This window comes from Aerosakkonema sp. BLCC-F183 (assembly GCF_041929145.1).
In the GTDB taxonomy this organism is placed as follows: domain Bacteria; phylum Cyanobacteriota; class Cyanobacteriia; order Cyanobacteriales; family Aerosakkonemataceae; genus Aerosakkonema.
The window spans coordinates 1-57,671 of record NZ_JBHFNU010000126.1 but is presented as its reverse complement, the minus strand read 5'-3'; the positions used below and the strand labels follow the sequence as shown (position 1 = coordinate 57,671).

At 44.6% G+C, this 57,671-nt stretch carries 53 protein-coding genes (1 of these 53 running past the window's edge); 24 read left to right on the top strand and 29 right to left on the bottom strand.

Annotated features, from left to right (window positions below):
* Window positions 1-186, top strand: partial view of a polysaccharide biosynthesis/export family protein gene (locus ACE1CD_RS37005; protein ID WP_374797027.1) — the final stretch only. Its footprint begins 1,035 nt before the window's first position; 186 of the gene's 1,221 nt are visible here — the last part of the coding sequence; its start codon lies beyond the left edge, outside the window; it ends in the stop codon at window positions 184-186.
* A gap of 120 nt (window positions 187-306) precedes the next feature.
* Complete coding sequence (locus tag ACE1CD_RS37000) at window positions 307-2,499, top strand: GumC family protein (protein WP_374797025.1); 2,193 nt, start codon at window positions 307-309, stop codon at window positions 2,497-2,499.
* A gap of 43 nt (window positions 2,500-2,542) precedes the next feature.
* Here ACE1CD_RS37000 and ACE1CD_RS36995 read toward each other — a convergent pair whose 3' ends face one another.
* The 5 genes from ACE1CD_RS36995 to psbV all read right to left on the bottom strand — a co-directional run bounded on the left by ACE1CD_RS36995 (window position 2,543) and on the right by psbV (window position 5,695).
* Window positions 2,543-3,262 carry a rhomboid family intramembrane serine protease gene (locus tag ACE1CD_RS36995; protein ID WP_374797023.1) on the bottom strand — a complete coding sequence of 240 codons (720 nt, stop codon included), beginning with the start codon at window positions 3,260-3,262 and terminating at the stop codon, window positions 2,543-2,545.
* Between the two features lie 220 nt (window positions 3,263-3,482).
* Window positions 3,483-3,815 carry a cytochrome c6 PetJ gene (gene petJ / locus ACE1CD_RS36990; RefSeq protein ID WP_374797021.1) on the bottom strand — a complete coding sequence of 111 codons (333 nt, stop codon included), beginning with the start codon at window positions 3,813-3,815 and terminating at the stop codon, window positions 3,483-3,485.
* Between the two features lie 157 nt (window positions 3,816-3,972).
* A complete protein-coding gene (gene petE / locus ACE1CD_RS36985; protein WP_374797019.1) occupies window positions 3,973-4,392 on the bottom strand; it encodes a plastocyanin in 420 nt (139 codons plus the stop codon).
* Between the two features lie 167 nt (window positions 4,393-4,559).
* The gene (psbV2, locus tag ACE1CD_RS36980; RefSeq protein WP_374797017.1) at window positions 4,560-5,165 is read right to left on the bottom strand and encodes a photosystem II cytochrome PsbV2; all 606 of its coding nucleotides are present in this window, start codon (window positions 5,163-5,165) and stop codon (window positions 4,560-4,562) included.
* Window positions 5,166-5,203: 38 nt separating this feature from the next.
* Complete coding sequence (psbV, locus tag ACE1CD_RS36975; protein ID WP_374797015.1) at window positions 5,204-5,695, bottom strand: photosystem II cytochrome c-550; 492 nt, start codon at window positions 5,693-5,695, stop codon at window positions 5,204-5,206.
* Between the two features lie 29 nt (window positions 5,696-5,724).
* Here psbV and ACE1CD_RS36970 point away from each other — a divergent pair, with 29 nt between their 5' ends.
* Window positions 5,725-5,871, top strand: a complete 147-nt coding sequence (locus ACE1CD_RS36970; RefSeq protein ID WP_374797013.1) for a hypothetical protein — start codon at window positions 5,725-5,727, stop codon at window positions 5,869-5,871.
* On the opposite strand, the gene ACE1CD_RS36965 is transcribed toward ACE1CD_RS36970, so the two are convergent.
* The 8 genes from ACE1CD_RS36965 to leuB form a co-directional block, all read right to left on the bottom strand.
* Complete coding sequence (locus tag ACE1CD_RS36965) at window positions 5,860-6,069, bottom strand: translation initiation factor IF-2 N-terminal domain-containing protein (protein WP_374797011.1); 210 nt, start codon at window positions 6,067-6,069, stop codon at window positions 5,860-5,862. The two genes, ACE1CD_RS36970 and ACE1CD_RS36965, sit on opposite strands and share 12 nt — an antisense overlap.
* Window positions 6,070-6,259: 190 nt before the next feature.
* On the bottom strand, window positions 6,260-7,207 hold the full coding sequence (gene accD, locus ACE1CD_RS36960; RefSeq protein ID WP_374797009.1) for an acetyl-CoA carboxylase, carboxyltransferase subunit beta: 948 nt from the start codon (window positions 7,205-7,207) through the stop codon (window positions 6,260-6,262).
* Between the two features lie 90 nt (window positions 7,208-7,297).
* Window positions 7,298-7,525: a hypothetical protein gene (locus ACE1CD_RS36955; protein ID WP_374797007.1), complete on the bottom strand. Its 228-nt coding sequence runs from the start codon at window positions 7,523-7,525 to the stop codon at window positions 7,298-7,300.
* A gap of 394 nt (window positions 7,526-7,919) precedes the next feature.
* A complete protein-coding gene (locus ACE1CD_RS36950) occupies window positions 7,920-8,759 on the bottom strand; it encodes a prepilin peptidase (RefSeq protein ID WP_374797005.1) in 840 nt (279 codons plus the stop codon).
* Between the two features lie 3 nt (window positions 8,760-8,762).
* Window positions 8,763-10,853, bottom strand: coding sequence for an EAL domain-containing protein (locus ACE1CD_RS36945; protein ID WP_374827917.1), 2,091 nt, complete (start codon window positions 10,851-10,853; stop codon window positions 8,763-8,765).
* A gap of 23 nt (window positions 10,854-10,876) precedes the next feature.
* On the bottom strand, window positions 10,877-13,804 hold the full coding sequence (locus tag ACE1CD_RS36940; protein ID WP_374827916.1) for a PAS domain S-box protein: 2,928 nt from the start codon (window positions 13,802-13,804) through the stop codon (window positions 10,877-10,879).
* 99 nt (window positions 13,805-13,903) lie between these two features.
* A complete protein-coding gene (locus tag ACE1CD_RS36935; RefSeq protein ID WP_374796999.1) occupies window positions 13,904-14,215 on the bottom strand; it encodes a hypothetical protein in 312 nt (103 codons plus the stop codon).
* A gap of 31 nt (window positions 14,216-14,246) precedes the next feature.
* Window positions 14,247-15,344 carry a 3-isopropylmalate dehydrogenase gene (leuB, locus tag ACE1CD_RS36930; protein ID WP_374827915.1) on the bottom strand — a complete coding sequence of 366 codons (1,098 nt, stop codon included), beginning with the start codon at window positions 15,342-15,344 and terminating at the stop codon, window positions 14,247-14,249.
* Between leuB and ACE1CD_RS36925 the strand changes: the two genes are divergently transcribed.
* The 3 genes from ACE1CD_RS36925 to ACE1CD_RS36915 all read left to right on the top strand — a co-directional run bounded on the left by ACE1CD_RS36925 (window position 15,338) and on the right by ACE1CD_RS36915 (window position 21,555).
* Entirely contained in the window at window positions 15,338-15,505 is a 168-nt protein-coding gene (locus ACE1CD_RS36925; protein WP_374827914.1) for a hypothetical protein, read from the top strand. The genes leuB and ACE1CD_RS36925 overlap by 7 nt on opposite strands.
* Window positions 15,506-15,957: 452 nt before the next feature.
* On the top strand, window positions 15,958-16,188 hold the full coding sequence (locus tag ACE1CD_RS36920) for a hypothetical protein (RefSeq protein ID WP_374827913.1): 231 nt from the start codon (window positions 15,958-15,960) through the stop codon (window positions 16,186-16,188).
* A gap of 294 nt (window positions 16,189-16,482) precedes the next feature.
* Window positions 16,483-21,555 carry a hypothetical protein gene (locus ACE1CD_RS36915; RefSeq protein ID WP_374827912.1) on the top strand — a complete coding sequence of 1,691 codons (5,073 nt, stop codon included), beginning with the start codon at window positions 16,483-16,485 and terminating at the stop codon, window positions 21,553-21,555.
* Between the two features lie 338 nt (window positions 21,556-21,893).
* On the opposite strand, the gene ACE1CD_RS36910 is transcribed toward ACE1CD_RS36915, so the two are convergent.
* Together ACE1CD_RS36910 and ACE1CD_RS36905 are read right to left on the bottom strand one after the other, a co-directional pair.
* A complete protein-coding gene (locus ACE1CD_RS36910; protein WP_374796989.1) occupies window positions 21,894-22,301 on the bottom strand; it encodes a GFA family protein in 408 nt (135 codons plus the stop codon).
* A gap of 317 nt (window positions 22,302-22,618) precedes the next feature.
* The gene (locus tag ACE1CD_RS36905) at window positions 22,619-22,828 is read right to left on the bottom strand and encodes a hypothetical protein (RefSeq protein WP_374796987.1); all 210 of its coding nucleotides are present in this window, start codon (window positions 22,826-22,828) and stop codon (window positions 22,619-22,621) included.
* A gap of 229 nt (window positions 22,829-23,057) precedes the next feature.
* Between ACE1CD_RS36905 and ACE1CD_RS36900 the strand changes: the two genes are divergently transcribed.
* The 3 genes from ACE1CD_RS36900 to ACE1CD_RS36890 all read left to right on the top strand — a co-directional run bounded on the left by ACE1CD_RS36900 (window position 23,058) and on the right by ACE1CD_RS36890 (window position 25,381).
* On the top strand, window positions 23,058-23,411 hold the full coding sequence (locus ACE1CD_RS36900) for a DUF952 domain-containing protein (RefSeq protein ID WP_374796985.1): 354 nt from the start codon (window positions 23,058-23,060) through the stop codon (window positions 23,409-23,411).
* Between the two features lie 86 nt (window positions 23,412-23,497).
* Window positions 23,498-24,673, top strand: a complete 1,176-nt coding sequence (locus tag ACE1CD_RS36895) for an NAD(P)/FAD-dependent oxidoreductase (protein WP_374796983.1) — start codon at window positions 23,498-23,500, stop codon at window positions 24,671-24,673.
* A gap of 369 nt (window positions 24,674-25,042) precedes the next feature.
* Window positions 25,043-25,381 carry an S-layer protein gene (locus ACE1CD_RS36890; RefSeq protein WP_374827911.1) on the top strand — a complete coding sequence of 113 codons (339 nt, stop codon included), beginning with the start codon at window positions 25,043-25,045 and terminating at the stop codon, window positions 25,379-25,381.
* A 102-nt stretch (window positions 25,382-25,483) separates the two neighbouring features.
* On the opposite strand, the gene ACE1CD_RS36885 is transcribed toward ACE1CD_RS36890, so the two are convergent.
* Complete coding sequence (locus tag ACE1CD_RS36885) at window positions 25,484-27,361, bottom strand: iron uptake porin (RefSeq protein WP_374827910.1); 1,878 nt, start codon at window positions 27,359-27,361, stop codon at window positions 25,484-25,486.
* A gap of 254 nt (window positions 27,362-27,615) precedes the next feature.
* Between ACE1CD_RS36885 and ACE1CD_RS36880 the strand changes: the two genes are divergently transcribed.
* The 5 genes from ACE1CD_RS36880 to ACE1CD_RS36860 all read left to right on the top strand — a co-directional run bounded on the left by ACE1CD_RS36880 (window position 27,616) and on the right by ACE1CD_RS36860 (window position 33,186).
* Window positions 27,616-29,265, top strand: a complete 1,650-nt coding sequence (locus tag ACE1CD_RS36880) for a protein kinase (protein ID WP_374796977.1) — start codon at window positions 27,616-27,618, stop codon at window positions 29,263-29,265.
* A 99-nt stretch (window positions 29,266-29,364) separates the two neighbouring features.
* The gene (locus tag ACE1CD_RS36875) at window positions 29,365-29,721 is read left to right on the top strand and encodes a DUF6825 family protein (protein WP_374796975.1); all 357 of its coding nucleotides are present in this window, start codon (window positions 29,365-29,367) and stop codon (window positions 29,719-29,721) included.
* A gap of 384 nt (window positions 29,722-30,105) precedes the next feature.
* Window positions 30,106-31,914, top strand: a complete 1,809-nt coding sequence (locus tag ACE1CD_RS36870; RefSeq protein WP_374796973.1) for an ABC1 kinase family protein — start codon at window positions 30,106-30,108, stop codon at window positions 31,912-31,914.
* A 31-nt stretch (window positions 31,915-31,945) separates the two neighbouring features.
* Entirely contained in the window at window positions 31,946-32,680 is a 735-nt protein-coding gene (locus tag ACE1CD_RS36865) for a PP2C family protein-serine/threonine phosphatase (RefSeq protein ID WP_374796971.1), read from the top strand.
* 308 nt (window positions 32,681-32,988) lie between these two features.
* The gene (locus tag ACE1CD_RS36860; RefSeq protein ID WP_374796969.1) at window positions 32,989-33,186 is read left to right on the top strand and encodes an NblA/ycf18 family protein; all 198 of its coding nucleotides are present in this window, start codon (window positions 32,989-32,991) and stop codon (window positions 33,184-33,186) included.
* Between the two features lie 469 nt (window positions 33,187-33,655).
* On the opposite strand, the gene ACE1CD_RS36855 is transcribed toward ACE1CD_RS36860, so the two are convergent.
* The 4 genes from ACE1CD_RS36855 to ACE1CD_RS36840 form a co-directional block, all read right to left on the bottom strand.
* Window positions 33,656-35,296, bottom strand: coding sequence for a serine/threonine protein kinase (locus ACE1CD_RS36855; protein ID WP_374796967.1), 1,641 nt, complete (start codon window positions 35,294-35,296; stop codon window positions 33,656-33,658).
* Window positions 35,297-35,660: 364 nt separating this feature from the next.
* Window positions 35,661-36,107 (bottom strand): hypothetical protein, encoded by a 447-nt coding sequence (locus tag ACE1CD_RS36850; protein ID WP_374796965.1) that lies wholly within the window; start codon window positions 36,105-36,107, stop codon window positions 35,661-35,663.
* Between the two features lie 57 nt (window positions 36,108-36,164).
* Complete coding sequence (locus tag ACE1CD_RS36845) at window positions 36,165-37,367, bottom strand: anhydro-N-acetylmuramic acid kinase (protein WP_374827909.1); 1,203 nt, start codon at window positions 37,365-37,367, stop codon at window positions 36,165-36,167.
* 317 nt (window positions 37,368-37,684) lie between these two features.
* A complete protein-coding gene (locus ACE1CD_RS36840; protein ID WP_374827908.1) occupies window positions 37,685-38,209 on the bottom strand; it encodes a PAS domain-containing protein in 525 nt (174 codons plus the stop codon).
* Between the two features lie 124 nt (window positions 38,210-38,333).
* On the opposite strand from ACE1CD_RS36840, the gene ACE1CD_RS36835 reads away from it, so the two are divergent.
* From ACE1CD_RS36835 to ACE1CD_RS36825, 3 genes are all read left to right on the top strand, one after another.
* A complete protein-coding gene (locus ACE1CD_RS36835) occupies window positions 38,334-38,564 on the top strand; it encodes a hypothetical protein (RefSeq protein WP_374796961.1) in 231 nt (76 codons plus the stop codon).
* Between the two features lie 84 nt (window positions 38,565-38,648).
* A complete protein-coding gene (locus tag ACE1CD_RS36830) occupies window positions 38,649-39,476 on the top strand; it encodes a tetratricopeptide repeat protein (RefSeq protein ID WP_374827907.1) in 828 nt (275 codons plus the stop codon).
* Window positions 39,477-39,739: 263 nt separating this feature from the next.
* Window positions 39,740-41,059, top strand: coding sequence for a tetratricopeptide repeat protein (locus tag ACE1CD_RS36825; protein ID WP_374827905.1), 1,320 nt, complete (start codon window positions 39,740-39,742; stop codon window positions 41,057-41,059).
* Between the two features lie 216 nt (window positions 41,060-41,275).
* On the opposite strand, the gene ACE1CD_RS36820 is transcribed toward ACE1CD_RS36825, so the two are convergent.
* Both ACE1CD_RS36820 and priA read right to left on the bottom strand, forming a co-directional pair.
* Window positions 41,276-42,205 carry a PEP-CTERM sorting domain-containing protein gene (locus ACE1CD_RS36820; protein WP_374796955.1) on the bottom strand — a complete coding sequence of 310 codons (930 nt, stop codon included), beginning with the start codon at window positions 42,203-42,205 and terminating at the stop codon, window positions 41,276-41,278.
* A gap of 401 nt (window positions 42,206-42,606) precedes the next feature.
* On the bottom strand, window positions 42,607-45,189 hold the full coding sequence (priA, locus tag ACE1CD_RS36815) for a primosomal protein N' (RefSeq protein WP_374827904.1): 2,583 nt from the start codon (window positions 45,187-45,189) through the stop codon (window positions 42,607-42,609).
* 971 nt (window positions 45,190-46,160) lie between these two features.
* Here priA and ACE1CD_RS36810 point away from each other — a divergent pair.
* From ACE1CD_RS36810 to ACE1CD_RS36785, 6 genes are all read left to right on the top strand, one after another.
* The gene (locus tag ACE1CD_RS36810) at window positions 46,161-47,330 is read left to right on the top strand and encodes an RpoD/SigA family RNA polymerase sigma factor (RefSeq protein WP_374796951.1); all 1,170 of its coding nucleotides are present in this window, start codon (window positions 46,161-46,163) and stop codon (window positions 47,328-47,330) included.
* Window positions 47,331-47,440: 110 nt separating this feature from the next.
* Window positions 47,441-49,342, top strand: coding sequence for an ADP-ribosylation family protein (locus ACE1CD_RS36805; protein ID WP_374827903.1), 1,902 nt, complete (start codon window positions 47,441-47,443; stop codon window positions 49,340-49,342).
* A 44-nt stretch (window positions 49,343-49,386) separates the two neighbouring features.
* On the top strand, window positions 49,387-49,899 hold the full coding sequence (locus ACE1CD_RS36800) for a GNAT family N-acetyltransferase (protein ID WP_374827902.1): 513 nt from the start codon (window positions 49,387-49,389) through the stop codon (window positions 49,897-49,899).
* 47 nt (window positions 49,900-49,946) lie between these two features.
* Window positions 49,947-50,153: a glycogen debranching protein gene (locus ACE1CD_RS36795; RefSeq protein ID WP_374827901.1), complete on the top strand. Its 207-nt coding sequence runs from the start codon at window positions 49,947-49,949 to the stop codon at window positions 50,151-50,153.
* A gap of 105 nt (window positions 50,154-50,258) precedes the next feature.
* The gene (locus tag ACE1CD_RS36790) at window positions 50,259-51,164 is read left to right on the top strand and encodes an Rpn family recombination-promoting nuclease/putative transposase (RefSeq protein ID WP_374827900.1); all 906 of its coding nucleotides are present in this window, start codon (window positions 50,259-50,261) and stop codon (window positions 51,162-51,164) included.
* 76 nt (window positions 51,165-51,240) lie between these two features.
* Window positions 51,241-51,522, top strand: a complete 282-nt coding sequence (locus ACE1CD_RS36785) for a DUF4351 domain-containing protein (protein ID WP_374827899.1) — start codon at window positions 51,241-51,243, stop codon at window positions 51,520-51,522.
* A gap of 129 nt (window positions 51,523-51,651) precedes the next feature.
* On the opposite strand, the gene ACE1CD_RS36780 is transcribed toward ACE1CD_RS36785, so the two are convergent.
* The 4 genes from ACE1CD_RS36780 to ACE1CD_RS36765 are packed head-to-tail and all read right to left on the bottom strand — an operon-like array spanning window position 51,652 to window position 53,165.
* The gene (locus ACE1CD_RS36780) at window positions 51,652-51,867 is read right to left on the bottom strand and encodes a hypothetical protein (RefSeq protein WP_374827898.1); all 216 of its coding nucleotides are present in this window, start codon (window positions 51,865-51,867) and stop codon (window positions 51,652-51,654) included.
* 50 nt (window positions 51,868-51,917) lie between these two features.
* On the bottom strand, window positions 51,918-52,325 hold the full coding sequence (locus ACE1CD_RS36775) for a hypothetical protein (RefSeq protein ID WP_374827897.1): 408 nt from the start codon (window positions 52,323-52,325) through the stop codon (window positions 51,918-51,920).
* A gap of 30 nt (window positions 52,326-52,355) precedes the next feature.
* Window positions 52,356-52,679, bottom strand: coding sequence for a hypothetical protein (locus tag ACE1CD_RS36770; protein ID WP_374827895.1), 324 nt, complete (start codon window positions 52,677-52,679; stop codon window positions 52,356-52,358).
* A gap of 3 nt (window positions 52,680-52,682) precedes the next feature.
* A complete protein-coding gene (locus ACE1CD_RS36765; protein WP_374827894.1) occupies window positions 52,683-53,165 on the bottom strand; it encodes a hypothetical protein in 483 nt (160 codons plus the stop codon).
* A 225-nt stretch (window positions 53,166-53,390) separates the two neighbouring features.
* Between ACE1CD_RS36765 and ACE1CD_RS36760 the strand changes: the two genes are divergently transcribed.
* On the top strand, window positions 53,391-54,230 hold the full coding sequence (locus tag ACE1CD_RS36760; protein WP_374827893.1) for a pentapeptide repeat-containing protein: 840 nt from the start codon (window positions 53,391-53,393) through the stop codon (window positions 54,228-54,230).
* A 126-nt stretch (window positions 54,231-54,356) separates the two neighbouring features.
* Here ACE1CD_RS36760 and ACE1CD_RS36755 read toward each other — a convergent pair whose 3' ends face one another.
* From ACE1CD_RS36755 to ACE1CD_RS36745, 3 genes are all read right to left on the bottom strand, one after another.
* Complete coding sequence (locus ACE1CD_RS36755) at window positions 54,357-54,584, bottom strand: type II toxin-antitoxin system HicA family toxin (RefSeq protein WP_374827892.1); 228 nt, start codon at window positions 54,582-54,584, stop codon at window positions 54,357-54,359.
* Window positions 54,577-54,786 (bottom strand): type II toxin-antitoxin system HicB family antitoxin, encoded by a 210-nt coding sequence (locus ACE1CD_RS36750; RefSeq protein WP_374796929.1) that lies wholly within the window; start codon window positions 54,784-54,786, stop codon window positions 54,577-54,579. Before ACE1CD_RS36750 ends, ACE1CD_RS36755 begins: the two co-directional genes overlap by 8 nt.
* 104 nt (window positions 54,787-54,890) lie before the next feature.
* The gene (locus ACE1CD_RS36745; protein WP_374827890.1) at window positions 54,891-57,275 is read right to left on the bottom strand and encodes a galactose oxidase-like domain-containing protein; all 2,385 of its coding nucleotides are present in this window, start codon (window positions 57,273-57,275) and stop codon (window positions 54,891-54,893) included.
* Window positions 57,276-57,671: the final 396 nt, after the last annotated feature.

Sequence of the window (57,671 nt, the reverse complement as noted above, 5' to 3'; positions counted from 1 at the left end):
CAAAATATGCCCCTGCGAGACAACGATGTGATCGTCATCGGTCGCAACCTTGTGGGTCGAATTACTTACGCTCTGAATACTTTTACTCAACCTTTCCGAGATATTCTCGGTTTTCTGCTGTTCTTTCGCTCTCTCAGCAATAGTGCTAGCGATCTTTTCGGCCCGGGAACGGATAATAATAATTAAAATATTATATCCTTTGTTTTTCCTCAAAACTATTCCCCTCTCCACAAAGTCAGTCCACTACTTTCAAAAAGCGGTTTTCTGTGATTTGTTTTTGAACTTTTAACGAGTAACTTTTAACTTATGGCTTCACCTATTGTTAAACGCTATCTGATCGCCTTCGACCAGCATAAATGGAAAGGAGTGGCTGCCTGCATTCTCATTATGGGGGGAGCCGGTTTTGTGGCACTACAGCCAGCACCCCCCAAACAATATGAAGCTCAAGGCTTACTAAGTTACACTCAGCCGCCGGTGATTATTTCCAAAACAGGAAGTGATATTCAACAGCAAGCTCAGGGAATTAATGTAGATGCTCTGGCTAACGATGATGTGAAAGCAACGGCGGCGAAGCAAGCTAATGCGAATCCAAAACTGGTACGCAAGAATGTTAAAGTCAGACCGCCCAGACCTGCGGCAAAAGGGCAACCGCCTCCACCACCTATAGTGACTGTTAGCTATACAGATGAAGATGGGAAGAAAGCTGCTGATGTGGTCAATTCCATAATGTTGGGGATGGTCGAACGCAGCCGTTTGATTAACACTTCCAGACTTAGAGCGATTAAGGAGGAGCTTAATAAAAGGTTGCCCCAGGTAGAGCAGGAACTTCGATTGGCAGAAGGAAAACTGCAAAAGTTTACTAAAGTAGAAGGGCCAATTTTGTTGGCAGCCGAAAATGGTAGTTTGATTCAAGGTATTACTGGCAGCCAAAATCAGCAGCGCCAGCTCCAATTTGAATTGCAGGGGATCGAAGCCCAAATTCGCAGCTTGCAGCAACGCTTGGGCTTGACACCCGACCAAGCATATGCTTCCTCGGCTCTCAGTGCCGACCCGATTATTGCCAATTTGCGAGTACAGATTTACCAAATCGAATCTCAGCTAGCAATTCTCAGCAAAGATTTGCGACCCGCCCACCCCAACATCATTGCTTTACGGAAACAACAAAAAGCTTATGAGGAACAGCTCAGAGCCAGAGCAGCGGAGGTAATTGGCGGGAACGGGATCGCAGCACCGCTCCAAAGTGGCGCGAAAATCCGTCAAGATAGCAGTCTCGACCCGGCTCGACAAGCCTTAGCACAACAGCTCGTAACTTTAAAGACGCAACAAGAAGCATTGGTGCAGCAGTTTCAGGCGATTCTCCTGCAAGAGCAGAAGTTACGGCGAGAATACGCTACTATTCCCGATAAACAACTAGAGCTATCGCAATTACAGCAGGAATACCAGCTCAGACAAAGCCTCTTCAGCAAAATGCAGGCGGCTTTAGTGGATGCACAAGCCGCAGAAGCAGAAACTGTGAGCAGCTTGACTGCGGTCAAACCGGCAGAAGTTTCCGAAGTAGTCCAGCCCGGACAAAATCCTATTATGACGATCGGCATAGGCGCATTAGCTGGACTGGCTGTGGGCGGCGGATTAATCTTCTTGCTCGGTTCTATGGGCGGTATTTTGCAAACTATGGAAGATATTCGCGGTTTGCTGACGCAGCAAGAGGTGCAACTGCTGGGTATCGTACCTTATATTTTGGTCTTTGACCCCGATCGCGAGGGCATACCCGTTTTGGTGACGCCAGATTCGCCCTATTTGGAAGTCTACGAACGTATCCGCAGCAGTCTGCGCCGTACTAGCGATAAACCTGTCAAGGTACTTACGCTCAGCAGTACGATCGACCAAGAAGGTAAAAGCGTCACAGCTTACAACTTGGCCATTGCCTCGGCTCGTGCCGGTAAGCGAACTTTACTGATCGAAGCGGATTTGCGATCGCCATCTCTCTCTAAAGCGGTTAAGGTGGCACCCGACCCCGACGCCTTTATAGAACCCTTGCGCTACTACGGCACTTGGAGCGAGTGCGTGCGCCTCGTACCGGAAGTAGAAAATTTATACCTTGTCCCGAGTCCGGGGCCGTTGCGCCAACCGGCAGCTATCCTTGAATCGAGCGAGTTTCGCCGCTTGTTAGAGGATATGCGAGGACGGTTTGACCTAGTAGTAATCGATACGCCAGCTTTAAGTACCTGCAATGATGCTCTGTTGCTGGAGCCGCTCACAGATGGGATGGTGCTGGTAGCTCGACCGGGTTACACGGGCGAAAGTATGTTGACGGAGGCGATCGAGCAGCTAGGCGAATCAGAAGATTTGCAGCTGTTGGGTGCTATTATCAATGGAGCCGACATCCCCCTGCCAATGCCTACTGTCAGCATAGAACCGCAAGAGTCCCCGATCGGCGAAGCAGAAAACTTGCAGTCACACCAAGCCCAGAACTCCAAAAAAGTAAAAGCTAAAAAGTGAAAAGCCAAAACGATAAAATCTGATTTTTGACTTTTGACTTTTATCAAAACTGCTCGGATTCGGAGCGATCGGCAAATAATCCCAATAAAGGCGCTAAAATTGCACCGAAGACAAAGCCACCGGCGTGTGCCCAGTAAGCAATGCCACCCCCTTCCATCCCGATATTAGCAGGAGCGTTGAGGCTGGCAATCCCGTAGAAAGCTTGCTGGACAAACCACCAACCCAAAAAGAAGTAAGCGGGAACATAGCCCACGAAATAACCGAAAAGTGTAAGGATGCGTGCCTTGGGAAATCTGAGAATATAAGCTCCCAGAACTCCTGCGATCGCACCGCTAGCTCCCAAAGAAGGTACGATCGAACCAGTCGAAAAAAACCACTGGGCTAATGCCGCCAACGCACCACAAGCCAAATAAAAAAACAAATATTTGACGTGACCCAGCTTGTCTTCAACGTTGTTACCAAAAATCCACAAAAACAACATATTGCCTGCCAAGTGTAAAAAACCGCCGTGCAGAAATTGCGATGTAAACAGCGTCATCCACTCCGGCAGTCCGTAATTTACTGGCAGTCCATAACTGGCGGGTATGCCCGAAAAGCTAGCGCTTAACTCTCGCGGCACTACTGCCGCCACATGGAAAAATCCTTCCAACTGTTGCGGCGGTAAATTCAGTTCGTATAAAAAAACCAGAATATTAGCAGCAATCAACCCGTAAGTAACATACGGAGTGATGCGCGTCGGATTTTCATCGCGAAGGGGAACCACAGGCTTTTTTCCTCAGCATCATTAAGCTGAAAGATAGCCTATTAAATTATGTTACGTCTTCTAACTTGCGGATTCTATCTTAGGACTTACACATTCAACATATAACAGAGGAGCAAAAGAACTGAGGAAAATATTTTTTATCTTCCAGAAGCTCCTTTGCTCCCCAATCCCTTGCTTTTTTGGTGCTTTATGCGTAAGTGCTACAGCTTTTAGCCAGCAGTTACCAGCCCTTTTCTGCTTGACTCAGCACATAAGTGGCTACATCTTCTATCTGCTGCGCGTTCAAACGACCGCGAAAAGATGGCATCGCATTTTTACCATTTGTCACCTGAGTTTTGATGGCTTCTAGTGAGTTCATACCATATTTCTTCAAAGCATCTTTCTTCAGGTTTTTGTTAGCCATGATCACGTTGTTACCGCCCATATGGCAGGCAGAGCAATTGGCAGAAAATATTTTGGCACCATTTGCTGTATCTCCTGCGAGGGCAGGGCGTCCGAAAGCAAACGTCAAAACTGCAATGGTTAGCAGTACAGCAGATACAAATCTTTTCAAGGGAGTTCTCCTGGAATCAAGGTGTGCCGCAATGGGTAAAAATGTCAGACAAGAATATTTTATGGTTCTTGCAAACATTTACATTCAGGAGCAAAAGCATAAAGCGCACACCCCACAAAGTCACCAGTGCGAGCAAGCAATCCGATCGGTCAGATTTTTAATCTTCAACAGTGATAGCGCCCACCATACCAGCACCGCGATGCGGTTCGCAGTAGTAAGTATATACGCCTGCTGGTGCATCTGCTGGGAAAGTAACTTGGAACTTCTCACCGGGTCTCATTAACAAACCCTTATGAGAGAGACTCTTGGCGAGGTCTGCACTTTTAGCGGGATTTTTTGCCGCATCGAAGACGATATTGTGGGGAGGAAGTTTGTTGTTTAACCACTCTATAGTGTCACCCGCTTTGATGGTGACTTTAGGGGGATCGAAGGCCAACATTCCATTATCTTTCCCCATTTTGACCGTGTATGTATCGGCGGCAGCGGGGGGAGTGAGCAACACGAAGGTACAAGCGACCAACAAGATGCTCAAAAATGCTAGTTTTAAGCGCCGCGCAATAGCAGCTACGAAGTCCATAATCTCCTCCTGAGATTACTACTCGACTAAGTTTCCTGAAAATAAACTACCAGAGAAGTTGCTGGTATAACTTCATTTTCAGGGTGTATTTTTCTAAAGCTGGCGATCGGCAAGAAATGAGATCGCTGCTTTAAGAGAGAGAAGGGATTTTGTCAATCAATCCCAAGTTAAAAACTGTCTGTACCCCATCCCGGTGCTTTATCCGCTGCTGTCAGTAAGAAAGCAGCCAAGTCTGTTACCTCAGCTTCCGACATCCAACTGGGGGAGATTTTTCGGCATACATAGCTTTCTTCGCTCCCGTCATAGAGCATCGGTTCTCGGAAGTAGGCTACCAGATTTTTGATGTTATCGCGAGGCGGACTGGCACCTTGAAGCACCTGTAGAGAGAGCGACACTTGGGGATTTGGTAAGGTGGCTCCTCCCACATGACAGCTCATACAGTGCTTCTGGAACAGCTGTTTGCCTTTGGAAACGTCTATCGGTGAAAACAGACGAGTCTCACCCTGCTCGTCGAACTTGAGAGCGATCGGTTCTGTAACGTGTAAGTAACGTACCACATAAGGGTCTACACTTGCTGCTCTAGCTGGTAGGCTTACCAACATCGCGCTCAGGCAAGCAGCTAAAATTGTCAACAGACACGGAACTGAAAATAATCGGCGCAGCATTTGATGCTTCACTTTGGGATTTGGGGTGAGCAGGGCAAGTAAAAAGAAAAAAGGAAAAAGTAAAAAGCAATCAGAAATAGACAAAAGAGCGATCGTCTTGATTTCCATTTTTGGCTTTTTTGCTTTTGCCTTTTTAAACAACGGCTTTAAAAATAGATTTTGCCGCCTCCCCACCTAATGCCTGCTACCTTTGGCTGTAGCAGGATATGACCGGCAATCGCCTCTAGGTCTTTGTCGGTCAGATTTCTCATTTCTGGGTAGATATCTGCGCTCTTCTTGCTGGGGTGTTCCTCAGCGATCGATATTTCGCCATCGTAGGTGGTGGGATCTTTCATATATTCCACCAATGCTTCGATGTTATCGCGGGGCGGCGTCGCGAAGGAAAGGGCTTCCGGATCGAGTCCCACGTTGGGGTTTGTCTTTGTAACGCCCCCATTGTGACATTGGGAACACACATTATTAAACAGCCGTTTGCCTTCCGTGACTTGTTCGAGGCTCAGGACTGTGGTGTCACCCTGCGAATTTTTTGGCACCGTGCGGGTTTGGGCGTCGAGTTCGGCGGCAAAGGCGCTTCCGACAACCATCTGGAAGGTGAATAATACAGTGGCCACAGCAAGCAAAATGTATTTTTTAAGCATGGTACTCCCAAAACAATCAGGCTCGGTGATTGGATATTGCAGGTGGACTCAATCTGTTCGATTTGGTCAGCATACCGATCGACAAGGTGAGCGACATAGCTCTAGCCCAGACGAGCGATAAAGGTAGGAATCATCCACTTCAGAAAGACCGGGCGACTGTTGGGTTACAGGGGTAAATCTTCCTGTCGGTCAGTCCCCGATCTATTTCCTTGAGCCATAATTTCGGAAACGATCGTCTTCGCATCCTCTAGGGCCAAACGAGTCTGAGGGTTTTTGTATTTGATTCCCAACCGATCGCAAAGCTGTAACACTTCTGCCACCGAAGTGTTATAGTCAGCGGCGATTTCTTCAATCGACAGATCTGCAAAACCCATACTGGTTGTTTGCGAAAGATTGAGCCACTCTCATAATCATGCCACTGAGCGGTACGTTTCCCAAGACAGAATCTGTTGATTTGAGTCAGGGACTAGGGCGTCGGGCGTCGGGCGTCGGGAAGAGGGAGAGGGAGAGGGAAGAATTTTGACTTTTGACTTTTGACTTTTGCCTTTTGACTTTTGACTTTCCTTAGCCCCTCTCTTCCCTGACTGCTTCGCTTGGAATTATGAATGCCGAACCGTTTGATTCTGAAAGCGGGATTAGATGACTCATTTTTGCAGCCGGTTGGTGCAGATGAATCAGCTGCGCTAGGGTTGACTTAAGTCGAGTTCTCGACACAATGGCATCAACGAAGCCGTGCTGTAGGAGATATTCTGCTGTTTGAAAATCGTCCGGGAGCTTTTCTCTGAGGGTTTGCTCGATGACGCGCCGTCCGGCGAAGGCGATCGTCGCTTTTGGTTCTGCCAGAATAATGTCTCCCAGCATCGCAAAACTCGCAGTAACGCCTCCTGTGGTCGGGTGAGTCAGCACCGGCACATAAAGCAGTCGAGCTTCTTGATGACGTTGTAGGGCTCCTGAAATTTTGGCCATTTGCATCAAGCTGAGCATTCCTTCCTGCATTCTGGCTCCGCCAGAAGCACAAACGATTATGACCGGTAAACCTTGCTGCGTAGCTTTTTCTACTAAACGGGTGAGCTTTTCTCCCACCACAGAACCCATACTGCCACCCATGAAGCGAAAATCCATGACGCCGAGTGCGGCTGGGTGGCCTTCAATTTTACCCAGACCTGTTTGGACGGCATCGGAAAGGTCAGTTTTTTCTTGGGTTTCGCGCAGACGATCGCGGTAAGATTTGCGATCGCGAAACTGCAACGGATCGCCTGGGTATAATTCCTCATCCATCGGTTCCCAAGTATTAGTATCTACCAGCTGATGGATGCGTTCGTTGCTGTAGACTCGCATATGATGGTCGCACTCCCGGCAAACCATCTGATTGGCTTGCAGGTCTTTGGTATATGCCATCACGCCACAAGCTTCGCATTTCGTCCAAAGTCCATCAGCAATCTCTCGCTCTTGCCGTTCTGGACTGATCGGACTGGATTTTTTTCTATTTGCAAACCAATCAAACAAAGACATGAAAACTCTAAATTCCTTTTAACTTAGCGAATTGTTAATTGCTAATTGCTAATCGTTAATCGTTTTTGGGTGCCAACTCAGTAGGATAACTCAACTTTCCTCTTCCCCCGCTTGCTCCTCTTCTAGGGGACTGAGCAGAAGCAGGGCTGTCCAACGATCTTCCGGTCGCACCTGCAAAGCAGCAGGACTACCCGTACCTAGATAAGAGGCTATGCCCAAGTCGAGTATCCGAGTTGGGATCTGGTGAGCAGCAAGGATTTGCTGCATTAACTCCGCTTCCCAGCGGGTACGAGTGGTTTTCAGCACGATCCAAGACACAGGTTGATTTTATCTCATTGCAAGTTGCAGTCGAAAGCCTTTTGTTCAAAACTCTGGTACTTTGGGGTGATTGGGTACAAAGTCGGTCGCTCGGACAAGTACGTAGTTGGGCGTGACGCCTCGAATAAGAGGCGTTAAGCCCAACTACGTACCGAGAAAGCAAATAACTAGCAATTTGCGTTAATAAATAAATTTTACTTATCAATTTAGATCCGGGAGAACCGTTTTGCCGAGCAGCAAGTAAATCAAACCGATTTCTCATCCAGTCACAAAAATTTTCCGATCGCTTCGTCAGTTATTGTCTTTAACTTTTGTCAATTCCCAGATTATTTTTGTTATTTATTCACTTGATTTTACACATAGAATATGTTCTTTTTGTCAGGACACAAAATTTTCAAATCAGTGGGAAAAATAGTTTTAGGTACGTAGCTAAAATAGCTTCCCCGAAAAAAACTGTCAATGCGGCTCCCATTGCCAGGAAGGGGCCAAAAGGCATGATCTGGCGGCGACTTAACAAGCCAAGTGCGATCGCACCTCCACCTACAAAAGATCCCATCGCACAAGCTAAAAATCCTGCCAGCAGTAAATATTTCCAACCCAACCAAGCGCCCATCATCGCTGCTAATTTGGCATCGCCTCCACCCATAGCGTCTTGCTGAAAAACGAGCTTTCCCACTAGAGCGATCGTATCAAACAGCCATATCCCCAATACAGCACCAGCAATACCTGATAAAAGCCAGTTGGCAACACCTGCGGCACTGTATGCTGTCAGAAAACCGAGAACGCCTTTAAATACCAAACCAGTTACTAAACCCGACTGAGTGAGAGAATTAGGCAAAGTCATGGTATCCAGGTCAATCAAAGATAAAGCCAAAAGCCAACTTAAAAAAGCGCAATACCCGAAAGTTCGCCAATAGTCAAGCGTTTGTCCGGACAAACCGAATTTCAACAAAACCAACAAAAACAAAATAGCGGTTGCTGCTTCTACGAAGGGATAGCGTATCGAAATCGAGTTTCGGCAGTATCTACAGCGTCCCCGCAACCACATCCAGCCAAAAATCGGTACATTGTCGTAAGCTTTTAACTTATTGAGGCACTGCGGACAGCGAGAGGGAGGAAACAGTAGAGATAAACCTGCTGGCAATCTGTAAACTACAACATTGAGGAAACTTCCCACAGACGCTCCCAGCATGAAGACAAACGCAATTATCGGTAATGCACTCAATATATCCATGTTTTACTGTTGTTCGATCGCGATCGACATCTCTGCCTGTTCTGATGGTAACGGCCTAGAAAAGAAATAACCTTGTCCGCATTCGCATTGTAACTCTCTGAGTTTTGCCAGTTGTTCTGCCATTTCCACCCCTTCTGCAATTACATCCATATCCAGGTTATGCGCTAGCATAACGATGGTTCGGACAATTTCTAAACTTTCGCTATCTTCACCCATCCTGTTCACAAAAGATCGATCGATCTTGAGGGTATTTACCGGAAAGCGATGCAGGTAACTCAGAGATGAATAACCGGTGCCAAAGTCGTCAATACATAACTGAATTCCCAAGGCTCTCAATTCCGAAAATATGGCAGATGCAGATTCGGCATTTTCAATGATAGCGCTTTCTGTAATTTCTATCTTTAAACTGCTTGCATCCAAACCAGTATCCCGCAGAATTTGGCCAATTTGCTCGATCAGATTGGATTGGCCGAATTGTTTGCTACAAAAATTAACGCTGATTGTCAAAGATGGGGGAGCGGGGATTTGCTCTTGCCATCTTCGCATTTGGCGACACGCTTCGCGTAACACCCACCAGTCTATTTGCACCAGCAAGCCGGTTTCTTGCGCTAGCAATATAAATTCTCCCGGTGCAAGTAAGCCGCGTTGAGGATGCTGCCAGCGTAGCAGCGCTTCAAAACCGACAATTTTGTTAGTTATCAGAGATACGATCGGCTGGTAGTATAACCGAAATTCTTGCCGTTCAATAGCTCGTCGCAGGTCGTTTTCCAATTGGGAAAGTGCTAGTATTTGAAGGTGCATACCCGTATCGAATATTTGATAACAACCTCTCCCAAATGATTTAGCACGGTACATAGCAATATCAGCATCGCGGAGTAAATCTTCTGCTCCTTCATAATTTGAAGAACTGGCGACTATGCCAATGCTGGCATTGGTGAATATTTCGTATTTGTCTATATTTAAAGGTGTATTGAGTTCTCTTAAAATTCGCTCTGCTACTGTAGAGGCATTACTCATATCTTCAAGATTTTCCAAAAGGATGGCGAACTCATCTCCTCCCAAACGCGCCACCGGATCAATGTTACGTAAAGTGTTTTCTATATTTTTGGCGATCTCGATCAGCAGTTTATCTCCGATGGCGTGGCCAAAACTATCATTAACTACTTTAAAACGGTCGATATCTAAGAATAATACTGCAAACAAATATTCCTTGTCTCTTTTTGCTCGTTTGACTGCTTGCTCGAGCCTTTCCACAAACAGAGCGCGGTTTGGCAAACCTGTCAATCCATCGTGAAAAGCTTGATAGCGCAATTGTTCTTCTGCTTGTTTGCGATCGGTCATATCCCAGAAGACTAAAACTGCACCCATAATATTTTCTCGATCGTCTTTAATCGGTGCGGCGCTATCACCTATAGGCACTTCTTTACCATTCTTAGCTAAAAGAATAGTTTGTTCTGGCAAATGGACAATTTTACCTTCATTCAGTGCTTTAATTACAGGACTTTCAATCGGATTGCGAGTAAGCTCGTCGATAATATTGAATATTTCTGTCGAGTTTCTACCGATCGCCTCTGACTGCTGCCAGCCGGTTAACGCTTCCGCCATCGGATTCATAAAAGCGATCCGCGCCTCTATATCGTTAGCGATCACTCCATCGCCGATGCTTTTGAGTACTGTGGAAAACCATTTGGCATTTTCTTTTAATTGCCTTTCCATTTGATGTTTGTATATAGCAATTTCAATCGTTGTGTTTAATTCCCTTTCTTCAAACGGTTTAATAATATATCCAAATGGGCTTGTCTTCTTAGCTCTTTCTAGAGTTTCTTCGTCAGCATAAGCAGTTAAATATATTACTGGAATATCGAAACGCGATGAAATTTCTTCGGCAGCTTCTATGCCATCTATCTCTCCTCTCAACCTTATATCCATTAACACTAAACACGGCCTTAATTCCCCGGCTTTTTTAATCGCTTCATCCCCTGAATCTGCGATTCCTGATACCCGATAACCCAAATTTTCTAAAATATTTTGTAAATCTATAGCTACGATGCTTTCATCTTCCACAACTAAAATTTTTTTAGAGGTTTCATTCATTGCATTTCGATGTCTAGCTACTTTTATATTTTAGCCTTGGCAAACGTAATTTTAAACTCCGTTCCCTTGCCGATCTTCAAATCTAGTTTACCTCTTAACTGATTGACTAAGCCGTTTACTAATTTAATGCCCAAACTGTTTGAATTTTTTAAATCAAAATTTGCTGGTAATCCCACGCCATCGTCGCTTACAATCATTTGTAGATGATGCTCATCTACAGGATTTAGTTTTATATAAATTTTTCCTTTTTCCTCTTTAGGAAAAGCATATTTCAAAGAGTTAGAAACAATTTCGTTAATAATGAGGCCACAAGGAACGGCTGTATCAACATCTAAAAAAATATTTTGGCCAATTTCCGTTATGAGAGTAACATTATTTGAATTAGTTTGATAAGAACGAAACAAATTAATGGTTAATCCCCGAATATATTCAGCAAAGTCTATTTTTGACAATTCTTTAGAACGATATAAATTTTCATGGATAAGTGCCATCGATCTGACCCGATTTTGGCTTTCTTGGAATATATCGATGGTTTGTTTATCTTGAATCGTGCGATACTGAAGTCCAAGCAGGCTGCTAATGACCTGCAAATTGTTTTTAACGCGGTGGTGAATTTCCTTAAGCAGCACCTCTTTTTCTTTCAAAGATGCCTGTATTTGCTCTTGTGCTTGCTGGCGAACGATCGCAGAAGAAAGCACATTTGCGATCGCTTGCAGAAAATACACATCATCTTGGGTGAAGATGCGTTCTTTGGCTGCGTAAACTTCCAAAACCACAAAGGGAAGATTTGTACTTTGCTCAACAACGACACTCATACCGCTGTGTACTTCTCGATCTCCTACAAGGGGGGAGTCACCAAACCCTACCTCGGCAGATAAGTCTGAAAAGATTTCCGAGTGTGAAAGTAAGGTGGAGTCTGCCTGTGGCAATTTTGGATTTGGAGATTGTTTTTCGGATTCGATCGCCTTCGATCGCTCTTCAGCAGACTGCAATCCAAAATCTAAAATACGCAATCCAAAATTGACTGTGGCTCTACCTAAGAGTTTTCTTTGCCAACTTACTCCAGGCCCTGGCTGCAAAACATCCCCTCTACGGAGGATTTCTAAAACAGTGCAGTATTCGACTTCCAGAGTTTGTGCGGTAATAGCGCAAGCTTGGTTGAAGATACTGGAAAGATCGTTGTGGGCCAAAGCTTGTTGCCCGAGTTCAGCTACCGCCGCCTGCTGACGAATGCGGATTTCTAGTTCTGCCTCTACCCGAACGCGATAGGCAATTTCCGTCTGTAATTCTTCGTTGGCTTTTGCTAATTCTTTGGTACGTTCCCGCACCCGTATTTCTAGATCGTCGTATGCTTTTTGCAGTGCAGCTTCCGCTTGTTTGCGATCGCTGATATCTCGTCCTTCCGGAATTAGTAGAACTACTTCTTGAGAGTCATTTTTTACAGGTTTGAGAGAGAAGTCGATCGTGGCTACAGTATTGCCGACACCGAGTATATCGACTTCGTAACGCACGAAATTACCTGCGGCTGCTATTGCGACCGCCTCTTGCAATCGCGCCTGAGTTTCCTTGGAAATTGTCCACCACCGCGCCTCCCAAAACGGACGGTTGACCACATCTGTAAGCTCGATCGCACCAAAATCCAATACCGATCGGTTAGCTTCTAAAAGCGTACCATCCGGTTTTAGCAAGCCAACAAATTGAAACGTTTGATCGAAGATAGCGCGGAAACGTCTTTCACTCTCCCGCAACGCTTGTTCGGCAAGTTTGCGATCGGTAATATCGCGTAAAAAGACAGTAAATATTTTTTCGCCTTCCAATTCCATTGCCGAAATTGAAGCTTCAGCCGGAAATTCCGTACCATCCTTGCGAAGACCAAAAATTTCGCGGCGGTCGCCCATTCGCCGCGCCGTATTTGATGACCACCCAAATCCGACAACGTGCTGGCGATGAATTTCTCTGTATCGTAAAGGCAAAAGCACATCGAGGGGTTTATCTATAATTTCAATCGCTTTATATCCAAATATCTTTTCTGCGCCTTTGTTGAATAAAGTAATGCGTTGAGTTACATCTACGGAAATAATCGCATCGTCAGCAATATCCAAAATTCCGCTCAGACGTGCTTGCGATATCCGTAAAGCTTCTTCTGTACGCTTCAGTTCCGTGATATCTCTACCCACAGCTTGAAACTCGATCGGATAGATTTGCCCATCAAAAATTGCCCGGTTAATCCATTGCTGATAGCGAATTTCGCCGTTGGGTCGCACGATGCGGTTTTCAATCGTGGTGACGGGATTTTCTAGAGTGATAGTACTCAGTTGATTTTCGATTTGTCGCAAATCTTCTTGGAAAATAATTGGCGCAAAGCTGTGTCCGATCAGCTCTGCTTGTGTTTTGCCGAAGTAGCTACAGTAAGCTTGGTTAACGAAGATAAACGTGTTATCCGGCAAAAAGCGACAAATGAGTTCGGTTTGATCTTCCACGATGGCGCGATAGCGAGCCTCACTTTGGCGCAATGCTTCTTCGACCCGCAGGCGTTCCTGGATTTGGTCTTCCAGATTGCGGTTGATTGCTTCTAGTTGTGCGGAACTGGGGATAGCCAACGCTTTGGGAATCAACGGCACGAGTTGCAAAGCTGTGTAAAGAGAAACTATCGCAGTTATAACCTTGATCGATCCCGATAGCCAGTAGGTGGGATACCACAGGGTCCAAACTTCCATAATATGGGTGGTGCCGCAAGCAATGATAAATGCACCAAACAGCAGAAAAATCGATGGGTAGGGTAAATCTTGACGCTTGCGGACAAAGTAGATCAGGGCGATCGGAATAGAATAGTAGGCGATCGCAATTAAAGCATCGGATACTACGTGCAGTCCCACCAACTCCGGCTTCCACAGGTAGCAGTGACCGTGCGGAATAAAATAGCCGGAATCAAAAAATTCTTTTAATATCATTTTTTGTGCAAAAAAGCTTTCAGAAGTAGGGTTGGCAATGCCCGCCCTACTCCTTGTTTAGCAAATATTGGCTATTTGCTCCAGCCAGAAAAACTGCCCCTAATATAATTCCGATTCAATCTGACTAAACGGGACAAAAATTTCTTGCGGCAATAATATCGGCTGGCCAGAAAAAATCAACTTACCCCTGAGCGTTACTCGATTGAGCGCTACACCTGTGGGGCGCTGAACCAGCTTGGGATGTGTCTGATGGTAGGTTCGGTAAATTTGTCGAGCGGCTTGTAGTATGGCTGGGTCTGGTAACACTGGGAAATCTTTCCTGTCTCCCTTAGTTTCTATGCGTTGCTGAGAAGCCTCTACCGCTAACCTATCCCTATCTTCTAAGCTCGACTTTAATCGATTTGTCTGCATACAGCTATAAACGCCACTTTTGGCGAATAGATTAGGATTGGGGGTTTTCCAGCGCTTGGAGCAGAGCATCCCCCATCGCTCGGCAACCCACAAGCGTCATACCATTCGACATAATATCGCCGGTACGATAACCATTGTCTAGCACTTGCAGTACTGCCCGCTCAATTCGGTCAGCCGCCTCTGGCTTATCCAGTGCGTAGCGTAGCATCATTGCAACGCTGAGAACTTGAGCTATGGGGTTAGCTTTATCTTGACCGGCAATGTCGGGGGCAGATCCGTGGACGGGTTCAAATACACCCGGCCCATTTGCACCCAAACTGGCAGAAGGCAACATACCGATGCTACCCGTTAGCATAGCAGCCGCGTCTGAAAGAATGTCACCGAAAAGATTGCCGGTGACTATGGTGTCAAACTGTTTGGGAGCTCGCACTAGCTGCATGGCAGCATTATCTACATATAAATGAGTCAGTTCGATATCTTGATATTCCGATGCTAACTGAATGATGCGATCGCGCCACAACTGCGAAACTTCCAGCACGTTTGCCTTATCCACCGAGCAAAGTTTACCGCCTCGTTTGCGAGCGGTTTCAAACGCTACCCGTCCAATGCGATCGATTTCGCTTTCGGTGTACGCCATCGTATTCACTCCCCGCTTTTCGCCGGTTTCGGTGGCAAAAATTCCCTTCGGTTGACCGAAGTAAATGCCACCGGTGAGTTCTCGCACCACCATAATATCAACGCCTTCCACAACCTCGCGCTTTAATGTGGAGGCATCGATCAGCTGGGGTAAAATTTTCGCCGGTCGCAAGTTGGCAAATAACCCCAGTCCAGACCGCAGTCCCAACAACCCCCGTTCCGGTCGCTGATGAGATGGTAAGCTATCCCACTTCCAACCCCCAATTGCCGCCAGCAAGACGGCATCGCTTTGGCGGCAGGTTTCCAGCGTAGCGGCGGGTAGGGGTTCGCCTGTAGCATCAATGGCAGCGCCGCCGACCAGCGCTGTTTGGAACTCAAAATTTAGATTTAGTTGCTGACCCACCAGTTTCAGCACATCTACCGCGACTGCCATGATTTCGGGGCCAATCCCGTCTCCGGGTAAAAGGGTGATGCGGTATTGCTGCTGTGTCATCGATCGTTCTGTTTCAAAGTAAGTGCCTATTTATTTTTGCACTGCGGGTGCGATCGCGTGCCGGTGCTATTTTCCCAGTGTACTGCGTACCTAACCGAACGATTTGGCGGCTTTACTTCCGCGATTTTACCGATAGATATGCTGTCAAGCGCAATTTATGAGATAATAAATACGTAGAAATGTGGAAAGTCTGTACTCCAAAAATAAAGTTTTCGAGCGACCTCAAGCACTAGAAAGGGCGATCGAACATTACACCCAGAGAAACAGATGACCCATCTCTGACCACAGCCCGCTGAATCCCAATTTCTCAACAAAATCGGTGTTTGGGTGCAATTCAGGTGCAACTACAAGGGCTGAAAGTTCCTATATTCTGCTTTTTACGTCGCCGCTAACCGTACACAAAAATTATTGACAAACAATTGCGTAGTTCCTGACCCGCTACAACTGCTCGATCGAAGCAAAAATTGTTTCCGCAGTTGATACCCATTAAATTCGATTTGCCGCAAAATCATCCTGACCCCCGGCTATGACCCATGAAGCTAGTCATGAATCGGAAGTATCGGCAAAAAAAACCTAAATCTCCACAGGCTCCGCATGGGAAGGTGAGAGTTCAATGAACAAGAAGTTTTTCAGTGTAATGATAATGTTCCCTCTGCTAGTAACCGATACAGGTCAAAGTTTTACCCAAAGTATCGATCGGGTCTTTCCCCGTATTGAGATTCCCCTGTCGATCGCAAAAGCTGTCGTGTTACCATCCGATCTCAACCAACTCCAGCCGTTTATACTTACGGCTAGAGGTGGACAGTCGCCAAAATGCCGCCGGACAGGGCTGGGCTGCAAATAAAGTTAAGCGCTTAATTGGGATATTACGCAGATTTCTCTAACAGTAGCTCGTACAAGCAGTAAAAACCCAGACGCCCGCAGGTAAAGGTAATGGGAAAATACTTCGATCGCCCACAAACCTCACTCGTGTTTACCGGGTGAGTGCTTGTCTTGCGCGTAAATTATTATGACTGATGTCTGATACGTCTGCGACAAAAATATGCACCCTTATTTTACATCTTTATAGAAAAGGCGATCGAAAAGGGAGCTATTTTGCAATCGATCCAGTTTTAGCAAAAGCGCAAAATTTTCACTTGTGGGTAACTCGAAGCAACTACTAGAAGATGCCGCTGTACAGAACGATCGTTCGCTGAACACGCTAAAGCGAGCGATCGCACTTTCTCAGGGGCAATTTTCTCTGGTCTTAGCAAACTGTAACTATGGACGATTGCGATCGCATATAGTGCAACGTTTGCGAGAACTTTCCAGTTTCCACATTCGTGCAGTAGTGCTACCAGAATTAACTACAAGACTTTATCCTATTATTCAAGCAGAATTGGGAGACGATCGACCTGCTGCTTTAATGATATTTGGCTTGGAATCTGTTAGCGCGATTGCCAGCTTGCTAACTTCCACCAATCAAATGCGAGATGAGTTGCGTCAGAGTTTTCCATTTCCTTTGGTACTGTGGATAAACGATAAGCTACAGCAAAAGCTAGTCAGATTTGCGCCCGATTTGACAAGTTGGGCAGCTACCCCGATTAAATTTGTCATTGCCACAGATGAATTAATAGATTCATTGCGCCAAAATGCAGATTCTTTATTCGCTTCCATTTTAGAATCTGACGCAGTTAATTATCTGAACAATTCAGCGCTCGACTTAGAAATAGGTTCTTCCCGTCGCCTAGAATTAGATTTTGCTCAAACAGATTTACTTCATCGCGGCATAAAACTCGATCCCGAACTAGAAGCAAGCTTAGAATTTGTGTTCGGTCGCGATGCTTATGCCAACGATATAATTGATGTCGCCTTAGATTGTTATCAGCGTAGCTTGGCTTTTTGGCAGCAAGTAAATACAGATTTTGTCTTGAAAATACCAGATGGAAACAACCACATAACCAATCCCAAATCCCAAATCCAAAACCCAAAATTGAAAGAGGGATTGCTGCTATTTCACATCGGTCTTTGCTATCGCAGAAAAGCAGATTTAGAACCTGCAAAAAGCCGGCGTCATTGGGAGGAAGCACGCAAATATTTACAGCAATGCGTAAATGTTTTTGAAGACCTAGAACGGTCAGATTTAGTCGCTAAATTCATCGGCCATCTAGGTGAAGTATTACGACGTATGGAAGATTGGGACGATTTACAAAATCTGGCAAACAAGTCCTTACAACTGCATATAACTTACGGAAATACAGACTTTAGTAGTGAAATTTTACAACTAGCTCAAGATTATATATTCTTGGCAGAAGTAGCTCTCAAACGCCAAAATTGGGAAGGAGCTTTGCATTTAGCGATTTTGGCCAAAACTACTTTATATGATGTGGGAAAATACCCTCAATATGAAAATTTATCTCTTTTACTTTTAGGTATAGCTCAACAGCAACTCAGTCAAATAGAGTCGGCTATAAGTAATCTAGAAATGGCTCGTGCCGGCAGCAAAGCTCACTACGATCCTCGCCAATATATACGTATTTTAAAAACTTTGCGATCGCTTTATTTCCAACAAAGTCAATATCGAGAAGCATTTCAAATCAAACTGGAACAACGTTCGATCGAACAACAATATGGTTTCCGCGCTTTTATTGGTGCAGGTCAGTTAGAACCTCAAAGACAAGCTACTAACCCCGCATTAGTAAATATCGATCGTACTGGAGTAAATGCCGGATATCAAGGAACAGTTGCCCTAGAAATTGCCACTTCTGGACGCCAACAAGATGTTTATCGTCTCATAGAAAGAATTAGCCGTAATGACCAAAAACTAACTGTTATTTACGGTCAATCAGGTGTAGGTAAAAGTTCGATTGTCAATGCAGGATTAGTACCTGCATTAAAACAAACCAGCTTTGGCGCAAGAGATGCTTTGCCAGTAGTGCTGCAAGTTTATACAGATTGGAGTGAAACCTTGGGAAGAGGACTGGCACAAGCGCTCAAGGAAATTAAAAATATTCGCCTAAATTCCCCACTGTATACACCGCAATTAATCTTAGCACAACTCCAAAAAAATCAAGAACGAAACTTGTTAACTGTGCTAATTTTCGACCAATTTGAAGAATTCTTTTTCGTAGGCGCAACTTCATCTGAAATTAAACATTTTTTTGATTTCATCCGAGCGACGCTTAATCTTCCTTTCGTGAAAGTAATACTTTCCATAAGAGAAGATCATCTGCATCGTTTGTTAGGTTGTCAGCGTCTCACTAACTTGCCAATAATAAATAACGATATCCTCAGCAAAGATATCCTCCATTACATAGGTAACTTTCCACCCGCAGATGCCAAAGCGCTGATTCAAAGCTTAACGCAGCGTTCTCAGTTTTATTTGGAAGAAGCTCTTATTGATGAATTAGTTAGAGATTTAGCCGCAGATTTTGGAGAAGTACGACCCATTGAATTGCAGGTAGTGGGAGCGCAACTGCAAGCAGAGAATATCACAACACTTAGTAAATATCAAGAGCGTGGGCCGAAAAACCGACTTGTAGAGCAATTTTTACAAGAAGTGATTCATGATTGTGGCCCAGAAAACGAACAAGTAGCGCTACTTGTCTTGTACTTACTCACAGATGAAAACGACACAAGACCGATCAAAACTCGTGCTGAATTAGCATCTGACTTAGAAGCGCTAGAAGAGTCAAATAACTTAGACTTGGTGTTGTGGATTTTAGTGAAATCCGGGTTAGTTTTTCAGTTACCGGAATTTCCGGCACAGCGCTATCAACTAATTCACGATTATCTAGTTACTTTTATTCGCTATTTGCAACAACAGGAGTTAGGCTTGCTGGAACAAGTTGAAGAACAACGAGAAGAACTGATCCGCAGGCAAACAGAAATTGTACAACTTCGTCAAGAAAAAGAACTTTTGGCAGAAATAGCAGATGCACGCTATCAATTCCTGAACGACTATCTCCAAACTTTGACTCGTCATCCAGAAAAACAAGGCTTGTTAGCTGAGTTGACAGATTTGCGTCATCGGGAAGAACTGAGTCAGGTTGTAATTGAACAATTGCGGCAGGAAAAAGAACTGCTAGCTGCACTTGCAGATGCCAAAGAAAAACAAAAAAGAAGTGAAGCTTGGCGCAAGCGAATTCAGACAGTTAGCTTAGCAGCTGCTTGCGGGGCTGTATTTATATTGACCGGGTTGGTATTCTCGGTAAATTCGCAAAAAAAATTAGCACAAATCAGCCAAATCAAAGCTATAAGTGCTTCTTCAGAAGCGCTGGTTGCTTCTAATAGAGAGTTTGATGCGTTAATAGAAAGTCTGAGGGCAGTTAAACAACTGAAATCAATTTCTGCGACAGAAGCTGAGATCCAGATTCCAGTAGCAACGGCACTCGGACAGGCAATTTACGGAGTCAGAGAATACAACCGTTTGGAGGGACATACTAATAATGTTCTGGGCGTCGTTTTCAGTCCGGATGGAAAGATTATTGCCACCGCCAGCGATGACAAAACCGTAATATTATGGAGACGCGATGGCAGTTCGATCGCCACTCTCACAGGCCATAAAGCGGGAGTCGCCGCCGTCAGTTTCAGTCCCGATGGCCAAACTCTTGCGACCGCCAGCGCCGATAACACAGTCAAACTCTGGCACCGCGACGGCACTTTACTGCGTACCCTAGAAGGGCATACAAATGATGTGACTTGCGTAACTTGGTCGCCCGACGGTCAGACTGTTGCGACCGGCAGCGCCGACAACACCATTAAACTGTGGCGGGTTGACGGTAGATTAATCAAAACCCTCAAAGGTCATAGCGACTGGGTAATGGGCGTCAGTTTTAGTCCCGATGGCCAAACGATCGCTTCTGCCAGTGTAGACAAAACCATCAAACTCTGGCGACTGGATGGCAAATTAATCAATACCCTAACCGGACATCGCGATGCGGTTCAAAATGTAGCGTTTAGTCCGGACGGTCAGTTGATTGCAAGTGCTAGCGAGGACAAAACCGTCAAACTCTGGCGATGGGATGGAACTGCGATCGCTACTTTAACCGGACATAAGGATTTAGTGCTAGATGTAAGTTTCAGCCCTAAAGGTGATATAATTGCCTCCGCGAGCGCCGACAAAACCATCAAACTTTGGCAGCTCGACGGTACATTAGTCAAAACCCTGAGCGGACATGGGAATGGCGTAAGGGCGGTAGCGTGGTCGCCCGACGGTGGGACTCTTGCCTCCGCCAGCGATGACAACACCGTTAAACTGTGGAGAATTGAGAACAAACTCCTAAAGAAGTTAACAGGTCATCAAGATTGGGTCAATAGCGTTAGTTTCAGCCCTGATGGGCAGATTTTGGCCTCCGCCAGTTCGGATGCAACTGTCAAACTTTGGCGGCGTGACGGTAAGTTGCTGAAAACGTTGATGGGACACAGCAACTGGATTCTCGATGTTAGTTTTAGCCCAGATGGGGAGACTTTAGCTACTGCCAGTGAGGATACAACGATCAAACTTTGGCGGCGGGACGGCACTTTACTCAACACCCTCAAGGGACACGATAAGTCAGTCACCAGCGTGACTTTTAGCCCGGACGGTCAGACGATCGCTTCTTCAAGTGAAGATAAGACTGTGAAACTCTGGCGGCGCGATGGCACTTTACTTCAAACTTTCAACATCAATGCCAATGGGATATGGGGAGTTCGTTTCAGTCCCGACGGTCAGATAATTGCTTCAGCTACCAAAGATGGTACTGTCAAACTTTGGAGTCGGGACGGTAAAGAAATCGCTACTTTGAAGGGGCATAACGGGTCGGTGAATTGGGTGAATTTTAGCCCGGACGGTCAAATAATTGCCACTGCTAGCGATGATAAAACTGTTAAACTTTGGACTCGGAACGGTGCTTTCATCGATACTTTAAAAAGACATAGCGGTTCGGTGAACTGGGTGAGTTTCAGCCCGGATGGTAAGACGATCGCTTCTGCTAGCGATGACAATACCGTGATACTCTGGAGTTTTAACGGTAGGGAACCGAATATTTTGAAGGGTCACAAGGGAAAGGTTTTGAGCGTGAATTTCAGCCCGGATGGTAAGACGATCGCTTCTGCTAGTGAGGATAAACAGGTGATTTTATGGAATTTGGATATCGACAATCTCCAGGTGCGGGGTTGCAATTGGGTACGCGATTATCTGAAGACTAATATCAATGTTCGCGAAAGCGATCGCGACCTCTGCCAGAATTAAAAATTAGATCTTTCATCTTTATCGCCACCGATGAGGCGTCAGTTAGGAAGTTCTTAAATTTATCTACAAAATCCCTGATTCTAGAACGCCAGTCCACTAAAATAAATTGACAAAAAGAACGAAATATGTATTATGTAGGGGCGTTCGCGTAGCGTGCCGGAGGCATTAGCATTTGGGCGACAATTTATTACACAAAACCCAAGATTTTCTGTCCAAATGCAACGCCGGAGCCGAGGTTTCTATCAGCAACACGCCTTATTCCTTTTGTCAATCTCTTTTACTGGACTGACGCCCTAGCTTCTTCTTACCCTCGCCCCTAACTCCTAACCCCTAGCCCCTCATGATGGTTGCACTCGCGAGTGCAGTTGGTCTATACTTTGTTCCCAATTCGCTCCGTCAAAGGGAATAATGCGAAATTTTGACATCGCATCGCCATCCAGACAGCGCACGTTTACATCGTAGTCATTAGGATGCGATCGCGGTCTATAAAAAGCGTGAATTCCGCAAATACCGCAGAAAGTATGTTTCGCAATACCCGTATTAAATGTATAAGTCGTCAAAACATCTTCACCGCTTAGCAGCGTAAACTTTTCCGGCGGTACAATCAGATGTAAAAATCCCTTTTTTTTGCAGATCGAGCAATTGCATTCGTCCGCTTCGTGCTTCTCCACCACCACCTGAAAGCGGACAGCACCGCAGTGACAGCCACCCTCGTAGGTTACGGATTTTTCGATTTCTGTAGCCATTTGATTTAACTCCTTGTCGCTCTAAATTTTATCATAATTTTCGCTCGTTTCATACTGCTGTGGGGAATGCGTCAAGTACTGCCAAACAATTTGCGATATAATTCCAACATCTCCGCAATAGGAACTCTAGTTTGTCATATCGAACCGACTGATGAACAGGTTGTCCAAATTCCCTAATCAGTTTGGGTTGAGTGTAAATTTTGTTATTTTACCTTATCCAATAGTGGAGATAACCAGAAAATTGCTAAACAGAAAACCAAACCATTTAAAAAATTTGGCTCTGCATCTAGACATCCTATATTTATAAACAAACCTATTTAAATATCATTTTCATCAATTAAATCGAGCAAAGCATTCAAATTGTTTTCAAAATCAGCTTCTAACTGTTCTTTTATAGGTCTGAGTTCTTCAGCAAACGGTTGATTTTTAATTTGTCCATCAAAAGTTTCTATAATCGTCTTTATAGCTTGCAGCCTAGCGGCAAGCGTTTTAATCATTTGCCACTTCTCGCTAGAAAAATCGCTCATGTTTAAGAGGGGCTTACGGGATTGGTATATTAGTATTACTCGTTTCAGAAATATTACCTTGTCAAGGTTAAATTTAATTTATAATGATATTAAATTTGGTTTGTTCTAGAAATCCTTTTGGCTGGCTATCGTCTTAAATAGCTACAACAGTCAGAAATAAAGGTAATTTCTGCGCGACAGTCAACTTATTAGCAAAAATTTGCAATAACATAAGAGAGGATAAAATCGAATGAAGATAATTTTGCATATCACGAAGCGCGAACAATGGGAGCAAGCACAACTCGATGGCTTTTATAAAGGCGATACGTTGGAAACAGAAGGATTTATCCATTGCTCAACGGCGCACCAAGTTGTCAAAACTGCCAACAAATATTTTTACAATCAAAAAGGTTTGGTACTTCTTTGGATCGAATCTGAGAAAGTTCGAGCGGAAATTCGCTACGAAGGTGTGGGAGATGAACATTATCCTCATATTTACGGTATCTTAAATATTGATGCAGTTACCCAAGTACTAGATTTTGAACCGCTTGACAATGGCGAATTTGAATTACCAACGAACTTAGGTGATATAATGAAAGAATAATTTAACCAGGCAGAATGGAGAACCAACGAAATGAAAAGAGCTTAGTTGGTAATCGATGTCCAGAACGAGTACTTCACAGTCTGAAAATGAAAACATACGATTGGATTGTTATTGGCGGCGGGATTACGGGTGCGGCACTTAGTTACGAACTCGCAAAAAAAGGATTTTCTGTACTTTTATTAGAACAAAACGCCGCACCAAATAATGCGACTCGCTACAGTTATGGTGGTTTGGCATATTGGTCGGGGACAACAGAATTGACTCGTCAATTGTGCGCGGAAGGAAGCGATCGCAATCGCATTCTCTCCCAAGAATTAGACATCGATATACAATTTCGCGAATTAGATTTAATCCTAACTATTGATGCCGAAAATAACCCGGCAAAAGTGGCAGAAGCATACAGCCAATGCGTCATACCTCCCAAGTTAATTAGTGTAGCAGAAGCTTGTGCGATCGAACCTTTACTCAATCCAGACTCTCTTAGCGGTGCGTTAACAGTAAAACACGGTCACATCAACTCAGAATTAACCGCCCAAGCTTACTGTGAAGCGACCATTCGGAGAGGCGGCGAGATGCAAATTACTAAAGTATTGGGATTTATTCGAGAAGGCGATCGCATTTTGGGAGTAAAAACTAGCACGGAAACATACCACAGCCTCAACATCGTTGTTTGTGCGGGTGGGATTAGCCGACAATTGCTCAAAGATGCAGGCATCTCGGTACGCCTGTATTTTTCCCATGCCGAACTGATAGAAACCCCTCCCGTCGATTTGCAATTAAATACCTTAGTAATGCCTGCCCAACTGAAACGCTTTCAACTAGAAGCTCAAACAAGCGTGGCTGAGTTCGATAACTTATGGAACGAGGGTCACGAACCAATACCTTTGCCAAATGCTACCATTTTAGATGCCGGTGCGATTCAGTTTCAAGATAGCAGAATCATCATCGGGCAAATCAGTCGCGCTCTCACCGATCCGTATGCCACAATAGACCCAGAAGCCAGCGAAACTGCGATTCGAGCCGAAGTGGGAAAAGTCCTACCCGCATTGGGAAAATTGCCAGGAACGTGGCATCACTGTTTAGTAGCTTTCAGTCACAATCGCTTACCCGCAATCGGTAAATTACCAAGCATAGAAGGTCTTTACATATTTTCGGGATTCAGCAATCCGCTGGTATTCGTACCGCCTCTAGCCCAAAAATTTGCCGCTTGGGTAGCAGGAGATAACGATCCAATTATCGAACAAATTGCGATCGCACCCTAATCTATTGCCAAAATTGTGATTACTAGCATTGTCAACCTTAACTCGGCAACTTTCAAAAATAAAAAACGTCTTTGTGACAATCTCATATCATACCCAGGAACATCGCTAACCTAAAAAATCACTTTCTTATCTGCGTTAATCCGCGTTTATCTGCCTAAATCTGCGGTAAAAAATTAACCCATGATGCCCAAAGATAAATTTTCGGATCGGTCTTACACTACCAATGCAACCGGACACGATATCATCTGAAGAATGCGTCAGAAGCGCATAATTTTCCGGAGAATCATTACTTCGCTCGCTCTGACATACCATACTTAATAGAACCAGTAAAATTTTACCTTTGGTTACAGTTTTTTTCAGGCCAAGTTTATGCAATTAAAAATGTTCGCATTTGCTGCAATATTGGCTCCCCTTTGCTTAGCAAATATTGCACAAGCGCAAAACTCCCAATCTATCAGATCCGACAGACAGACAGCCCAAGCGCGGCCAACAGCAGAACAAGTTCTCAACGCTTGCGTGCAAAATCGCGCCGATACTTTGCCAATTCCTTTCACCGATGTATCGCCCAACGATTGGGCTTTTAAAGCAGTAATGAACTTGTATTACTGCGGTGCGATCGGCCCCAATACCCCTCCCGAAGTTATCGAAAAATTGAGAAATAATGCCCAAAAGCGATCTGTCTTACCCTCAACAGATATGACATTTTAAATTCACTCTTGTTTTTTCTAACTCTTTTCTCAGTTGGTAATGTTTAGATATTTTTAATAATCTAAACATTACTTAGTTCAACTGACAGCTAATAACTGCTCTTTAAAAGCTAAACTGAGTTCGCACATTGCCAACAAAAACAGTGGGATTATCATCAAAATTGTTAATGTTGTTGATGATATACAAAGCTGGAACAACGGCTATGTTCTCAGTTACTGGAAAGAAGTAACCCAACTCAATATCGTATTGAGTACCACCATTGCCACCACCAGATACAAGGAATTCACGACCATCCAAAATATCAAAAGGCACAACAAACGATATCGTCGCCATTGCGCCGCGCTTGCCTAAATCTGGAAAAGCAAGTCCCGCTTGAATATTTTGTGCGTTAATATCTCCATCCTCCCTTCCAGGCGTAATGGGGTCTAAATGGGCGCTGGTATAGTAATAGCGTCCAAAGATACCAAAGCGCCTAGTAATTAACCAATCAAAGTTAACCCCAAAAGTATCCGAAGTGGCATCGTGGAGGCGTCCGCCAAAACCATCATCCGCTACCCCAACAATAGGCTGAAAAGCAATTTGTCCGTCTTGATTTCTAGAAATATTACTACGCTGGTACAGCAAGCGTAAATTAGCAGTTTTAACGGGTTTAAATGTGACTTCGGCGGTAATTGTATCGGCACCGTTAAATAAACCCCTGTTCGGATCGGATGCTGGACGAACACCCGGCAAAAATTCAATACTCTCTGTCAGATAGCCAGCACGCAATTCAAATTGTTTGCTGATGTTCCACTCAATTATAGCTCCTGCGCCGCGCTTAGTGTAGGTTAAAAAAGTGCTGTTAATTGCGTTAAAAGTCGAACCCGTATTGAAAGGTAGGGTAAAAGCATTACCGTCAAAACGAGAATACCAATTTATTCTTGGGCCAATTGATAGGCGCAGATTGTTGCTGACTGGGAAGGTATAAACTAAATCGCGAATAATCACTTGATTCGGATTTGCCCCAGCAGTCTGGTCGAAAAAATTAACACCAGTTGTGTTGAATTGACCGGCAGAAGCAATCTGATTTACAGGTGAGTTTCCATTTCCTGCTGCTAGGTTGATTAGCAGATTATCTTTGCCAGTAAAAGAGGTGTTGAATGTGAGCCACACTACGTAACTTAAAGTGGTTTGGGGGTCGTCCACTTCTCTGACAAATGGTGTGTTGTCCTCTAGTCGCGTGGCAGCGAAAGTATTTAACCCTTCGGCTTTGACTTTATCGCCAGCAATACTAGCTGTGGTGATATTGAAGGTGGCAAGACCGCTTAGTTTGGTAGTGGTGGAGAATTGCTGGGCTTCCAGTCGGGTGGTGCGAGCTTCCAGCGCATCTACGCGACCCCGGAGGGTGGAGAGTTCAGCCCGAAATTCTTCTTGCAAACGCCGGATGCGTTCTAAGTCTTCAGCGCTAAGGTCAGGACGGATGGTACCGATCAGTTCTTGAATGCGATTCAAGCAAGAATTTAAACCGGCGGCAAATTCGTAACGAGTCATGGCACGGTTGCCCCGGTAGGTGCGATCGGGATATCCTTCAATACAGCCGTAACGCTCTACCAAAGATTGCAGCGCTTGGAATGCCCAGTCTGTCGGTTGAACGTCAGATAGCTGGGAAACGGATGTCACCTGCCCCATTGGATTTTTTTTATTTCGGTTGGCAGGCGCTGCTTGAGAATTGATTGGTTCTGGAGATAGTTGGGAAAGCGGCGCAATCTGTGCCATTGCCTCACCGTTTAAAGGGCGGGGAACTTCCTGGCGATCGATCGAATCTATGGAGTCAATAACTTTTAAGTCTTTATTGAGATCCAAGACTTGCTGGTGCGAGCTGCTGTTTGCTTGCACCAGGTTTGGTTCTACTTCTTGTGCGATCGCTTCACAAGATATTACACAACCAGCGACTAAAATTGCTGGACTAAACAACAAAGTCTGCCAAAACAGTTTTTGCATTTTTCCTCACACCTAAAAATCCAGTCAACTGACATTTCCAAAGTCCGTGCCTCACCACGATGGCAATCGGCCTTCTCAGCACCATTTATTACTCAGGCATTTGGCGCGGATGAGAAACATTAACTCACCAAATGCCCGATCTAAACTTGCTTTGGGGCAAACTTAACAAAGTCGTGCTATCAAAGAGTGTCATTTTTGCTACATAAAACCAAAATACCTTTCTCGATCGCGCAGGGCAGTTCTCAGTCAGCTGTATGGCAGTAGGATTATCATGGAAAACTGGCATTGTCTCGCGTCGAGTGACTTTACCCATGAACATAACGGCTGGCAAAGTGCTTCAAAATGGCAAGTACGTTCTCGATGCCCCCATTGGCCAGGGTGGATTTGGGATCACCTACAAAGCTACCCACAGCTATCTGGGTCAAACTGTCGTGATCAAAACTCTCCATGAAAATCTGCGCCAACATGAGAATTTTGAAAGATTTCAAGAGCAGTTCGTCGCCGAAGCTCAGCGACTAGCCAAGTGCCAGCACCCGAATATTGTCAGGGTGCTGGATTTTTTTGAAGAGGCTGGGCAGTCTTTTATCATCATGGATTATATTCCTGGCCCCACGCTGGCAGATTTACTCAAACAAGGCCAACCTTTACCGGAAGCTCAAGCTATTAATTATATTTGTCAAATTGGATCGGCTCTTAGTGTTGTCCACCAAAATGGGTTGCTCCACCGGGATGTTAAACCGCAAAATATTATTCGGCGCGAAGGTACAGAGACGGTAATTCTGATCGATTTTGGTATTGCTCGCGAATTTACACCAGGGGTGACTCAAACTCACACAGGTATTTTATCAGCCGGGTATGCGCCGATCGAACAATATCTGCCCAGAGGCAGGCGCAGTCCAGCTACCGATATTTACGCTCTAGCAGCGACACTTTATACCTTGCTGGTAGGTCAACCGCCAGTACCGGCAGCATTGCGCGATCGCGTTCCTCTCCCCAAACCAAGACAACTGCAAACCAACCTCAGCCAACAGGTTGAGCAGGCGATTATGCACGGTTTGGAGATGGAAGCCGAACGCCGTCCGCAGACCGTAGAAGCGTGGTTAAATCTTTTACCTAAAAGCAGATTTCAAGACAACCCATCCACAGTTTCCTTGCCAGTAGTTACAGAACCGCCAACAGGTGAAGAAGAGGAACAGCAAAACGGACAGATTCCCCATCCAAAGCGATTCGATCTGAAGGGATTGCGAGTGTTTGCAATTACAGCCGCAATAGGAGCGATCGTCGGTATCGGTTTTGGCTTAACCTTGCGCTTCGGTAATTCTGGCAAACCGATTTTGCAGGAAGAACAATCTTTTCCTCCCACCAACAACTGGCCCACAGCTGCACCGACTGCGCCACCCGCATCAACTCCCGAACCGAACTCCCAGCAAAAATCGCCATCTAATTCTCAATCTAATTCTGGATCTAATTTTCGATCTCATACTCGATCGTCTATCCCAACCGTTGAGCAAAAAGCCACACCAGCGCCACGACGTTACAAACCAAAATTGAGAGTGCGATCGCCGCAGGCTGTCAATTCTAAAGCCTCTCCTCAACCAACACCAACTCCCGAATCGACTGCTGCGCCAGCACCATCACCAGCAGCCGTTTTGCCAGCACCCCAAGCGCCAGCACAGCCTGCTGTCGCTACACCCAATCCTACTCCTGTCGAGAATCCCACAGGAGTTTCCAGACTAGAAGTAGCGCCCTCACCTGCGGCTACCCCAGCGGCAACTGTAGCTAACCCAGAACCTGCACCGGCAAAGGAGCCATCCGATCCACCACCCGCAGTTGTTCAGCCATTACCGCCGATACCTGCGTCCGAGGGAGCAGCGCCATCTACAGAATCAACCCAACAGCCTTAGTTGTTGCTTAGGACTCAGGCAGGACATCTCATAGCAAGCTATAATTTGGGCGGATAGAAAGCATCAAACTATGTCGAGTGTCTCCAGCTAGGAAAAAAGATGAGCAATAATCAGGTTCATGCCTTTTTTGTCGGCAGAGCTATTGCCGAAGCGCTCTACGAACAGCTAGAACAAGCCCTTACCAACGCTGTGAGCGAATTTGGCAAATTTGATGCCGAGCAACGGGAGCGTCTGCGAGAATTCACACTCCAAGCGATCGAACGAGCTAATCGATCCCAAGAAAGCACAATGCAGGGGCGCACGACTGCCCCAACAGGGCAGGGCACACGCTACGCCGACGAGACACTGGGTCTGGGTTCCCCATCAGGAGACCTGCAAGCTACCATTGACGAACTGAGGGCAGAAATTGCTCAAATGCGGTCAGAATTGCAACGCTATCGCAGTCGTTCTGTTTGAGATTTCGATCGAACTTCCCAAAAATCTTTTGCCACCCTCCCACGGCGATCGACCGTGGGATTCTTGTTGGCAAATCTGGCCCTGGGTAAATACCCTTATCGCGCAACGCCTGTATAGTAGAAGAGATTGAGGCTAATACCCTCTGCAATCGCTCCTGCCTCCCATAGGACGTTATGGACAGGGATTTAAATGCCTCGATAATTTTGGATCGTGCCCCTGAAGAAAAAGTAAGGTCGGCTCGACCTGAACTTAACGCCTGCGGACAACAAGATGCCGACATCCTTGGTTGAAGCAGGAAGAAAACACTAAGTCGAATTAACAAGTTTAGTTAGATTTAGGTAAGTTTTTCAAAGCAGTGAATGTCTCTAAATTTGGAAACCCGAAGTGTCTGCCCTGTCTGATGATCCGGTCATGCCGAAGCGATATAAAAGTCGTCCGTCCCCTGAAAAGGGCGATCGCGCCGAAGGTGTTGCCTTCCCAAAGCAAATAGCCTGGTCGCAGGCTACAGGAAAACCTTATAGTGACAAAGCCTACCGTTGGAATCGAGAAAATTACTCTCGTCATCGCCGTTTTCTTGACATTTGGGCTTTCGTGTTAACCCTACTGTTCGAGCTGTGGCTCGACAGTAAACCTTGGAGCTATCCAGGTGGGATGACCGATGCCAAAAAAGCTGTAAGGCGCAGAAAGCAAGCCATCTGGATTCGCGAAACTTTTCTGGATTTGGGGCCAACGTTTATCAAAGTCGGCCAGTTGTTCTCGACTCGTGCGGATTTGTTCCCCGCCGAGTACGTAGAGGAACTAACTAAACTCCAAGATAAGGTGCCCGCTTTTATGTACGAGCAAGCTGAGGCGATTATCGAACAAGACTTGGGGAAAAAAGTACCGGAACTTTACCGCAGTTTTGAGCATATTCCCCTGGCAGCAGCTAGCTTGGGACAGGTACACAAAGCCCAGCTGCATTCGGGTGAAGAAGTGGTAGTGAAGGTGCAGCGACCGGGTTTGGTAAAGCTGTTTACGATCGATCTGGAAATTCTCAGGGGAATTACCCGCTACTTTCAAAACCATCCTGATTGGGGTCGCGGTCGAGATTGGTTGGGAATTTACGAAGAGTGCTGCCGCATTCTTTGGGAAGAAATCGATTATTTGAATGAAGGGCGCAATGCCGATACTTTCCGGCGCAATTTTCGAGGTCAAGATTGGGTAAAGGTGCCTCGCGTCTACTGGCGCTACACCTCACCGCGAGTTTTGACTTTGGAATACTTGCCAGGAATCAAAATCAGTCATTACGAAGCTCTGGAAACGGCTGGTTTAGATCGCAAAGCTTTAGCCCAAATGGGTGCTAGAGCTTACCTGCAACAACTCCTCAATGATGGCTTTTTTCACGCCGATCCTCACCCAGGCAATATTGCAGCTAGCCCAGACGGTGCGCTGATTTTCTACGATTTCGGTATGATGGGTAAGATTAAGTCCAACATCCGCGAGCAGCTGATGGAGACGCTGTTCGGCATTGCCCAAAAAGATGCCGATCGTGTAGTTAGCTCTCTGGTAGAGTTGGGGGCCCTCTCACCTGTGGACGATATGGGGCCAGTGCGGCGATCGATCCAGTATATGCTGGATAATTTCATGGATAAGCCGTTTGAAAATCAGTCGGTGGCGGCGATTACGGACGATCTTTATGAAATTGCTTACGACCAGCCGTTTCGCTTCCCGGCTACCTTCACGTTTGTGATGCGAGCTTTTTCCACCTTGGAAGGTGTGGGGAAAGGTTTAGACCCGGAATTCAATTTTATGGAAGTTGCCAAACCTTTTGCAATGCAGCTTATGACCGAAGGAAATGGTTTCGATCCCGCTAACAGCCTACTGGGAGAACTAGGTCGTCAAGCGGCTCAGGTTAGTAGCACCGCTTTGGGCTTACCCCGCCGCATAGAGGAGACTCTAGAAAAATTGGAGCGGGGCGATCTGCGCGTGCGCGTTCGTTCGACTGAGACAGACCGGATTCTCCGCCGGGTCAGCAGCTCTCAGATGGGCACGACTTATGCTTTAATAATTAGCGCTTTTACTCTGTCAGCTACGATCTTATTTGTTAATAATAAAGTAGTGCTGGCTGCGATCGCTGCTATAATTGCGGCTACAGTAGCTGTGGCTTTGTTCCGCCTACTTAGACGGATGGACAAATACGAGCGTATGTTCTGATACTTGCCTCTCTAATGATAGTAACTAAGTTATGAAAAGTCGCTTCACGGGTCTTTCTGACCCCGGACGTGTTCGTCTGGTGAACCAGGATGCTTTCTATGTTGACCCCGATGGGCGATTTTTTATCGTTGCAGATGGGATGGGCGGACACGCTGGGGGTGAAGAAGCAAGTTGGATTGCGACCCAGGCGATTAAGTCCTACTTAAACGAACATTGGGATTCGGAGGAAAAGTCGCCAGCACTGCTGGAGGCAGCTTTCTGGAAGGCAAATCAGGCAATCGTCCAAGATCAGCAAAAACATCCGGAACGCTCGGATATGGGCACAACAGCAGTGGTGGTGCTGTTTAGACGACAAGAAGCTTGGGCGGCTCATGTGGGTGATTCTCGTCTCTATCGGCTGCGGGACGCAAAGCTGGAGAAAATCACTGAAGATCATACTTGGGTGGCTCGAGCGCTCAAAGCTGGCGTCCTCAGTCCAGCGCAAGCGAGAGTTCATCCTTGGCGACATATGTTATCCCAGTGTGTGGGTCGCGAGGATTTAGCACAGGTAGAAATACAATCCCTAGATGTGGAAGTGGGCGATCGGCTTTTGCTGTGCAGCGATGGATTGACTGAAGAACTTACTGATGTAGCGATCTCTTCCTACCTCCAGTCCCCTCTCTGGGAACAAGCAGCTTGCGACCTCGTAGACGCAGCTAAAGAACAAGGTGGTCGAGACAACATCACTGTAGTGATTGTGGCAATGGAAGCCTCTACTAATAAGTAGAACTAATAGATATTCCTAAAAGAATAAATACAAAAGCTTAGGTATTTTTACTTAAGCTTTTTGTTCATGCTGAGCAATTTTTCATTTGAGAACTTGCTAAAAATACCATTAGGCGATATGGAACTTCCGGAGCGACATATCTATCTTATGGATCTAGAACTACCAACTTGGGAGGTATGTGCAATTTGTCAAATAATTGTTATCTTTTGTAATATAGACTTAATAACCGCAACGGTTATGTCCCAACCTCCCTGGTAGAGGTATTTGCAAACCATAAGTCCGCACTATATCTTTTGTAGGAGTTACTTATGAATTCACCCATCGAACTGTCTCTCGAACAACAATTCAGCATCTTTTCCTTTAAGACCCAAGTTGAAAAAATGAACTTGGAGCAAGCACAAGACTTTTTAGTCAAGCTCTACGAACAAATGATGGTGCGCGAAGCGACCTATCAGAATCTTTTGAAGCACCAATGGGGCTTGGAATCAAACCCTCACTTTGAGTAGAGCTTGCTGATGTCGCAGTGGGCGACCTCCTTCTCTTGCTTTGTTCCGAGGGGGAAAGAAGCTGGGGATGCTGGGGCGTCAACTCTATTGGTTTATGACCTTTGTTCGTGGACTGGTGTGGGTTTAAACACAGCAGTTAACCAGCTCCAAATTTTGAGATGACGTGGATGTTGTTTCGTTTCTTATAGTCAATCGAGAGAAACATCGACAGTTATCAATGCTGGAATTGTTAATAAAGATGAAAAATATTTATTTGTTGCTAGAGTATCGGTAAAATATTCCCAACAAATGGGGTTTATTTTGGTTGCTAGGACGTTATTAATTCTGCTAAGCGTTGATTCGAGGCTATTCTTTGCCTAGAGCCTAGACCCAGTTAGATAATTTGCGAACAAAAATTTTAGAGGTAGTGCCGATCGAAGATCGCAGCGCTACCTCTGTTACCCAAAAATATATAGGCAAGCATCATATGCTACTGGCCTAGCGAAGAATTAGCTTCTAATTTCGCAATAATCTGAGGCTTAATTTTCTCAAATTGGGCATGGAGCAACTCTTTACTCATTTTGGGAGAGCCCACGGATATTAATGTTTGACTGGTTTTGACCCACTGTTGTAGTAATTGACATTGAGAGGGAGCTATCCTAACGCTCATAGCGTGCATACAGTGCTTGGGTTCCTCCAAGGCAAATAACAACACCCAGTAACGACCTGTTTCCCCTAAAAGCCTTGTCATTTCTTCACCTTGGGCAGTCTTCATATCTAAGTAGCAGCGCAACCACTTTGGGCCGGCTTCGCGAGTATAGAGTGCGGTAATCCATAGCAGCATGGGATGGGGAGACATTAAAAATAAGAATTGATTGTAGCGCTTACAAATATGACGCTTCTGAATATCTTCTTTTTTTAACATCACCCATAACGTCGCCAGATTTTCTTGGTTGGTGGACAAAGAATGAGCAAAGACAATCTCGGCGATCGGTTTGTTGTTTGGCCAGGATTGCTGTCGAACTATTCGCTCAATTTCATCAAGGGCAGGCGGTGGCTGGGGTTTTGATGGTACTGCTGCTGGCTGAGGTTTTGATGGTGCTGCTGCTGACTGGGGTTTTGATGGTGCTGCTGCTGGCTGGGGTTTTGATGGTACTGGTACCAGATGAGTGCTTGATTCCGTTGTTAGGGGAACGTTAGCCAGGGTTGATTCAATGCGCTGACCGAGCTGCCTACCAGTGCTGTATCGTTGCTCTAGAGGTTCCAACGCCTTGATGATTTCACCAACATTCTGGGGACGATCGACCGGTTCTTTTGCCAAGCAGCTCATCACCAAGTTTTCCAGCGCTTTGGGCAGTTTCAAGGTAGGATTGGTGTGTTCAAAAGCTCTCGGTTGCTGGAAGTGATGGACTTTATACCAACCCCCAAACGAGTGGGTTTCTGCTTGTAGGGGCATTTTCCCTGTGAGCATTTCAAACAACAACACGCCTAGACTGTAAATATCCGAGCGGTTGTCAAGTTCCTTGCCTTCCATTTGTTCGGGGGATGAATAGGCCAAGGTTCCCAAATAATAGTTAGTTTGATCGCTGTCTGCCTGACGCAGTTTGGCAATCCCAAAGTCAAGAATCTTGGCTAACTGTCCGAGACTGGCGTCTTGAACCACTAAGATATTACTGGGTTTTATATCTCGATGGATAATCGGGCAGATTTCGCCATCTACAGGGATACCCTCGTGAGCGCACTGCAATCCCAAACAAATTTGGCGTGCTAAAGCTATAAATTTAGGTAGAGCAAGAGGGCGGGAGCGAACTATCTCACTGAGACTTTCTCCCTGGAGATATTCCATGACGTAGAAGGGAGTTTTATTCTCGTCCACGCCATAATCCATGACTCTAACAATATGGAGACTTTTTTGGCCTAACAAAGCACAGGTTTTCGCTTCTCGCTCAAAGCGCTCCTGCAACCGCAATTTCTGATTTTGAATTGTTAGGGAGAGAAACTTGACTGCGACGGGTACGCCTCCTAGTAAAACATCTTTAGCGCGATAAACCCGACCCATAGCCCCTGTCCCTATCAGCTCTACCAGATGATAGCGATTGTCAAGTAAGCGACCAATGTTCGGATCTGTCATTTTGGTGAAGCTCCACCTACAGAAGGAGCATTAATGTAATATGAGTGCCGAGAGTTGTTCCACAACAGGGTTGCCAGGGGAATTTATGCAGAATGTTACTCCCACGCCTGAGATGGAAAAAAAGGGCGTGAATCATCGGCCAACCGCAAGATGCGAAACTATACTGGCAAATGATGCAACCCTTACTTTTCCGAGACCCCAAGCTGAGGCAGCGAGGGGGGAAACCTCCTTCTCAATTGCTAAGGTTTGCCTATAAAGTTTCAAACGAGAAGTCAAATTTAACTTCTGTCTGCGTGCTAAACCTTACAGCTATGCGTGCAACTCAGTTGAACGAACAACTAAGATCTACTATTCAAGGATAATTCTATTCTGGCTGACGCTCCAAGAGTGCTTCCATTGTGCTGGTTAGGTAATGACCTGCCAAAATACTGCTGGAGATATAGTATTGGTTTTCCGTAAGTCGGTGCAGAGTTTCAAAACCACTGCGGCGCTGGCGATCGCCCAGCACCCAGTAGCGCTGCACGATCGATTCTGGTGCAACCCAGCCTTCACCCTCCACTCGCCCTAGCAAACTGTGTTGTAGCACAAAAGTGTACTGGCGTTCGCCAGCATCCAAACGACCTCGGTATTGCAGGGCAATTTCTTCCCGATCGCTCTCTGGAAACATCAATTTGGTTACCATTGTGAACCAGTTGTCGCGACTCCATGCCACTAGAGTTAATCCTTTAACAGCTATCGGCATACCGTTGCGCTCAAGCCAGTTTCCCTGCAATCTCCAACGCCCTGCCTCAATTAAAAAGGTGTGAGCCACGCCCCTATTCCTTGTATCGATCGCTCACTGTCCGATCGCAAGCTCTATGCTAACACGCTACGGCGCTATCACAGATTTAATTTCTCCGAGAAGTACGTCTTTTTGGGCACCAGTTACTTGCTTAAGATTACCGGGAATACCTAAATGTCGCCAGTAGGCTAAAATTGCAAAGGCGATCGCTTCTTTATAGTCGGCGTTCAAACCAACTTCATCTGTTGTCAAAACCGAGATAGACGAGGCAGAAGATTGTTCCGGATCTCCTGAGAGATGGGTTTGCAGTCGGTTTTTTAGGTAAAGATTGCGACTGCCTCCACCACATAACAATACCGTATCTGGCATTTGGGGTAAGAATCTGCGATAACTGTCTGCGATCGAAGCTGCTGTGAGTTCCGTTAGGGTGGCTAGCAGGTCAGCCGAACTGAGCAAGTAATTTTCCGCATCTGCCAAACAGGTACGTAAAAAGTCCGCCCCAAATAGCTCTCTACCTGTAGATTTGGGCGGCGGTTGCCGGAAAAATTCATGCTGAAGCCATTGCCGTACTAAGGGAATACAGATCGTGCCAGAAGCTGCCCAAGCACCGTCTTTGTCATAGGTTTTGCTCCCGCCGGTGAGATACTGCACTGCCAGGTCTAAAAGGGCGTTTCCGGGGCCAGTATCCCAGCCGCGCACTTGAGAGAGCCAGTTACTCTGACGAGCGGGTAAGTAAGTTACGTTACCGATACCGCCGATGTTTTGAACGCACCGATTTTCGGTCGGATGACTCAGAAGAAAGGCGTCTATACGGGAAACTAGGGGGGCACCTTCACCACCAGCAGCAATGTCGGCTACCCGAAAGTTATTTACAGTGGTAATATCCGTAACTTGGGCAATTAGTTCTCCTCGCCCTAATTGCAGGCTATATCCAAGGGGGGAATCTTTTAAATAATTAGATTTTCCCCCGCTCCTAGAAGGTGGACGATGGTAGACTGTTTGTCCGTGGGTGCCGATGAGCTGGGCTGGGGTGCGGTTAGATTGAATAGCTAAGGCGGCTTGCGCGAAGGATAGGCCGATCGCATCATCCAGTGCTGCGAATTCTGCCATTGAAATAGCTGCCCCACCGCAGACAGCTAAAATTTTTTCTCTGAGATCGGATGGGTAGGGATAGGTTTCCCCAGCTATAAGCTCGACTTTTAGATCGATATCCGTACCGGAAATTTCTACCAATGCGGCATCAATACCATCTACTGATGTCCCGCTGATTAAGCCTATTACGCGAGTCATTAGATTTCAAATTTTAGATTTCAGATTTCAAATTGTAAACTCAATCTAAAATCTAAAATCTAAAATTATTTAGATTTTGCTTTGTCTGTGGCGATGAGGTGCAAATCCACATTTTTGAGAAGTCTGACTAATTTATGGAGGAGGGAACCCTGCCCGAATATTTCCCCACCATATTTCTGGGGTTGCCCTATTCCTACTTGCGTAATATGATACTTTTGGGATTTGCGGGCGATCGCTTGGCAATATCGTTAGCCTGGAATCTTAAAAACTCGCTTTGGGAGCGATCTTATCCTCCAATTGGTAACCAGATCGCGAATTCAGTTCCTTGTCCGGGGACAGAATTTACTTCGATTTTTCCACCATGCTTTTCTACCACAATGGACTATTTGTAATTGAGCGTTTTGTAAATCGCTTAATGCTTGTGCTAAATCTTGTGATTTTTGTTGTAAGGCAAGTTCCGCAAGTTTGCGATCGCTAATATCCAAAATTAATCCATCCCGAACTAAAGTACCATTGGCTTTTTTTTCTATTAGAGCTTCTCCATATATCCATTTAACAATGCGAAATGGGGTGACAATTCGACCTGACCATTGCCAAGGAGATAAAGTTTGAACCGCGTCAGTGCTAGATTGCTGAAAAGAAACCATATCATCTGGGTGTATCATCTCTGAGATGAACTGCTGATTAGCGATCGCTTGCTCTGGCTCGAACTCGTATAATTCATAACATTCTGCACTGATATACGTTAGAGAGCTTGCACCATCAGCAGATATCTGAAATTGATAAACAACCCCAGGAACGTTATCTACAAGTTTCTCAAACCGAGAGTTACTTGCACTCAATTCAGCAAACGATCGCTCTAACTGTTGGGCATATTTCTGAGAACTTTGATAAAGTCGGGTATTTTCCAGAGAAATAGCAGCTTGAGCGCAAATTAGAGTCTAGGGCATTGATGTAGTTACCAAAATGTTGGCACTGCTTTCTGTGGCGGTGGGAGTGTCGTCCTGGGATCGCATCGGTACACGAGAAATTCGCGCCACCTTTAAGAGTAACCTAGCCGATCCTCTCTATTCCGATCGGCACAGCTGGGTTTTGCGTTCACACTATTTTACAAAAGCTAGAAGTGCGCGATCGCACTCAAGCGGCAGTCTCGCCCATCCACAAAGGATTGGTACTACTAGAACTGTTAGCCGATAAATATTAGATTTACTAAAGTTTCCAGCCGTTTCATTTTGGGAAAACTAAGGTAGTATTCCGGAAAGATATCTTCAATAAATGCCTATGCCTAGAAAAAATTATGCGTCGATTCAGCTGCTGCTTGCTACTATGGCTGGAATTGGACTGAGTTCGCCCGTTTTTGCCCTACCTGCACAAGATTTGGGCAATAGTGGTAGATTTCATGCTTTTGTTGCCATCGGTTTCGAGAACAATCACAACACTAGCGCTGCCGAAAAACCCTCCGAACAGCTTAAGCAAGCAGAGACTCTCTACAACGAGGGAGTGACGCTGCAACAGCAAGGCAAATTGGAAGAAGCGATCGCTAAATACCAAGAAGCGATCCGCCTCAATCCCAGCTTAGCCTTTGCCCACCTAAACTTGGGCGCAGCTTTGGCAGGTTTGGGGAAACAGCCAGAAGCGATCTCTGCCTATCGGGAAGCTATTTTACTCCAACCAAATCTGGCAGAAGCATACTATAACTTAGGCAATGCACTGGCACAGCAAGGCGAACTACCAGATGCACAAGCGCAATACAAACAAGCAATTCAAATTAATCCTACTTATGCCAAAGCTTACTATAACTTAGGAAATGTACTGGCACAGCAAGGCGATCGAGATGGTGCGATCGCGCAGTGGCGCGAAGCAATTCGGATTCAGCCTGAGTTTGCCGAAGCTTATGCTAATTTGGGGCTGATTTTTTCTAGATCCGGGCAGCGACGCGAGGCTTTAGAAGCTTTTAAGAGAGCGCGAGATCTGTTTAAATCGCAGGGAAAAACAGATCGAGCCGAGCAGATCGATCGCATCATACAACGGGTCGGAACCAATCGCACTGTGATAACGCGATCTCTATTGGGTAGTGAATATTCGACAGCGATATCGTCGGAAGCTTGATTTTGCTGAAGCTTCCGCTAATAGACCTCTCCAAAAATTCTTGTGGGGTAGGCATCCTATCCTGCCTGCCCTTTGAGATCCTTTTGGAGGAGATGTCTAATTTATGACTGATTTGCTGTAACTGCGGAAAGCAGCGGGAGGCTTGAGAAGTACTTCCGCTACCCTTCTACCTTGTTGATACTCGTCAGAACATTTGGGTTAGAGTGGAAACGATCGCTGCTATTCCTCTCAAAGCCCAAATGTCCTAGCTGTGTCTAATCGCCGTGCTTAAACTATTTAAGTCCAAAAACTCCTCTCGTTTTGAAGAATCTCCTCAGTCCACAGGATTGCAAATAGCCAAATCCGAAGAGAGTCGATTTAAGAAGATGCCAAAATTTGTCGCCATCGCTTTTTTTGCACTGTTATGTGTTAGCGGTTTGGTGGCTTATAAGATTATTCATAAGTTTAAAGCATCGAGTTCGACAGACAATAACATTACTCAAGCAATAACTGATTGTACCAATATATTGCTGGAAGAACCATCCTATGATGTTTTGAAAAAAGCTGTTGTCAGCGTTAAAAAAAAGGAACATCTACAGCAAAAAATTCTTTGCTATCAGTCCCAAATCCAGAAAAATGCTACAGATGTAAACGCCTACATTAATCTGGGAGAAGCATATCGCCGCTTGGGAGATCCGATCGCGGCTCGTCAAGCGTATCAAAAAGCCTTAGTTTTAAATTCCAACTTACAAGAAGCTAAACTTGGTCTGGCGCTTGTCGAGCAAGATTCGGGTAATATACAGGCAGCGAATCAAGTCATTGAAGATGGATTGGCATTACAGGAAAATGCGATCGCTTACTTTTACAAAGGCGTGATTTTATACGAGCAAAAAAATATTGATGGTGCAAAAGAAGCTTTTCAAAAAGCTATTGAAGAAGACCCAAATTATGCACCCGCTCATTATACATTGGGAATACTTTTAGATGAACAAGGCAAGTTAGATGAAGCGCAGCCTGAATACGAGCAAGCGATTAACTTATCTCCTAATATGGTAGGAGCCCTCTATAAATTGGGGTTAATATTGTACAAGCAAGGTAAGCGGGTAGAAGCTATATCCGAGTACCAACAAGCGATCGATCTGGAGATTGACTGGGTAGAAGCTCACAATAATATAGGGGTAGCTTTAGCCGAGCAAGGATATCTAGAGGAGGCAGTTTATCAGTTACAAACGGCTAGTCAAATGGAACCTAACAATGAAAATATATTCTATAATTTGGGATTAGTTTTATCGGCTCAAGACAGTCACGACGCTGCGATCGCAGCTTTTAAGGAGGCGATTCGCATCAATCCCAAATTCACGGAAGCTCATGTTGCTATAGGTAATATTTGGCGCGAAGCGGATAAGTTAGATGAAGCGATCGCTGCGTACCGAGAAGCTATCCGTATCAACCCGAAGTTAGTGCTAGCACACAATAATTTAGGGTTGGCTCTTCAAGAACAAGGTCAAATAACAGCAGCAAGTGCGGAGTATCAAGAAGCTATTCGCTATGATTCTGACGGTTCGTTAGATCGTCATCAATTGCCTTATTTTTTGTATCGGTAAAGCAAACAAAATTTTTCTTATCAATGTAGCGATAATAGCGAGCGAATCTTAGGGTGGGTTAGTACGGGCAATAACTTCAGGCATTTGGGCCAATCATCAGCTTCCCGTATCTTAACCCACTATCACACGCAACTGTATGCAATATTGGCATACATTTTTGAGAATACCCTCAAAAACCCTCATAGTAGATGCAACCTAATCGCTAATATAAAATCCTTATGCTTTGTGAGCATTTGCAGTTTGCTTACGCGACTTGCTGGCAGCTAGAGCTAAGCCGATAGATCCCAAAGCCAAGAGGGTAGAGGGTTCGGGTACGGATGCGGTTGGGGTAACTACAGACTTGTTGAACTGGAAGGCAATAGTTTGGGTACCTTTGAATTTGGTAGTATCATAACCAGTAGCGAGTAAATCCTGGGTTACAGTACCCTGTGCGAGGAAAGAAATGTCCCTAAAATAAGTTCCAGATTTGATGGCGTTAAGGTCGAAATTTAGATTCTGGCCGTTATTAGTAAAGTAGCTACTGGTTAAATCACCGTGGCTAGGCGTACCGCGAAGACTTTTGATATCATTTTCATAGCGTGTCACACCGCCATAACTGCTGGTATAGCCATCTACAAGATCGGTAACTGTCTTGGCCTGAACGTTACTGTAAACACCAAGTTGTTGTACTCCCGAATGATTTGCCGAAGCAAAGTGGATGCCGTACAAATTCCCGCTTTGCATGGCTTGTGCAAAGTTTTGACCGGGCATAGTGAAGAACAAGTCACCATAACCGATGAGGTGGCCGTCATCAAGAGTACCTGCCAATGGCATATTGCTGTTAATGGCTACGATTACGCTGGTAGCAGTTTGCTTGATAGCTATACCAGAGAAATCAAAAGGATTTGTTTGGCCTGGAGCAGAGCCTATTCCGTAGCGGCCATTTGCTCCATCTGTGTTTGAATCGATCGCATACTGCCAGCCGTTAGCATCGGTGGGGTTTTTTCCCGTGACAAGACCGACAGAGTCGTTCCAACACTCAAAAGTTTGACTAAATGAAGTTCCCGGTGCTAAGTCGAAGGCATGGGCTGCTTGTCCGCTCACAGATAGGACACCGATAGCTGTAGCTGCAACCTTGAATAAATTGGATAGTTTAGAAATTTTCATTGCTTCGCCCCTTTCGTTTTGTTTTATCTGAGTTATGTGAATAGATTAGCGATTAAATCATGAAGAAAAAAGAGGAGAAGCTAGCTTTATTTATAAAGATACGATCGAATTTTAGCGTTGTAATGTTGTAAGGTTATGCGTATATTTGCAGGTCAATAAGTAAGTGATGAAAACTTAGCCATAATATCCATAGTCTAAATTGTCTGATTTAAATGGGCGAAAGTAACGAGTTTTTACGGAATAATCAGGTCTGTTATTAATCGTTACCCAGATTAAATAGGAAAAATTGCCTTACCATTAGCTATTCCCTCTTCCCCACTCTGGAAAATCGTCAGTATCGCACTTAAGAATACGGATGTTATGACTAAGTTTAGGGCGGGCAATGCCCACCCATTGCCGCTTTAGATGAAATTGAGGGGATCTACATCGATCGTCAAGCTGACACCGGGGGGACAGAGCGATCGCACCAAACTCCAATCTGGCAATTCCGGTAGAGTTCCGCTGGAAAACTTGAGCAAAATCTGCCATCGATAGCGATTTGCCACTCGCAAGATACTGGCAGGCGCTGGGCCTAAGATGTCATAACTTGTGGAACAGGCATCTTGCCTGTCATCTGAAGGACGCAATTCAGCGGCGACAAGTTCCGCAGTTTCCTCAACTTCGGCAGCATCAATACTACTCAAGCGCAACAAAATTAATCTACCGTAAGGCGGATAATTATTTGTCGATCGTTGTAGTAATTCCGCTTGGGAAAAAGCATTGTAGTCGTGAAGTCGCACTGATCGAATTACAGCGTGTTCGGGAGTGTAAGTTTGCAAAATCACCCGACCGGGATCGTCGCCGCGACCGGCACGACCTGCCACTTGAGTCAAAGTTTGAAATGCTCTCTCGGATGCTCGATAATCTGCAAAATACAGTAATCCATCTGCCGCTACAATACCCACCAATGTCACCTGCGGTAAATCCAAACCTTTGGTGAGCATTTGCGTTCCTACCAGCAAGTCAGCTTCCCGATTGGCAAACCGCGATAATAAAGTGCGATGCGAACCTTTGGTACGTGTGGTATCGCTATCGAAACGGATGACGCGCAACTGCGGAAACTGCTTTTTCAATTCCTCTTCCACTCGCTGAGTACCGCTACCGAAAAATTTTAAATAAGGAGAACTGCATTCGGGACAGTGGCGGGGATGAGCGGTAATAAAGTTACAGTAGTGACACCTCAGCAGTTCTGGCGCTCTATCTTCGGTATGGTGATAAGCGAGAGAAACATCGCAGTTAGGACACTCAATCACATACCCGCAACTGCGACACGAGACAAAAGTGCTGTGTCCGCGCCGATGGATGAAGAGAATTCCCTGTTTGCGTTCTGACTGCAATTGTTGCAGAGCATCTTGAAGCGATCGACTAAAAATCGATCGATTTCCCTCCCGCAACTCTTGGCGCATATCGACAACTTCCACAGGCGGTAGAGGTCGCGATTGAATTCTCTCCGGTAATGACAAGTAATAAGTATTTGGCGATCGAGAATTTTCTCCCCCGCTCAAGAGCTCAAGAGCTCCTCTCACCTCTACCCAACTTTCCAGAGAGGGAGTAGCAGAACCTAAAATTAAAGGACAATCGATTAATTCTGCACGCCACAAAGCTACAGTACGGGCGTGGTAAGTGGGGGCTGGGCTATCTTGCTTGAAGCTGGAGTCGTGTTCTTCATCTAATATAATCAGACCGAGTTTGGGCAAAGGGGCGAATACGGCAGAGCGCGTCCCGATGATGATTTGCGGTTCTCCAGTGAGCATTTGCCGCCAGGTGTCGTAGCGCTCTCCTTCCGATAAGGCGCTGTGGTAAACGCAAACTCTTTCGCCGAAACGAGCCCGAAATCTGTCAGTTAGCTGGGGTGTGAGGCCGATTTCCGGTACTAGAACGAGGGCGGAGAGTCCGCGTTCTAGGATGGGTGCGATCACTTGCAGATACACCTCTGTCTTTCCAGATCCGGTGATTCCGTGCAGCAGTACTTCCGCAAATCCACTTAAGTTATTGATTGTCTCTAAAGCAGTTGCTTGTGCTTGAGTGAGAGCTTTGGGTCGATCTTCCGCTACCGCAGGTTCGGATAATTTCCGCAAAACTTCCCTCTCTTGGATGACGACGTAGCCTTTTTCCTGCAATGTTTTGATCGTGGAGGGAGTGGTTTTACAGGTTTCCACCAATTCGCTCAGCCACAATTCACCTCCCTGACGCTGCAATACTGCCAAAATTTCCTGTTGACGAGGGGTGAGGTCTAGTCCGGTTTCAGAGCCAACTAGAGTCACAGCTTGCTTCAACTTCGGTTGAGTGTGTCTGGGTGCTTCTAAATAGCTTTCTACCCAACCGCGTCTGCGTAATTCCCGCAGTCCGCGCTGTGCTACCCTGACTTGTCGGTTGATGTATTGCCAGGTGTAGTCTCCTGTTTTTGAAGCTTGCAGCAGTTCCAGAATCTGACGGGCAGTTGGAGTGAGGAAGATGTCGGCATCTGCGGGAATTGCTTCTGGCTTGAGGCGAATGCGACGAGAAGAGCGGGAAAGCAGTCCGGGAGGTAGGGCTACTTTGATCGCTTGCATCAGGGGTGTGTAATAATACTGAGAAAGTCGATTCAGTAAATTCCAGTAACCGGGAGGAAAAAAACTCTTAGCGACGACATCTTCAACATCGCGAATTCGATCGGATGCCAAATCTGAGGGAAGTCGATCGAGCAGACGGATGGCGATCGCGCCTACTTGCTGCGCCCCAAACGGCACACTCAAAATATCTCCAGGATTTACATCTAAATCGGGGGGCAATCTATATGTGTATAGCTTCTGTGCAGGAACGTTTTCTCGCTCCTGGGCTTCTGACTGCGTACCCGGACAATCTACCAGTACCTCGATCCACCGCGATGAATGCGAGTTTGTGTCGTAGGAAGCCGCAGGCTCAGCCAATATTGGCTCTGACAAAATCCAACTGGGAGTAGACATACGACGAAATATCCAGCTTTAAAAAGTCTTGGAGTTAAAAACTCCTTTTTGCACCGATGGATGACTGCAAACAGCAAAATCTTTCTCTAGTTTAAGAAATTATGAGTAAAAGTGAGCAAACTGCAACAAGATACTCAGGATATTCGTCATCTGGCGCAAGTAAGCGTCAATTTGTTGTTGACTTGTTTATTTTAGCTGGATATGAAACTCAAATCTTTGACTGAGGCTCAAAAAATTTCCAGAAAGGATTGTTGAAATATGAAAAACAAAAAAATCACAGGCTATACGCAAGATACCGGGCATTCATATTAAATCCGCTGCTTTTAGGTAAAAGCATTTCGCGACCCCAACCCACTCTCAAGAGAGGATACTTTCAAAGAAATCAACCGACAGGAGGAAGAGTTACGAAGGATACTTAATAATCGCTCGATACAGTTCCATCTCAAGCATCATACCTGTTTTACATCTGTCGGTAGAGAGTAAAGTTTTTAAGTATATGAGATGCTGTGATTACAGTCAAAAAATTTAGCAAAACTTTAAGGATGCTGGCGCTATGACTAATGTTATAAACAATCAACTTCCGGCAGAGGACTTTTACTGCCATGCTGCTATAAATAGACACAGAAGCTAAAAAATTAATAAAATTGATGAGTTTGGTAGGTATTTGGTTTTAGGCGAATAACTTTTCCTCGCCAGATCCCCAAAACACACGATATTTCAGGATTTTTGTAGCTGGCGAAACAATGAAAAAATTATTTTGGGATACCCTAGAAAGATATCCTTTCTCCCCTGACTCGCGATGGCAGTATCAATACGTAAAAAAGCTATCAGCCAAGTAATTATATTAACCGAGTTAAGGCAAGTAAAAATACTTAATTTTTTAAAAAAGTTCCGTTTAGCTTGAAACAAAATGACGGGGCAATTTAAGCAGGTGCAATGACGTTTATAAACAAAACAGGGGTTTTCAGGCTGTGACTTTATCAAAACACGAACCAGACCTAGCTATGAATATTTCTGAGTTGGATACCAAGGAAATTTTGCCATTATCGGGCGATTCCGATTATACGATCGATCCAAATCTGGAATTGGAGGAAGAAAATTTAGTCGAGGAGGAAGTGCAAGAGGCTGTATTGGAAGATGGATATTCGGAAGATTTGGTGGAAACTCGCTTAAGCGGATATCGGAAAATGAATTCGGATGACGCGGTGGGAGCGTTTTTTAAGGAAATGGCGCGTTACCCGCTACTGAAACCAAAAGAAGAGGTAGAATTGGCGCGTCGCGTGCAATTTCTGGTAAAAATGGAGGAATTCCAAAAACACTTGCAAGCCGAATGGGGCAGACAGCCGTCCAGCGGAGAAGTGGCGGCGGCGGTGGGATTGACGGAACGCCAACTGGAAAATCGCCTTTATCAAGGTAGGGTAGCGAAACGGAAGATGATTCGCTCTAATCTGCGGTTGGTAGTTTCGATCGCCAAGCGATATTTGAATCGGGGGGTGCAATTCCTGGATTTGATTCAAGAAGGGGCGATGGGATTGAATCGCGCTACAGAAAAATTCGATCCCGACAAAGGTTATAAGTTTTCTACATACGCTTATTGGTGGATTCGCCAAGCAATCACAAGAGCGATCGCCAACGATGCGCGAACAGTGCGCTTGCCTATTCATATTGTCGAAAAATTGAATAAACTTAAAAAAGTCCAGCGAGATCTCAAGCAAAAGCTCCACCGCAATCCCACGGAAGTGGAGATGGCAGAGGCGTTAGAAATTTCACCGGAACACCTGCGTCAGTTACAGCAGTTACGTAGGCGATCGCTTTCGCTCAACCATAGAGTGGGTAGGGAAGAAGATACAGAACTGGTAGATCTGCTGGAAGATAGTGACAGTATGTCTCCCGAAGAAATGATGAGCGATGCGATGATGCGTCAGGAAATTTGGGATGTATTGGGCGACGTTCTGACCCCAAGAGAAAAAGATGTCATCTCTTTGCGGTACGGTCTAACAACAAGCGAACCCTGTACGTTAGAAGAAGTCGGTAGTTTGTACAATCTCTCCCGCGAAAGAGTGCGTCAAATTCAAAGTAAAGCAATGCGAAAATTGCGGCGTCCCCAAATTGCCCAAAAATTGAAAAGTTGGCTGAAGTGATGGCATAATAGTTAGTTGTCACCGGTCAGTTGTCAGTAGTTAGTAGTTAGCTGTCATTTGAACGATCGACTTTTGACCGCTGACAACTGACTGCTGACCGCCACTTGAAAATGCCTAAAATTAAAGACAAAAAAAAATACCTTACCGAAATATATGGCTTTGAATTTCCTGACAGCTTTTTTAGCTTCTGGGAATTTACCCAAGAACTACCTGAAGATGCGATCGGTGGATTGTGTTCTACTCTATCGATATCGCTAGCAGAGGTATTTGATATTTTTCAAGATGATTTCGATCCAGATAATTTTAACCCGATCGAGGATTCCAGATATTACTATGACCCGCCGGAATTTTTTACAATGCTGCGCGGACACACAGACGGATTGCACTGGGGATACTACATTGACGACCCGAACAATCCTGTATTTCAAGTAGCTTATTACTACGCCAGAGACGCTTTTGAAATAAATGTTAGCGGCAATAATTTATTTGAAACAGTTAGGTATCATCTAGAACAATTTTACGAGAATACTTTAGAAGAATTAGTTCATTATTCAGATTACCGAGAAGAAAACGAAGCTAGTCTGAAAGAACTGGATGAAATCAGGGAAATTTTACGGCGATACGATACAGCAGACAGACCCGAAATGGGTGCAGCCTATACGGAAAAATATTATGTGCAACGCGCCATCATTGCCAAGACGAGAGATTATATGGGTATTGTCGTACCCGTTCATTTATATAGACCTTTGGCTGGAGAAGATAAATTCCAAATTTGGAATTACAAACCCTCGGAATGGGAAGTAGCAGAATACAGAAAAGAAGCTCTCCAAGCGTTGCAGGAAGGATATCCGGGGACAGCGCTCAAACTCGGTAAAGACCTCTGGATTTACCATGAATTTGCGGATATTACTTGCGAATTGCTCGATTTGGCTTATGAGGCGCTTGGCAGAAATGCACTGCGTAAAATGCTGGATTTTCGGCGCAATCGCAGCGCCAGCCAAGTAAAAGCTTTTCAAGAGGCGCTTCAAAATCCCCAAGAAACTAAATACTTATCATTGTATAGCGATCGCATCGATACCTTACCGCCAGAAATTGGCGAACTCACTCAATTAGAAAGTTTAAATCTTAATTATAATAACCTGAAGGATTTACCAGAAGAGTTAGGTCGGCTGTCTAATTTGCAAGAGTTGTATTTAGTAGGCAATTATCTCGATCGCATCCCAGATGCTATCTGCAATCTGACTCAACTTCGCAAGTTGGATCTGCGGGAGAATCCGTTAGCAGAAATATGCGATCGCATTGGCAAACTAACTTTACTTGAAGAACTATGTTTAGGGCATGAAAACTTAACAAAATTTCCGGTTTCGCTTTGCCGTTTAACCAGCTTAAAAAAATTGTACATCACGGCCAGCAATATTGCTGAACTTCCCCCTGAAATCGGTAAAATTTCTGCATTGGAAGAGTTGTTGCTGGCAACTAATACTCATCTTGACACCGTACCCTCTAGTTTTAAAGATTTACAAAATCTCAAGCTGCTTACTTACAAATATTATCAAAACGAGCATCACAACTACGAAGAACCAATAAATTTGCCATCGGCTTTTTGCGAGTTACCGAACTTGGAGTATTTGGAATTTGATACTAACAGAAACATAGTCATACCGTCGGATATTGCCAAGCTAGCGAATTCTCTGCAATCTCTAAAAATAGGATGCTACACATTGCAAGAACTTTCGCCAGGAATAATGCAATTGAAAAATTTGAAAGAGTTAACAGTTAGTTGCGCGAGTCTTACAAAAATCCCCGCAAATATATGTCAACTTACCCAATTAGAAAATCTCAATTTATACGGCAACCGGATTCGCCACATACCCAAAACGCTAGGACAAATGAAAAACCTGAAAAGTTTGAACCTATCTCGTAATTGTCTGTCAACATCTGAAACGGCAAAATTAGCTCAATTGCTACCAAATACAGAGATTGAGTGTAGTTATCAAAATAAGTACACCTAGTCCGCTAAAATGAATGACAATTATTTAAGGTTTAAAATCGCTCGATGGTTTCTGAATTAATAGTGCGATCGGCTACGCCAGCAGATGTCCCAACGCTGTTTCATCTAATTAAAGCGCTTGCGGAATACGAAAAGCTATCTCACGCCGTTGTGGGTAATATCGAATCTCTGGAATCCCATTTATTTGGTGAGCGACCTTACGTGGAAGCTATTCTGGCAGAGTTAAGTGGAGAAACTGTTGGCTTTGCCTTATTTTTTCATAACTATTCCACATTTTTAACGAAACCGGGCATTTATTTGGAGGATTTATTCGTTTTACCGGAATATCGGGGACGCGGTATCGGGAAGACGTTGCTTACCCATGTTGCTAAGTTAGCAGTTTCTCGCGGTTGCGGAAGGATGGAGTGGGCTGTTTTGGATTGGAACGAACCTGCGATCGCATTTTATCAGCGCATGGGTGCTGCTGTCCTACCAGACTGGCGCATTTGTCGCGTTACTGGCGATTCTCTCACCAATTTAGCAGCAAAAGAAGCGAGCCAGCTTGTCAGCGATTCATAAATAATAGTATTTTGAGCTTGCTTTTGAAAGTCGAGGAGGAAAGCTTCATGATTATTTGGGTGAACGAACAAATCGATCCATCCGGTCTGATTTATTCTTGTATTGCTACCTGTGATGAACAACAAGCGAAAGATTGCCACGAATCTTTCGAGAAGAATTTAACAGAAATTCAGAAATCGGAAGGTTGGGTCGCTCGCTTGCGGACGGTTAATTCTTGGGATGAAGTACCAGTAAGTGCCTTAAAGCTGAGTTAAAAGTAGGGTGGGCAATGCCCACCTTTTTATTATCTGATGCGGTGTGGATTTATTGCAAGCGATCGACAAGTAAAAAATTCAAATCTATTACGCAAAACAAAAACCTTGACCTACGACAACACCTGTAAATACATAGCCTCCCAAAATCCAGCCAGTTTCGTGCGCTGGTTACTACCAAATGAGGAATTCACAGAAGTAGAAATCCTCAAAACCGAACTACCAGCCGAACCAATCAGAGCCGATTCCTTAATCTTACTGCGGTTCGGCAACATCATTTTACACTTGGAGTTTGAAAGATTACCCTATTCAGAACCACCAATTCCAGAGCGGATGCTCAAATATTGGTTGCGCCTTTATGAAAAGTATCGATGTAGAATAGAACAAGTAGTAATTTTCTTGAAACGGATCGAATCACCCCAGGTTTTCATAGACCGATTTCAAGTAGGAAACACGGTACATCCCTATCGAGTAATTCGGTTATGGGAAGAAGACCCCGCACCTTTTTTAGCCGAACCCGCTTTGCTACCGCTAGCACCTCTAACTCGCAGCGATTCACCCAGAGCATTGCTAGAGGAAGTAGCGGGAAGGGTAGAATTAATAGAAGACCCCGCACAGCGAAGAGAAATATTAGCTTGCACAGCAGTCATGGCGGGTTTACTGCATAAACCAAACTTGATTCGTCAGTTATTTCGGGAGGATAATATGCAAGAATCTCTGTTTTATCAAGAAATTGTGGAAAAAGGAGAGCAAAGAGGTTTGCAGCGAGGTTTGCAGCAAGGTTTGCAACAAGGCTTGCAGCAAGGTTTGCAACAAGGTATAGAACAAGGACAAAAACAGCAGGCATTCTTACAAACTCTGCGCCAGTTGATGCGGCGGGTGGGAGAAATCGCACCTACCACGGAAGAAAGACTCCGTGCTTTATCGCTTTCTCAGTTAGAGAGCTTGGCAGAAGCGTTGTTGGATTTTTCATCACCAGCAGATTTAACGGCTTGGTTGGATAATTTGAATTAGGCAAAATGTTAGGGAATAAACACCCCTTTCGATAATTTATATGGGGTGTTACCTTTCATTTATTTCGGGGAGATATATGGAAGAATCTTCGTTTTACCAAGAAATTTTTGAAAAAGCCGTACAGCGAGGTTTTCAACAAGGTTTACAGCGAGGTTTGGAACAAGCTTTACAACGCGAAACGTCAATGATTTTGCGCCTACTTCGGCGGCGAGTGGGAGAACTGGAACCAAGCACAGAAGAGAGAATTCGCGCTTTATCAATTACTCAGTGGGAGGACTTGGCAGAAGCATTGTTGGATTTTTCATCGCCAGCAGATTTAACTGCTTGGTTGGATAATATGGAAAGTACAAAAGGTTAAAATTTGATGGCGCGATCGCACAAGCTACGGCTACTTAGTTTTGTGAGGATGGGAGAAGTGCGATCGCGCTCTTTTTTACTGCTCTTTTCAGTTGTTTTTATGTTATCGCTTTTAGGTATTGGCGTGAATTCAAGATTTATTGCGATCGTATTCCAACCAAATCTCAAATTCAGTCCTTATGGCAATACTCTTAGTGACTTCATCACTGTAAGCAGTTTTTATAGACTCGCTTAGTTTAGCTGCATTGCGTATGAGTTGAATAGCCGGATTGTTGTTATATTTTTGAATTTGACTATTGCTACTTTTCAATAAGTCGTTATTTTGCGCCCCATAATCATTGGTCATACATTAAACCCGATAATTTTTGCTTAACAGCTTTTAAATTTTCAACAGCGTCAATTAGAAAATTCGCTTAGCCTTTTGTTCATTGCTTCCAGCATTTTACGCTTGCCCTCTTGCTTAACTTCTTGAGGGTAATTACTATTCATAATTTCATCAATCTTTGGGCCAAAAGCACGCATAACTGCGTTCATTCTTTCCACTTCTCCTTGAACTTGTATTTCGTACAATTCAGTGTGTATGGCTTCTGCCAGAAGTTGGTAAGTCAATCTAATTTCACGAAATCCACTTCCCAAAACAATAACTATTGCTGTTACTGGCGTGGCTAGTGCGCGACCGATGAAACCAAGAACTATATCTCGTTCAACCTCACTTGGTACTACTATAATGCCATTTTGATCCTTAAAATAAACAGGAACACTTTTCCCTGCTATACTAATTTTTACTGAATCTTGCTTATCCATACTCAATTTTAACTCCTTTAATGACAATTTTTATTTCACATCTATAAAACTGATTAAAATGCAAATCAAAATCACCCAAACTATAACAGGTACTAATAAATGCCATTGAATTAATACTGTGATTATACCTGATATAGTAACAGCAGATCTTACAGCTAAAATAGTTTCCTTTGGATTTGCATAACCATGTTTCATTTTAATTTGTGCCTTAACAGTCTCCAAAGGTAAATTGGGTAATATCGGTGTATTTTTAGGGAGATTTTTGTGTAAGAAAGATGCAACCCATGTTATAAATTTTTGAGCAGGCCAGACTAAAATTATCAGCCAAATAAAAGCAAATAAGAAATCTATCATAATTTATTGAGTTAGTTTATTATTAAATATCGATATTATACGTTTTAAAATTTTTAATATAGGGCTTTTTTCCCATTTTAACAAGCTTCTCAAAACTTTCAATATAGGACTTTTTTCCCATTTGAATAAGCCAACCAAAAAATTACCGCTTATTTTACTGAATTTTTTATTGTTAATAAATTTTAAATTTTCCTCGTTGACACTAGATACTTTTCTTTGGTTTATGTCATAAATTTTCTTTTCAACTGCATTTTTATATCTATCAAATAAACTGTAGATGTAAATTTCAGTTACTTCCTCAGAATAATTTCCTTGTGAACTTAAAGCATCCACAACACTCTGACCTGTAATTTTAGCGTCTATAACAATCTCTTTTAGCTGCGTCTGTGAAACTAAACCTTCAGCAAATAGTTTCTCAAGTCGTGCTTGAACCTGTGCTTGGTACTCATTTAAATCCCGTCTGATTCGGGCTGCCAAGTCTTCCATACTTTTTTGCATAATGTTCAAGAGTACGTAAAAACTGCTTTTAATACACCATAGCGGCTCAGTATCAGCTTTGACAGTGAGAAAAAGTAATAAAAAAGTAATAAAAAAGTAATAAAAACTCAAGGATTGCGGTATAATATAATGCTCGATGGGTATCCTAACTCTAAGACGTTCCGCTATGCCCTGCACAAATCTTAACAATATACTACTGAGGAACTTTGACAAATGACCGCTGACGAAGCACTAGAGATTGTTGAAACTGCGCTAGACTATCAACGCCTCAACAAAGTCCAAGAGCTAGTGTTTCGTCAATCGTGGGAAGGACAGTCTTATGTAGAAATTGCTAAAAGCTCTGGATATGAGCCTGATTATATCAAAGATGCTGGTGCTAAACTCTGGAAATTACTATCAAAGGTATTAGGGGAGAAGGTTAAAAAAGATAATCTTAAATCTGTATTGAAACGATACTTACGGCGAAATCAAGTTAATTTGCATCGAACTCAGGTGATTGGAGTAAACCTCAGCGGCGCAGACTTAAGCGGTGCAAGCCTAACTATAGCAAACCTAAGTGAAACTAAACTTTTATTCGCTACTTTAAATGAAGCAGACTCCCCTCAACCTGATTTAGCTGGTGCAATCATACATGATGTTAACACACAATCAGTTGAGCAAGGACATAACCAGGAAACTCAATCCCACTCACAAGAAGAAATCTATTACTGGAACGATCTACCTCTTCGATCGCACGAACAAGTTAAAATAGCAGAAGCACTCGATCGCACTAACGTCATCTTCATACCTAACACCAAAGTTCGCCTGACAAGCAGTGAACGAAAAGAAAACAAAGAAGCTGATTTTCTGATTTTTTACAAAGGTAAATCCGGTATACTGGTAATCAAAAACGCACTATCCGAGCAAGATGGAGGGGGTTTTCGGGAGTGCGATCGCATTTTGCAATCTCACGGTATTTCCATTATCCAATATTACGATGCTATCAGATGCAGCGAATCACCCGATCGAGTCGTACAGGAATTTTTAGCAATATTGGTTGATACAGCAATTTAGCTATCTGATTCGCGAGAAAATATATTATTAAGGTCACGATAGCCACTCACTACACGCAGAATTTCAATCCTATTTTCGCTCGGACGATAGACAATCATTGAATGTGTCTGGCCTTGGTTACGATTTTTATAGATTCTCAATGAATTCTTCAGGGGTAACTTTTGCCTGTTTGAGAATCCCACTTAACGTACCGACCTTTAATTCTTGATGCACAGGGACAACACATCCAATTTCGCCATCTGGAGTTTCCTTCTTCATAACAATGTGACTGCCTGTTTGACGAACTTGCTCGAAGCCTAAACGCTCCAACGCCCGAATCGCTTCTCTACTTGAGATTCGTGGCAATTTAGGCATAGCTGACCTCAATACTGGTTATATATTTAGGAGACGCTTCAGGCAAAGGAAATTCTTCGAGGTAGAGCCGCGTTGCCTCTCTAAGACCTGCAACCGCTTGTTCGATCGTTTCACCTTGATCCACCGTGCCTACTTCTAGACATTCGGCTATGTACATATCGTCTTCCTTATACACAATAACTGTAAAGCTACGAGTTTTCATTGTGTTTTAATCCTCCAAGCTCTATGTAGAAAGCATAACACTCCCCCATCCAGAGGCCAACCCAGAAACCCGGTTTATTCAAGAAACCGGGTTTCTTTCCTACACTAACTTAACTGAACCCATTTCGCTACAGATGGTACTCCACGGCGATCGGTAATAAACAACATATACCAACCCGGTGGTGCTAAATTCTGTTCGTTGGTAACGTTAACTTTCAGTGTTGTTGCACCGTTGAGATTAAATTCTAAATCTACGAGTCTTTGTCCCGCATTGAAAGAATGGGTAGTTGCACCGGGATTAATTAAACTTACCCATTTAATTTGTTCGGCTTGCGGTGTTTTTATTTCAATGTTTCCGCCATAAGTTATTTTTTGAGGTGTGCTTTCAATCAGGGGTCGCCCTCCTTTAAATAGGTAGGGGGGATAATACATTTCCAAGCGCAGTTCATCATCAGTTCGTACTGGATTTGACCCGGCTGTAATCACTCTGCCATCAGGTAAAAGGAGTGCGATCGAATGATATAATCGCTGCACTCTTCCCATCGCACTTAAAGTCCAAGTATTCGCAACAGGATCGTAAATTTCTGCTTCTAAAGTTGCTTGTTCTCGCGATTCATCTACGCGACTGCCACCGCAGACCAAAACAGTGCGATCGGGCAACAATACAGCATTCAAGTGCATCCGAGGAAATGTCAGAGGCGCTGCTGCTTGATAAGTTGGATTTGCCACTGCCAAATTGACAATATTTACCTTATCATTTGCCTCCAAAGTATGATGCCCCGTACCATCAAAAGCACCACCACCCATCAGCATTACCCGTTGTGCTTGTGCAGGCGGTAACATCACGCTGGCAGCTTGATTGCGGTGATCTTTTTCTTCGTGATCGATTAAACCGGGCACTTCTACTTCTGTGATAGGTTGTGCCGGATTTGTGGGCAAAGTTAACAACCGTGGTGTCACGCCATTATTAACGCCATATTGACCGCCAGAATAGAAAATCTTGCCATCGCGTAGTAGGAAAAGGTGCGCGTACATCGGCAAAGCACTGGTATTTTTAAAGGCAGTCCAATTATTCGTTTTTGGTGAATAAATTTCTGGCACTACATTCAGCTTGCCATCTTCCCCTTGTCCGGAAACAGCCAAAACTCGACCGTCGCCCAGCGTTACCAAAGTTGGATACCAACGACCGCCTTGCATTTGCGGTACGGGTTTCCATTTCTCAGCAAAGGCATCAAAAATATAAGCATCTCTCAAACCAAAAAATGGATGTCCGAAGTCATATTCTTTCGTCCCGCCTGCCACTAAAAGGGAACCATCTGCCAGAAAAGAATGACCTGCACAAAACAAGTCTGCTGGAGTTGGAGGAGTAAAAAAAGTACCCTTTTCATAATCCCAGACAACACTGCTAAAATTACCTTGAGCATTGGCAGGATTGTTACCGGAACCTGCAAAGAACAATACTTTATTAGTAGGCAAAACGGTGGCGTGAACTGCCAGAACTTGCGAGTTGTAAGGTAACAATCGCCAAATGCCTTTGCTGGCAGCTTTGTCCAAGTCGATATTCAAATCTAGAACTTGGTAATATCCTTGATTTAATTGTGGCGGATTATCGATTAAGAATACAATTAATTCAGGTTTTCCCTTACCTTTTAGGTCAGCAACTGCAATTCCTGCACCCTGATTTTCCCAATAAGGTAATTTAACTGGCGTCCAAGGACTCCAACCTTCGGTAACATTACCAGCAGCGTCAAGATTCCAACCAATTTGATAAAATCCCTGGTTAACACCGGGCGGATTATCGATTTGAAATACGATTAATTCTGGTCGTCCATTGCCGTCGAGGTCGGCAACTGCAATTCCTGCGCCTTGATTTTCCCAAGAAAACCAATCAACTGCAATCCAATCACTCCATCCCCCTGTAACAATGCCATTTTTATCTAGCTTTTTACCAATGCGATAAAGTCCCCGATTTTTCTCAGGAGGATTATCAATTTGGAAGACAATTAATTCTGGCCTTCCGTCGTTATCTAAGTCTGCAACTGCGATACTGGCATCTTGGTTTTCCCAGGATTCCCAACCGGGAATTTCTATCCAATCACTCCATCCGCCTGTGACAATGCCATTTTTATCAAGCTTTTTACCTACGCGATAAAGTCCTCGATTCGCACCGGGCGGATTATCAACTTGAAAAACGATTAATTCCGGTTGTCCGTCGTTATCCAGGTCAGCAACTGCAATACCCGCGCCTTGATTTTCCCAAGCACCCCAATTGGGAATTTCTATCCAGTCACTCCATCCGCCTGTGACGATGCCGTTTTCATCGAGTTTCCGTCCAATCCGATAAAAACCTCGATTTGCACCGGGAGGGTTGTCGATTTGCAAGATAATTAAATCGGGTCTTCCATCATTATCTATATCTGCTACTGCGATATCTGCACCTTGGTTTTCCCAGGAGAACCAATTTGGGATTGGTAATAATTCGGTTGCCATGATTTTGTTAATATTTGCAGTCACTTAAATAAGCTAAATATAACACTTTTGGTTACTAATATTCGTAGCGGAAGTTACCAAGTTTTATAAACAAATAAGTTCGCGCCTTGAAAGGGATAGACACAGGTGATTTTGTGCGATCGCTTATAGACCGATACAACAAATAACTATTCTTCTGGCGAAAAGGAAGAAAACTGCTTTTGGCATACTTGCAGCTTTTGCAGCCTAATTATCTCTATCTACTAACAATAATGAGGTCTTTCGGGTTGATGGTGGAAAATGTTTGTATATGTTACAGATAGCTGGGATGGTGGGTTACGGCACGGGAACTTAATTATTGGTTGAAAGTGTTGAAATTATCGCCCGTGCCTAACCCACCCTACGATTAAATAAGTT

Excerpts from the sequence above, each read along its gene's own strand:
- ACE1CD_RS37000 (WP_374797025.1), top strand. The coding sequence starts at position 307 with ATGGCTTCACCTATTGTTAAACGCTATCTGATCGCCTTCGACCAGCAT.
- psbV2 (WP_374797017.1), bottom strand. The coding sequence starts at position 5,165 with ATGGAAATCAAGACGATCGCTCTTTTGTCTATTTCTGATTGCTTTTTA.
- ACE1CD_RS36910 (WP_374796989.1), bottom strand. The coding sequence starts at position 22,301 with ATGGCTACAGAAATCGAAAAATCCGTAACCTACGAGGGTGGCTGTCAC.
- ACE1CD_RS36900 (WP_374796985.1), top strand. The coding sequence starts at position 23,058 with ATGAAGATAATTTTGCATATCACGAAGCGCGAACAATGGGAGCAAGCA.
- ACE1CD_RS36775 (WP_374827897.1), bottom strand. The coding sequence starts at position 52,325 with ATGGATAAGCAAGATTCAGTAAAAATTAGTATAGCAGGGAAAAGTGTT.
- ACE1CD_RS36820 (WP_374796955.1), bottom strand. The coding sequence starts at position 42,205 with ATGAAAATTTCTAAACTATCCAATTTATTCAAGGTTGCAGCTACAGCT.
- ACE1CD_RS36835 (WP_374796961.1), top strand. The coding sequence starts at position 38,334 with ATGTTGGCACTGCTTTCTGTGGCGGTGGGAGTGTCGTCCTGGGATCGC.
- ACE1CD_RS36920 (WP_374827913.1), top strand. The coding sequence starts at position 15,958 with ATGAACAAGAAGTTTTTCAGTGTAATGATAATGTTCCCTCTGCTAGTA.
- ACE1CD_RS36855 (WP_374796967.1), bottom strand. The coding sequence starts at position 35,296 with ATGACAGATCCGAACATTGGTCGCTTACTTGACAATCGCTATCATCTG.
- ACE1CD_RS36935 (WP_374796999.1), bottom strand. The coding sequence starts at position 14,215 with ATGCAGACAAATCGATTAAAGTCGAGCTTAGAAGATAGGGATAGGTTA.
- ACE1CD_RS36800 (WP_374827902.1), top strand. The coding sequence starts at position 49,387 with ATGGTTTCTGAATTAATAGTGCGATCGGCTACGCCAGCAGATGTCCCA.
- ACE1CD_RS36965 (WP_374797011.1), bottom strand. The coding sequence starts at position 6,069 with ATGGGTTTTGCAGATCTGTCGATTGAAGAAATCGCCGCTGACTATAAC.
- ACE1CD_RS36780 (WP_374827898.1), bottom strand. The coding sequence starts at position 51,867 with ATGACCAATGATTATGGGGCGCAAAATAACGACTTATTGAAAAGTAGC.
- ACE1CD_RS36765 (WP_374827894.1), bottom strand. The coding sequence starts at position 53,165 with ATGGAAGACTTGGCAGCCCGAATCAGACGGGATTTAAATGAGTACCAA.
- ACE1CD_RS36760 (WP_374827893.1), top strand. The coding sequence starts at position 53,391 with ATGACCGCTGACGAAGCACTAGAGATTGTTGAAACTGCGCTAGACTAT.
- ACE1CD_RS36750 (WP_374796929.1), bottom strand. The coding sequence starts at position 54,786 with ATGAAAACTCGTAGCTTTACAGTTATTGTGTATAAGGAAGACGATATG.
- ACE1CD_RS36890 (WP_374827911.1), top strand. The coding sequence starts at position 25,043 with ATGCAATTAAAAATGTTCGCATTTGCTGCAATATTGGCTCCCCTTTGC.
- ACE1CD_RS36880 (WP_374796977.1), top strand. The coding sequence starts at position 27,616 with ATGGCAGTAGGATTATCATGGAAAACTGGCATTGTCTCGCGTCGAGTG.
- ACE1CD_RS36905 (WP_374796987.1), bottom strand. The coding sequence starts at position 22,828 with ATGAGCGATTTTTCTAGCGAGAAGTGGCAAATGATTAAAACGCTTGCC.
- ACE1CD_RS36895 (WP_374796983.1), top strand. The coding sequence starts at position 23,498 with ATGAAAACATACGATTGGATTGTTATTGGCGGCGGGATTACGGGTGCG.
- priA (WP_374827904.1), bottom strand. The coding sequence starts at position 45,189 with ATGTCTACTCCCAGTTGGATTTTGTCAGAGCCAATATTGGCTGAGCCT.
- ACE1CD_RS36845 (WP_374827909.1), bottom strand. The coding sequence starts at position 37,367 with ATGACTCGCGTAATAGGCTTAATCAGCGGGACATCAGTAGATGGTATT.
- ACE1CD_RS36860 (WP_374796969.1), top strand. The coding sequence starts at position 32,989 with ATGAATTCACCCATCGAACTGTCTCTCGAACAACAATTCAGCATCTTT.
- ACE1CD_RS36755 (WP_374827892.1), bottom strand. The coding sequence starts at position 54,584 with ATGCCTAAATTGCCACGAATCTCAAGTAGAGAAGCGATTCGGGCGTTG.
- ACE1CD_RS36745 (WP_374827890.1), bottom strand. The coding sequence starts at position 57,275 with ATGGCAACCGAATTATTACCAATCCCAAATTGGTTCTCCTGGGAAAAC.
- psbV (WP_374797015.1), bottom strand. The coding sequence starts at position 5,695 with ATGCTTAAAAAATACATTTTGCTTGCTGTGGCCACTGTATTATTCACC.
- accD (WP_374797009.1), bottom strand. The coding sequence starts at position 7,207 with ATGTCTTTGTTTGATTGGTTTGCAAATAGAAAAAAATCCAGTCCGATC.
- leuB (WP_374827915.1), bottom strand. The coding sequence starts at position 15,344 with ATGACACAGCAGCAATACCGCATCACCCTTTTACCCGGAGACGGGATT.
- ACE1CD_RS36875 (WP_374796975.1), top strand. The coding sequence starts at position 29,365 with ATGAGCAATAATCAGGTTCATGCCTTTTTTGTCGGCAGAGCTATTGCC.
- ACE1CD_RS36770 (WP_374827895.1), bottom strand. The coding sequence starts at position 52,679 with ATGATAGATTTCTTATTTGCTTTTATTTGGCTGATAATTTTAGTCTGG.
- petE (WP_374797019.1), bottom strand. The coding sequence starts at position 4,392 with ATGGACTTCGTAGCTGCTATTGCGCGGCGCTTAAAACTAGCATTTTTG.
- ACE1CD_RS36950 (WP_374797005.1), bottom strand. The coding sequence starts at position 8,759 with ATGGATATATTGAGTGCATTACCGATAATTGCGTTTGTCTTCATGCTG.
- ACE1CD_RS36830 (WP_374827907.1), top strand. The coding sequence starts at position 38,649 with ATGCCTAGAAAAAATTATGCGTCGATTCAGCTGCTGCTTGCTACTATG.
- ACE1CD_RS36885 (WP_374827910.1), bottom strand. The coding sequence starts at position 27,361 with ATGCAAAAACTGTTTTGGCAGACTTTGTTGTTTAGTCCAGCAATTTTA.
- ACE1CD_RS36795 (WP_374827901.1), top strand. The coding sequence starts at position 49,947 with ATGATTATTTGGGTGAACGAACAAATCGATCCATCCGGTCTGATTTAT.
- ACE1CD_RS36945 (WP_374827917.1), bottom strand. The coding sequence starts at position 10,853 with ATGAATGAAACCTCTAAAAAAATTTTAGTTGTGGAAGATGAAAGCATC.
- ACE1CD_RS36805 (WP_374827903.1), top strand. The coding sequence starts at position 47,441 with ATGCCTAAAATTAAAGACAAAAAAAAATACCTTACCGAAATATATGGC.
- ACE1CD_RS36940 (WP_374827916.1), bottom strand. The coding sequence starts at position 13,804 with ATGATATTAAAAGAATTTTTTGATTCCGGCTATTTTATTCCGCACGGT.
- ACE1CD_RS36865 (WP_374796971.1), top strand. The coding sequence starts at position 31,946 with ATGAAAAGTCGCTTCACGGGTCTTTCTGACCCCGGACGTGTTCGTCTG.
- ACE1CD_RS36785 (WP_374827899.1), top strand. The coding sequence starts at position 51,241 with ATGGAAGAATCTTCGTTTTACCAAGAAATTTTTGAAAAAGCCGTACAG.